The following is a 54,722-nucleotide window of genomic DNA, read 5'->3' as shown; positions in this document are numbered from 1 at the left end:
CCCGGTTCTCGGCCTTGCCGTACTGGTTCTGGCCCAGGACCACGGGGCGGGCAGGGCCGGAGGTGTCGGTCATCTCGCTAGCTCCCTCGGTATACGGAGTAGCCGAACGGGTTGAGCAGCAGCGGTACGTGGTAGTGCTCGCCCGGCACGACGGCGAACGTGACCGCCACCTCCGGGAAGAACACCCCGGAGCCGCCGTCCCGGTTCGCGGGGGCGTCCTGCCGCGCCCCGGCCCGCTGGTCGGTGAAGTACGGCTCCACGGCGAAGTCGAGCCGCAGGTGGGTGGTTCCCTCCGGCGGCGCCGGGAGGTCCTCGCACCGCCCGTCCGCGTCGGTCGCGGAGCCGCCGAGCGCCTGCCAGGGCGCCTGACGGCCGGAGCGGGCGGAGAGGTGGACGGCGACGCCCCGGGCGGGGCGGCCGACGCTGGTGTCCAGGATGTGCGTGGACACGGAGGCGGTGGACACGGAGGCGGTGGTGTCGGTGCTCATCTCTGCGTCAGTCCTCGTCGACGAGTCGGGCCAGACGGATGCGGTTGATCTTCCCCAGTTCGGTGCGGACGATCCCGCGCTCCCGCTCCGGCGTGTTGCCCAGGCGCGCGGTCAGCGCGTCACGCATCTGCTCGCCGGTCCGGCCGGTGGCGCAGATGAGGAACACATGGCCGAACCTCTCCTGGTAGGCGAGGTTCAGTTCGAGCATCTCCGCCTTGAGCCGGTCCGTCGCGGCGGTCATGCCGCTCTGCTCCCGCTGCGAGGCCGGGTCGCCGGGCCGGGGCCTGCCGATCGGCGGGTGCCCGGCCATCGCCTCCTGGAGGTCCGCCGCGCTCAGCCCGCTCACGGCGGCGTCGGAGGCGGCGTACAGGTCGTCGGCGGTGGCGTAGGGCCGGTCGGCGAGCAGTCGGCGGGCCCACGCCGTGGAGGCACACGCCTCGTGGAGGGCGGCGAGGGCCGCCGGCTCCTCCAGCGCGTTGAAGCGGGCCAGGCCCGGCGGCGTGGCAGTGGATGTCACGGTGGCCTCCCCGGCCGCGAGCGGCCTCGGTGCTGAGCGGGCGTGCCGACAGCTAACGCCGCCACGGGCCGTCACGTCAACAGTTTGTTGAAAACTGGCGGACGGCCACCGCGCCACGCAGCGCCAGGAGCGGTTCGTACGCCCCGGTCAGGGCTCAGGAGCCCTTCTCGCGGTTGAGGTAGTTGTAGACGGTGAACCGGCTGACGCCGAGCGCGCTCGCCACGGTCTCCACCCCGTGCCGTACGGCGAAGGCGCCGCGCGCCTCCAGGCTCCGCACGATCTCCTGCTTGGCCCTGCGGTCCAGCTCGGCGAGGGGTCTGCCCTGCCGGCGCTCGAGGGCGGCGAGCATGTGATCGAGGGAGTCGGCGAGCTGGGGCAGGCGCACGGCGACGGCGTCGACCCCCTCCCAGACGAGTACGACGTCGTCGGGACCGGCCTCGTCGGGCGGGAGCAGCTGCCCGCCCATGGCGTCGACGAGTGGCTTGACGGCCGCGATGAACGGCTCGTCCGCCGCGCCGCTCATTCCTCGCCCTCCGCGATCACGTTGACCTGGAGCGAGATCCGGGTGGCACCCGCCTCCAGGGACCGGCGCAGCAGGGCGTCGACGGTGGTGAGCACCGTGTCCGCGCCGCCCTCCGCGGTGTTCCCGAACGGCCCGACGTCCACCGAGTCCAGCTCGGCCGCCTCCACGACCTCCCGGGCCGCCACCGCGTGCGCGGGCGCCTCGTCCAGGTCGAAGGGCTCGGTCGTGAACTCCACTCTCAATCGCACTGCTCCCCCATGACATCGGCTCCGACCTGCTCGTCCTCTCGGCCCTCCGGCCGAGAGAGCACATTCGGGGCACTTCCTCCCGCCAGGGCGCCGAACGCCCGTCCCACCCCCGCCCCGGCCCGTTGCTCCGGATCGGGGAAGAGGTGGTTGTGGGCGTTCGGGGTCATCGCGGCGTCGGTGTGCCCCGGCCGCTCCGGCACGACCTTAACGGACTCCCCCCGCGGCGATCAGCAGGACGGCGGAGACGAAGTGGTCGCAGCCGTACCGACCGCTGCGGCTCCTGAGGTGGACACGAGGTCGTCGCCTCGGGAGGTCCTGTCGTTCACTCCTCCGGCGTGCGGGCGGGGCCTGGACGGCACAACTGCGCCCAGAGGCGGGCCGCTTCGTGTGCGCTGCGCCGGCGGTGGACGGCGGCACGGGCCCAGAGGCCGGTCGTGACGGTCGAACCCGTCAGGGCCGCCGCACAGGGCAGCCACCAGCCCCCGGTCACGAGCAGGAGTACGGCGACGACGGCCGGCGTGCTCCAGCCGCTGAGGCAGGCCACCGCCTCGGCACGACGGGACGCGGGCCGGTCGGCCCCCGCGCGCAGATCCACGAGGGCCGGCACGTACCAGACGGAGCCGGCCATGGTCACCGCCGCGGCGCCGAGGGCCAGGACTGGATGGGACACGGCTCAGCCCACCGTCTCCATGGCGGCGATCTCCGGGTGGTGCACGTCGAAGGCGGGGGACTCGGACCGGATGCGGGGCAAGGAGTTGACCGCACTTGCCGCACGCCACCGCCATGACCTCCATCGCCCGCCCCCCGAGCCGGTGCGCCTGGCACCTGTGCACGCCCTCGCGTACGACCCCTCTTGACAGCCCTCCAGATCCCCAGGCAGTCTTCCATTCAGCAGAAATAACTTTCCAGAATACGGAAAATGAGGTGGCCCCGATGCCGGGTGCCGAGTGGAGTACCGCCGCCGAGCAGCGCTTCGACGTCAACCTGTCGATCCTCTTCACCGAACTCCCGCTCCTGGAGCGCCCCGCGGCCGCCGCCGCGGCCGGTTTCACCGCGGTCGAGCTGTGGTGGCCCTGGGTCGACTCGCCCACACCGGAGCGGTCCGAACTGGACGGTCTGCAAAGGGCGATCGAGGACGCGGGCGTCCGGCTCACGGGCCTGAACTTCTACTCCGGGCAGCTCCCCGGCCCGGACCGCGGCGCCCTGTCCGTCCCGGGCGAGGAGTCGGAGCGGTTCCGCGCCAACGTCGAGGTCGCCGCGGACTTCGCCGAGTCCCTCGGCTGCACGGCCCTCAACGCGCTGTACGGCAACCGCGTCGACGGCGTGGATCCCGCCGAGCAGGACGCGCTCGCCCTGGAGAACCTCGCCCTCGCCGCCCGCGCGGCCCACCGGATCGGCGCGATCCTGTTGGTCGAGGCACTGAACCGGCCCGAGTCGCCGCGGTACCCGCTGGTGTCGGCGCCGGCGGCGGTGCGGGTCGTCGACCAGGTGAACGCGGCCACGGGACTGGGCAACGCCCGGTTCCTGATGGACCTGTACCACCTGTCCAGGAACGGCGAGGACCTGCCGGCGGTGATCGAGCGGTACGCCGCGCGGACCGGCCACGTGCAGATCGCCGACAACCCCGGCCGCGGTGCCCCCGGCACCGGCTCGCTCCCGCTGGCGGACCTCCTCGGACGGCTGCGGAAGGCGGGGTACGCGGGCTGGGTCGGCCTGGAGTACAAGCCCGGCGACCGGCCGAGCGCCGAGGCCTTCGACTGGCTGCCGGCCGAGGCCCGCGCCCCCCGCTGAGCAGTGGACGCCCGCAGACACCGCAGAGCGAAAGAGAGGCACCCCCGCATGAGCACCGGCCTTCCCAAGGTCTCCTGGATCGGCCTCGGCATCATGGGCTCCCCCATGTCCGAGAACCTGATCAAGGCGGGCTACGACGTCACCGGTCACACCCTGGAACAGGAGAAGCTGGAGCGGTTGGCCGCCGCGGGCGGCACCGCCGCCCCCTCCGTCGCCGAGGCGGTCCGTGACGCGGACGTGATCATCACCATGGTGCCCGCGTCCCCGCAGGTGGAGGCGGTCGCCTACGGACCCGACGGCATCCTGGAGAACGCCCGGCCCGGTGCCCTGCTGATCGACATGTCCTCGATCACCCCGCAGACCTCGGTCGACCTGGCCGCCGCCGCGAAGGACAAGGGCATCCGGGTGCTCGACGCCCCGGTGTCCGGCGGCGAGGCGGGCGCCGTCGAGGCGGTGCTGTCCATCATGGTCGGCGGTGAACAGGCCGACTTCGACCGGGCGAAGCCGCTCTTCGACGTACTCGGCAGGACGGTCGTGCGGTGCGGACCGCACGGCTCCGGCCAGACCGTGAAGGCCGCCAACCAGCTGATCGTCGCCGTCAACATCCAGGCGTGTGCCGAGGCCGTGGTCTTCCTGGAGAAGTCCGGCGTGGACCTGGCGGCCGCGCTGGACGTCCTGAACGGCGGTCTCGCGGGCTCCACCGTGCTGACCCGCAAGAAGGACGCCTTCCTCGCCCGTGACTTCGCGCCCGGCTTCCGCATCGATCTGCACCACAAGGACATGGGCATCGTCACCGACGCCGCCCGCACCGTCGGGGCGGCCCTGCCCGTCGGCGCGGTGGTCGCGCAACTGGTCGCGAGCCTGCGCGCGCAGGGTGACGGCGGCCTGGACCACTCCGCGCTGCTGCGCGCGGTGGAGCGGCTGTCCGGCGCCCGGGTCTGACCGTCCGACCCGCGTACGGCCGCCGACGGGGGGCGAGGCCGTACGCGCGGCCCGCGGGGTCTTTCCCGCGGGCGGGCGAGGGCGCCGCGGCGGCGCGCGAGCCAGTGCGGTGGTGAAGGCCGCCGGGGCACCTCCTGCGACCTGAGCGGAGGGGCGCCCGGTGCCGTCGCACCCGCCGCGGTCCCGAGCCCGGCCCACCGACCCCGTCCGGCGGCGCGAACACACCGTCGCGCCCGGTCTCGCGCCGCCGGACGGGCCCGCCTCCCGGCGTCCGGGGTGCGGATCCGCCCGGCGGGCAGGAGCCTGGGGGCATGGCACCTCCCACAAAACAACCGCACATCGTGGTCCATGCGCCGGCCCTGGACGGTTCGCGGCGGGTCACCTCGGGCGACGAGACGCTGGGCGTCGCCTCGCACGTCGACGACGTCGGCGAGATCCTGCGGCTGGCGGACCTCTACGTCACCGACGTCGAGGAGGCCGACCTCATCGAGTGGCAGGGCGGCGGCCCCGACGACTGGCCGGGCCTGTCGGAGCACCACGAGGCCTGAGCGGGGGCGGGGACGTACGGTCGTTCCCGGTCCACCGGTTGTACGGCAGCGGCCGTAGCCCGGCTACGGCACTCTCAAATGAACCTCTGAACCGGGCCCGGGAGGCTTCGAGCACCCCCGCCGACGGGCACATACCCCGTACGCGGGGCCCGCCGGCACGGGGGCGGCGGGCCCCGCTCAGGGGAAGCCCCGGGTGACGGCAGCGGCAGCGCTGATGTCCGCCGACGCCGTACGACACCCGTCAGACCTTCAGCGTCCTGATCGACGTCGGGGCGTGCCACGGCTCCGTCGCGATGTCCTCGAACTCGACGACGTCGCTTATGTCGTTGGTGGTCGACATGGAGATGTCGGTGACGCGCTCCAGGATCGCCTCGACGATCACCGGGACCCTGAACTCCGCGGCGAGCTCCTTGGCCTCCTCCAGTGCCGGGCCCAGTCCGCCGGGTTCGGTCACCCGGATCGCCTTGCAGCCGAGGCCCTCGGCGACCCGTACGTGGTCGACGCCGTAGACGCCCAGTTCGGGCGCGTTGACGTTCTCGAACTCCAGGTTGACCTGGAAGTCGATGTCGAACGCCCGCTGCGCCTGGCGGATGAGACCCAAGTAGGAGTTGTTGAGCAGGACATGGACGTAGGGGATCTTGTGCTGCGCCCCGACGGCCAGCTCTTCGAGCATGAACTGGAAGTCGTAGTCGCCGGACAGGGCGACGACCTGCGCACCGGGGTCGGCCTTGGCCACGCCCAGCGCCGCCGGGACGGTCCAGCCGAGGGGGCCGGCCTGGCCGCAGTTGATCCAGTGCCGGGGCCGGTGGACGTGCAGCATCTGGGCGCCGGCGATCTGTGCGAGGCCGATCGTCGAGACGTACCGCGTCTCCGGGCCGAAGGCCCTGTTCATCTCCTCGTAGACGCGCTGCGGCTTGATCGGGACGTCGTCGAAGTGCGTACGGCGCTGGAGCGTGGCCCGCTTCTCCTGTGCCGCGGCCGCCCAGGCGGAACGGTCGGGCAGCCCTCCCTCGGCGCTGAGTTCCTTGGCGACCCGGACGAACAGCTCCAGCGCGGCGCGCGCGTCGGAGGCGATGCCGTAGTCGGGAGCGAAGATCCGGCCGATCTGGGTGGGGTCGATGTCGACGTGGACGAAGGTCCGGCCGGCCGTGTAGACGTCGAGCCTGCCGGTGTGGCGGTTGGCCCAGCGGTTGCCGATGCCGAGGACGAAGTCGGACTCCAGGAAGGTCGCGTTGCCGTGGCGGTGCGAGGTCTGCAGGCCGACCATACCGGCGTTCAGTTCGTGGTCGTCGGGGAGGACGCCCCAGCCCATCAGGGTCGGTACGACCGGCGTACCGGTCAACTCGGCGAACTGCACGAGGAGTTCTGCGGCGTCGGCATTGAGGATGCCGCCGCCCGCGACGATCAGGGGGCGCTCGGCGGCGTTCAGCATGCCGAGCGCCTTCTCGATCTGGGCGCGGCTCGCGGCGGGCTTGTGGACGGGGAGCGACTCGTACGTCCCGGGGTCGAACTCGATCTCCGTCCGCTGCACGTCGATCGGCAGGTCGATGAGGACCGGGCCCGGCCGGCCGGAGCGCATGAGGTGGAAGGCCTGCTGGAAGACACCGGGGACCTGCGCGGCCTCCAGGACGGTCACCGCCATCTTGGTGACCGGCCTCGCGATGGCGGCGATGTCGACGGCCTGGAAGTCCTCCTTGTGGAGCACCGCGGTCGGGGCCTGGCCGGTGACGCACAGGATCGGAACGGAGTCGCCGGTCGCGGAGTACAGGCCGGTGATCATGTCGGTGCCGGCCGGACCGGAGGTCCCGACGCAGACCCCGATGTTGCCCGCTCGGGTACGGGTGTAGCCCTCGGCCATGTGCGAGGCGCCCTCGACATGGCGGGCGAGGGTGTGGGTGATGCCGCCGGAGGCCTTGAGCGCCGCGTAGAAGGGGTTGATCGCCGCGCCGGGGACACCGAACGCGTCGGTGACGCCCTCACGCTTGAGGATTTCTACTGCCGCGCGGGCAGCGGTCATTCGGGCCATGGAGTACTCCTGCTTCGCCTGTCGGATTCGCACTCCCGTCGCGCCCCGCGGTGCGCTTCTTCCGTATTACGGAAACTAACTTCTGCTATCTGGAATGAATGTAGGCAGGGTGGGCGAAGGCCGTCAAGAGAGCGGCACGAGGGCGTCAAGAGACGGCACGAGTGCCCTCCGGAAGCGGCGACCGCCGGACAGGGCGGGCGCGCGGGAGGACGATGGGGACTCCGGTCTGAGGTCAGGTCGTCCAGGAACGGAGGTGGTGGGGCCGTGCCCGAGAGCATGTCCGTGTCCGTGCGCTGTCCGGCCTGCCGCGGCGCGCACCGCTATACGGCGCCGTCGTACCCCTGTGTGTGCGGCGCACCCGTCGGCCTTCCGCTGGACGGGAACGCGGTGCCCGCACCGGTCGTCCACCGCGTCTGGCAGGACGACTGGGTCACCGTGCGCTGCGGGGACTGCGAACGGCCCGGCGAGTGGCCGCGGCCGGAACTCGGTTGCCCGTGCGGAACCGTACTGCGGATCCCGCTGGCCGACCCGGGCACCCCGCCCGGCCCCGATGCCGCACCCGCACCCTCACTCGGACCTCGGGAGACCGGCGCCGCTCCGCGCCCCGCCTTCCGCTCCGTGCCGATCCGCAGCGCCCGCGACGCGGTCACCGCCACCGTGCTGTATCTGCGGAGGCTCGGCCACGGGGACATCCGCCGCGCCGACCAGCGCCCTCCCTCCGGCATCGGGCTGGCCGGCCGGGGTGTCGTCGTCCTCCTCGAACCGTCCGCGCGTCGGGCGACACCGCGGGACGTGGAGTGCCTGTGGCTGACCGCCATGACGGAGTCCGCCCGGTGCCTGCACTTCTCCCTCGCCGGGTCCACCCCGGACGCCCGGGACCGCGCCGACCGCCTCGGCGTCCCGCTGTTCCTGCTCGACCTCACCGGCACCCCGCAGCCGGTGAACGCCCCGGCCGACGCCCTGGACGCCACCCTGACCTGAGAGCCGGCCCGAAACACCGCACCGCCTGCGAACCGGACCGAAAAGCCTGCGACGCGCCCGCCGCCACCGGCCGATACTCGGCACATGCGCATCCGCCCCGCCGCCCCCGACGAGCTGCCCGTCCTCCAGGACGTCGAACGGGCCGCCGGCGCCCCCTTCCGTGCCCTGGGCATGACGGAGATCGCCGACGACGAACCGCCCGCCCTGGACACCCTCGAGCACCACCGTCGGGCGGGGTACTGCTGGGTGGCGGCCGACGCCCGGGACCGGCCCGCCGCTTACCTGATCGCCGAGCCGGTGGACGCCGCGCTCCACGTCGAGCAGGTCTCCGTCCACCCGCGCGCCGCACGCCGCGGCGTGGGCCGGTCCCTGATCGCCCACGCCGCGCGACGGGCCGGGGAGGAGGGTCTGACCGCCCTGACACTGACCACGTTCGCCGACGTCCCGTGGAACGCCCCGTACTACGCCCGCCTCGGCTTCCGCACGCTGACCGAGGCCGAGCTCACGCCCGGTCTGCGCCGGATCCGCGCCGAGGAGAGCGAGCACGGCCTCGACCGGTGGCCGCGCCTGTGCATGCGCGGAAGCATCCGAACGCTCAGTCGACCGGGGCGGACGCCCGCCGGCCCGCCCGCACCGCGATCGGAGGGCTGACCGGATCGGCCGCACCCCACCCGCCCGCCGGACGGGTACCGGTCCCCCGGTCGTCTTCGCCCGCAGCGGTCCCGAGGTCCCCTGGAGCGGTGCCCGGGAGTCCCAGCCAGAACTCGCCGGAGCCTGCGATGTCCCCGTCGGACGGTCGTGCCGAACCGGCGTCCGCCACGCCTGCGAACTCGCTCTCCTGTCCGGGGCAGTGCAGTACGCTCCCGACCCGGTCGAGCCCCCGCCGACGGCAACGTCCTCATCTGCTGCGCCGAGCCCACCGAGGGGGTCGTCCTGGACCTGTGCGGAGCGGCGCCTCACCCCGGGCACGCGGGCACCACTGCCCGCCGGTCCGTGGTTCCGGGGAGTTCCGCCGTCACCGCGTGCCGCCGGCGGCCCACCCGGGGTCGTTGGGGTGGGGTTCGAGCGGGGTGACGGTGAGAGTCATCCAGGGACGCAGCGGCAGTGTGCCGAGCACCTTCTCCCGGAGCTCCTTCTCGTCCGCGGCCCGCCAGACCCCGATGCTGCGCAACTCTCCGACGGGACGCCACAGTCGGGCCAGGTTGCCGGTCGTCGAGAGTTCCCCCGCGCGGACCGCCTCGGCCGCCCTGCGCCGGTCGACCTCGTCCTGGCTGGTCCCCTCAGGGATCGTCGTGGTGATTTCGACGAGGAACTCCTGCATCGGTTCCGCTCCGTTCGGTGAAGGCCCCGGGGACGACGGGAAGGGCGAGTTCGCCGGTGGCCATCCGTCTCCCCCCGAGCGGAGCCGCGATCAGGTCGGACGCCGCCTCACCTCATGAGAGCCCTCACACGAGGTTTTTCAGCAGCCGTTCCGCGAGCACTTCGGCGGAGTGGGGATTCTGCCCGGTGATCAGGTTGCGGTCCTCGACCACATACGGCTTCCACATCTCGCCCCGGCTGTACTCGACGCCGACTTTCTCCTTGAGCTCGTCCTCGAGCAGCCACTGTGCCTTGTCGGCCAGTCCGACGGCCTCTTCCTCCTCATTGGTGAAGCCCGTGACCCGGTAGCCCTTGAAGGGCGACTCGCCGTGAATCCTGGTGGCCAGCATCGCGGCAGGGGCGTGGCACACGATGGCGAGCGGTTTGCCCGAGGCGAGTTGTTCGGTCAGTATCCGTCCCGCGTCGGCGTCCACCGACAGGTCCTGCATCGGGCCGTGGCCTCCGGGCAGGTACACCGCGTCGTAGTCCTGCAGTCGCACGTCCGAGAGTTTGATCGGCCGGCGCATGACCTCCGCGGAACGGATGATGGCTTCCAGTTCGAGCGCTCCCTCCTCACCGCCGGCCATCGCGGGGCGCAGGCTCATCATGTCGACGGTCGGCGTCACGCCGTCGGGCGTCGCGACGACGACCTCGTGGCCCGCCTCCGTGATCGCCTTGTACGGCTGCGCGAACTCCTCCGCCCAGTAGCCGGTGGCGTACCTCGTGCCGTCCTTCAGGACCAGGTACGTAGCTCCGGTGACCACGAAAAGCACCTTCGCCATCACGCATCACCTCCTCAGCCCCGTTTGGAAAAATTGAGGGGATTTGCACTGAAGGCCAGTCTAGGCACAGAAGCCATCGGGCACCTGCGGACAGCGGTTCGTCTCCCAAGGCCCGCAGTGCGACGTGTTGTTGACCGTCTCCGTGGACAAGGTCCGCCCGTTCTCCCGGACAGAGCCAGGCGGCAAGGTCCGGGCGAGGCAGCGCCCGCTGCTCGGCATGGCCGGTGGCGGGCCGCGCGCAGGGGATGCGCTCGTCGGCGACCTGGACGCCGACGGCCGTAGCCACCACTTGATCAGGGCGGTGTTCAGCGCCTCGGCCTCCGCCCACCAAGAGGGCACCGCGGTCAGCGGCAGCACGGCGGTGGGGACAGCCGCCGCGACGACCGGCCGCTCGGCGAGCATCGCGCGCAGCCCGATCCTGACACCGCCACGCTCCGTCGACACCCGATGCGCGGCGACGCGGGCATGGCCATGGGCGGCCGTACCGGCCGGAACGAGCCCGTAGACGCCGCCGAACAGCGCTGTTCCTGGCGGTCTCCGGGCCGACGCCCGCTGCGGGGTGGCCGGCCAGGGAAACGGTGGGCACGGCGGTACATCGCTACACCCTCCGCCGAAATGGCATGAATCACGGCAATGCGGAACGACCCGGTAGATCAGTGCCGGGTTGCGTACGGGCGGTGCACCGCCCGCTCCGACTGCGGTAGAGTGGATCTTGTACGCGCCGCCGGATCCGCCGGCGGTGGGTGATGCGTCGGTGGTCCAAGGAAAGACGCCCCGCTTCCTGCGGGGAAATGCAGGTGCAAGGCCTGCCCGGCGCTCGACGGAGAAGACCTCCGGCCCTGCTGTCCAGGGCCGGAGGTCTTCTCGCATCCGGTCGACGGCACGGCACCGGTCCCGGCCGCCGGGATCACCCCCGGATGACGCGCTACGTCGTCCAGCGGCGACGCCACCGCCCTGCCCCTGCCCCTGCCCCTGCCCCTGCCCCTGCCCCTGCCCCTGGGAGCCTGCCCCCGTTCTCTCCCTCACGGCGGAACGACGGACGCGCTCCGCGGCCCGGGGTCGCGGCGGAAGAGGTCACCGGAAGTCCTCCTCGCGGTACTCGGCCTCGGAACCCGCCGCCGTGGCCTCGCGCAGCTCGATGCGGCGGATCTTGCCGGAGACGGTCTTGGGCAGCTCGCCGAACTCCAGCCTGCGGATCCGCTTGTAGGGGGCGAGCACCTTGCGGGAGTGCTCGAAGAGCTCCCTCGCGGTGTCCGGGCCGGGCTGCCTGCCCTCCGCGAGCACGACGTACGCCTTGGGCACGGCCAGGCGCAGCTCGTCCGGAGCGGGCACGACGGCCGCCTCGGCGACCGCCTCGTGCTCCAGCAGGGCGCTCTCCAGCTCGAAGGGACTGATCTTGTAGTCACTCGCCTTGAAGACGTCGTCCGCGCGCCCGACATACGTGATGTACCCGTCTTCGTCCCGCGCGCCGATGTCGCCCGTCCGGTAGTAGCCGCCGGCCATGGCCTCCGCGGTGCGCTCGGGGTCGCCGTGGTAGCCGGTCATCAGGCCCACCGGACGGTGCGACAGGTCGAGCGCGATCTCGCCCTCGGCGGCGGGCGCGCCGGAGACCGGGTCGAGCAGTGCGACGCGGTAGCCGGGGCTGGGGCGGCCCATGGAGCCCGTCTTGAGGGGCTGGCCCGGGCTGTTGGAGACCTGGACGGCGGTCTCGGTCTGACCGAAGCCGTCGCGGATCGTCACGTTCCAGGCGCGCCGGATCTGCTCGATGACCTCGGGGTTGAGCGGCTCACCGGCGGCGACGACCTCGCGCGGCGGGGTGCGCAGCCGGGTGAGGTCGGCCTGGATGAACATGCGCCACACGGTCGGCGGCGCGCAGAAGGTGGTGACGCCGGCGCGGTCCATCTCGGTCATCAGCCGGACGGCGTCGAAGCGTGCGTAGTTGTGCAGGAAGACGGTCGCCTCGGCGTTCCACGGGGCGAAGAGGTTGGACCAGGCGTGCTTGGCCCAGCCGGGCGAGGAGATGTTCAGGTGCACGTCGCCGGGTTTCAGCCCGATCCAGTACATGGTGGCCAGGTGCCCGATGGGATACGTGGTGTGGGTGTGTTCGACGAGCTTGGGCCGGGCGGTGGTGCCCGAGGTGAAGTACAGCATCAGCGGGTCGTCGGCGAGGGTGGGCCCGTCGGGTGCGAAGTGCTCGGCGGCGCCCTGGGTGTCCTCGTACGGCAGCCAGGCGTCGCCCGCTCCCGCGCCGACCGCGACCCGGGTGTAGTCGCCGGGCACCCCGTCGAACTTCGCCGTGTCGGCGGCGCGGGCGATCACGTGCCGGACGCGGCCCCGGTCGACGCGGTCGCGCAGGTCGGCGGGGCCGAGCAGCGGGGTGGCGGGGATGACCACGGCGCGCAGTTTCATCGCGGCGAGCGCGGTCTCCCAGAGTTCGGCCTGGTTGCCGAGCATGACCAGCACCCGGTCCTCGGCGCGTACGCCCTGCTGGCGCAGCCAGTTCGCGACCTGGTCGGAGCGGCGGGCCAGTTCGGCGAAGGACAGCCTGGTCTGCTCGCCGTCCTCCTCGACGAGGTGCAGCGCGGTGCGGTCGTTGCCGTCCGCGATCACGTCGAACCAGTCGAGCGCCCAGTTGAACCGCTCGGGGCGCGGCCAGCGGAACCCCGCGTAGGCGGTGGCGTAGTCGTCGCGGTGTTCCAACAGGAAGTCCCGGGCCCTGCGGAACTCTTCCGTCGCCGTCGTCATCTGTCCTCCTCGGTGCCGAACCTTGCCGGGCGGCTCTCCCCCGTCGTGTAATCCGTGACGCAGGTCCCACTACCCCCGAACGGGGGGTGGGTACGCGGGAGCCGCGACGAAGGGGCGAACAGGTGACGGCCGGCCCGGCGGGAGCACTCGACGCGGTCGGGCCCGGTGGCGCGTCGGCCCGCCGGGCGTGGTGGCCGCCGTGGGTGTGCCGTGGTCTCGTACGGCCGCCATTACCGGTGTCCCGGGGCTTTGGATTTCATCCGCGCGGCACGCTGTTATTTCCCTCACCACACCGTCTCTCCGAAATGAAAGGGCCTGTTGCCTAATATTGGCCAGGACACGACACAGGAGGGGAGCGGTGACCGTGCGAGGGGACTTCAAGGAGCCTGCCAGGTGCCGCCCCGACCTGGTCATCGGCCGGGAGGAACCGTTCGCCGAGGCGCGCGAACAGCTCGCCCGAGGAGGCAGTGTGCTGCTTCACGGGCCCGCCGGAATAGGAAAGTCGACCGTGCTGCGGGCACTTGCGGCGGAAAACGCCGGCGCGGCGCCCACGGTGCTGCGCTGCTCGGCCACCGAGTCCGAATCCCACCTCCCGTTCCTGGCGCTGGCCGATCTGTTCGGTCTGGTCCTGGACCGGGTCTCCGGTGCGCTGCCCGCCGCGCAACGCACCGCCCTGGAGTCGGCGCTCACCGGCCGCGGCGAGTCGACCCTCCAACGGGACGGTCTCGCGCTGCGCCTGGCGGTGCTGTCCACCCTGCGGGCGCTCGCCGCCGAGGGACCCGTCCTGGTCGTCGCCGACGATCTGCAGTGGCTGGACCCGGCCAGCGCGGAGCTTCTCGGATTCGCCGCGCGGCGCCTCGGCGACACCCCCGTGCAGATGCTGTGCGCGGTGCGCACGGAGGGCCTGGAGGAGTACGACCGTCATCTGCGGGCCTGCCCGCCGGACACGCGCGTGGTGCGGCTGGGCCCGCTCTCCCGTGTCCAGGTGTCCACGCTGCTCGACCACCGCGGCTACACGGGCCTGTCCCGTACCACCGTCCGTGACATCCACCGCACCAGCGGCGGCAACCCGCTCTTCGCGCTCGAACTGGGCCGTGCCCTGGCCGAGAGCCCGACCCGCCCCCGCCCCGGTGAGCCGCTGCCGGTGCCGACCTCGCTGCGGGCCCTGGTGCTCAGCCGGCTGGAGATGCTGTCGGACGAGGCGCGCCGCACCCTGCTGGTGGCCAGCGTCGGCGCCCGCCCCACGCCGGCGCTGCTGCACGCGGCCGGCCGGGACCACGCCGAGGAGGAGACGGCCCAGGCCGCCGCGCTGGGTCTGCTGGCGACGGACCCGGAGGAGCCGGCCCTGCGTTTCGCGCATCCGCTGATCTCGGCCGCGCTGTACGCGGAGGCCTCGGCGCACGAGCGGCGGGCCGCGCACGCCGCGCTGTCCACGGCGGCCTCCGACCCCATCGAGCGGGCCCGGCATCTGGCCCTGGCCACGACCGGCACCGATCCGAAGGTGGCGGCCCGGCTCGCCGAGGCCGCCGCGCTGGCCCGGGACCGGGGGGCGCCCTCGGTCGCGGCCTCGCTGGGGCTGCTGGCGGCCCGTCACACTCCGGCGGACCCGTCGGCCGACGGCACGCGGGCGGACACGGCGTCGGACGGCGGCGAGCCGGGCCGCAGCGCGCCGAGTCCGGACGAGCGGCGGCTGCAGGCCGCCGAGGACGCCATCACCGCCGGTGAGGTGGATCTCGCCCGGGACATCGCGCGCGAGGTGCTGACCCGGGCCACGGTGCCCGCGGAGCGGGTGCGGGCGTGGATGGTGGTCATCGAGGCGGCCGGGCAGGCGCTCGGCGAGGTCGACGCGGTCTACCCGCAGGTGCTGGCGGACGCCGGCGACGACCCGCGGCTGCTCGCCCTGGTCCACTACCAGTTGGCCTGGCGGGAGGTGGTGGTGGACGGCGACTTCGCCAAGGCCCGGCTGGAGACCGCACACGCCGCGGAACTGGCCGCACGCGGCGGGGACCGGCGTACGGAGCTGATGGCGCTCGCCTTCCAGTCCTCCACCGAGACCCTGATGGGCCATCCGGACGCGCCCGCCACCATCGAGCGGGCCCTGCAGGAACCCCAGGACCCCGATGTGGCCTGCCACCACAACGGCGCCGCGTCGGCCAGGTTCCGCTGGCTGCTGATGAGCGACCAGCTGCCCGAGGCCCGCAGGAGCATCACCGGGCTGCTGCGGGAGGCCCGGCGGCGCGGCATGGTCGAGAGCGAGGTGCACTTCCTGCGTCTGCTCGCCGACACCGAACTGCGTTCCGGGCACTGCGGCCGGGCCCTGGACCTGACCCGCGAGAGCCTGCGGCTGGCCCGCGACTCCGGGATCGGCGAGAGCGCCTCGGCCATGCTCGCCTCCCTCGCGGAGGCCTCCGGCGGGGACGTGGACCGGGCGCTCGCACTGGCCCGGGAGGCCGCGGACCACGCCGAGGTGGACGGCGACCAGTTGTACCTCTCCCTCGCCCTGGCCGCCCTGGGCTACGCCCGGCTGGTCGCCGGGGACGCCGCGGCCGCGGTCCGTTCGCTGCGCCGGGTGCGGGAGTTGGAGCACGGCATGGGCATCCACGATCCGGCGCGGGGCCGCTGGCACGGCGATCTCGCCGAGGCGCTGGTGCGGATCGGTGAACCCGGCGAGGCGCAGGAACTCATCAACGTCACACGGCTGCACGCGCGGCGTCTGAACCGCTTGAGCGTGCTGGCCGTACTCGACCGCGCCGAGGCGCTGGTACGCGCGGCGCGCGGCGAACACGAGTCCGCCCGGGTGCAGTTGACGTCGGCTCAGGGCAGGCTCGCCGCGCTGGGTTTCGGCCTGGAGGAGGCGCGGGCCGCGTTCGCGCTGGCCCGGCTGCGTGCCCGGGCCCCGGGTCCGGCCCCGTACGACGAGGCCGCACGGCTGTTCCGGCGCTGCCGCGCGCTGCCCTGGCTGCGCCAGGTGGACGCGGCCGTGGCCCCCGGTCCGGTGGTGCCGGAGACCGTGCCCGTCGTCCCGGCGATCCCGGCCGCGCTGGACGGTCTCGCCTCGATGGAACGGCAGGTCGCCTCACTGGTGATGGAGGGGGCCACCAACCGGGAGATCGCCGGCCGGCTGTTCATCAGCGTGAAGACCGTCGAGGCGACCCTCACCCGGGTGTACCGGAAACTGGGCATCCGGTCGCGGGTGGACATCGTCCGGCTGGCAGCGGGCCGCCGTACGAAGTAATCGGGGCGGATGGGGAGTTCGGGGTTCCGGCGACCGAGGGTTTTCCCTGTCCGGCTCCCGTAGGGGCTTCCCTCATTGGGGGCTCGCGCTCCGGCTCGTAGCGTAATCCGTGCCGCTCGCCGGGCACACGGAGACCGGTGGCCCGGTCCCCGTGCTGAACCCCCCACCCCGTGCGACCCCCCACCGGCAACCGACGAGGAGACCGATGTCCGGGCTCATCCGCGCCAAGAAGGCCGCCGCGCTCGTCGCGGCGACCGCGGCCGCCGCCGCGACCGCACTGCTCACCGCCCCCTCCTCCGCCGCCGCTCCCCAGCCGATCGTCGGCGGCACCACGACCACGGCGTCCGCGTACCCGTTCGTCATGCAGATCACCGACGCCTCGCAGAACCAGTTCTGCGGCGGCACCCTGGTCACGCCCACGAAGGTGGTCACGGCCGCCCACTGCATGGTCGGCGAGACCACCGGCAGTGTGCGCGTGGTCGGCGGGCGCACCTACCTGAACGGCACCAACGGTACGGTGGCGCGCGTCAGCAGGATCTGGATCAGCCCGGACTACCGGAGCGTCACCCGCGGCGACGACGTCGCGGTGCTGACCCTGTCGACGTCGATGCCGTACTCCACGGCGGGCTACGTCTCCTCCTCGGACACCTCGGTGTACGCGGCCGGCACCACCGCCCGCATCCTGGGCTGGGGCACCACCTCCTCGGGCGGCAGCTCCTCCAACCAGTTGCGCACCGCGACCGTCCCGACGGTGTCCGACGCGAGCTGCGGCAGTTCGTACGGTTCCCGGTTCGTCCGGAGCGACATGGTGTGCGCCGGCCACTCCTCCGGCGGTGTGGACAGCTGCCAGGGCGACAGCGGCGGACCGCTGCTCATAGGCGGCCGGCTCGCGGGCATCACCTCCTGGGGCGACGGCTGCGCGGCGGCCGGATCCCCGGGCGTGTACACCCGGTTGACCACCTTCTCCGGGGAGGTCACGGCCCAGATCAACTCGTAGTCCCACGGGTCGGTGTGAGGCACCCGAGTTCCTGAGTACCCCTCAGGTGATTGCCAGGGGGCGTTGCGAGCTTCCACGAGCAGCCCGCAACGCCCCCTTTCCATGCCCGGGGGCGACCCTTCCCACCAAGGCCCATTCGGGACATTTCCTCGAGACGTGTAACACCGTGACGGTCACCGGACGCTGATCCGTACGGGACGCGAGAAGCGGCCCTTTTTCATGCAGTCGGGCACCACCCCGGAACAACCCCACAACGAAGGGCCGCCCCCAGTGAATCCCCACCCCACCGAGAACGGTGGAACCGCACAGAACCCGCAGAACCCGCAGACCCCCCAGACCGCCCAGAGCCCCCAGAGCCCTCGGAGCGACGCCGGCCGCCCCCGGGGAACCGAAGGCCTCCCGGTCTACGAGAGCCTGGTGCGCGAACGGGGTGACGTCGTGGCGGAGGTCCGCGAGGTGGCCGAACGCACGGAGTTCGAGCTGCGTCAGGTGCCGGCCTTCCGTCCCGGCACCCGACCGGCCCCGGCCCCCCCGGTGATGTCGCGCACCGGCTGAGCCGGTCGGGTGAGCCCTCCCCGCCCGGGCCACCACCGGGCGGACGGGATTCCCTAGGATCCTTCCGTGGCCACCTTCCAGCTCCAGCGCACGGCGCCCCTCCCGATCGACGAGACCTGGCGTCGGCTCACGGAGTGGCACCGCCACGGGGCGGCGGTCCCCCTCACCCGGATCACCGTGACCCCTCCCCCGCCCACCGGCGAGGGCACGGTCGTCGTCGCCCGCTCGGGTCTCGGCCCGCTCTCCTTCGACGACCCGATGGAGGTGACGGTGTGGCGGCCCCCCGGCCCCGGTTCCCCGGGCCTGTGCCGCCTGGAGAAGCGGGGCCGCGTGGTCCGGGGCTGGGCGGAGATCGAGGTCCGTCCGGGGCCGGGCGGCCGCACCCGCGTCCTGTGGCGCGAGGACCTGCGGGTCCGCTTCCTCCCCGCCTTCTGCGACCCCGCGCTGCGGTCGGTCTCCCGCCAGGTGTTCGGACGAGCGGTGAACACCCTGCTGCGACAGCCGTGACGGCCGGAGCGGCGGGTGATCACCGTGCCGGCGGCCCCACCCCTCACGCCCTCGAGCCGGTCCTGCCCGCGGGCTCGGGTGCGGGTGCGACGGCGGGCGGCGTGGGGTCGACGTCGTGGTGGATCGGGGTGTGGGCGCCGGTGAGGGGGACGCCGGTGCCGCCCCGACGGGTGGCGACGATCTCCGCGGCGATGGACAGGGCCGTCTCCTCCGGGGTGCGGGCGCCGAGGTCGAGGCCGATCGGGGAGCGCAGGCGGGCCAGTTCCGGGTCGGTGACGCCGGCCTCGCGCAGGCGGGCCTCGCGGTCCAGGTGGGTGCGGCGGGATCCCATCGCGCCGACGTAGGCGACCGGGAGGCGCAGGGCGAGCCGGAGCAGGGGGACGTCGAACTTCGCGTCGTGGGTGAGGACGCACAGGACCGTACGGGCGTCGACGTCGGTGCGTTCCAGGTACCGGTGCGGCCACTCGACGACGATCTCGTCGGCGTCCGGGAAGCGTGCCCGGGTGGCGAACACGGGGCGCGCGTCGCACACCGTGACCCGGTAGCCGAGGAACGTGCCGGCCCGGACCAGTGCCGACGCGAAGTCGATCGCGCCGAAGACGATCATCCGGGGCGGCGGGACCGACGACTCGACCAGCAGGGTCACCGGGGCGCCGCAGCGTGAACCCTCCGCGCCGATCTCCAGGGTGCCGGTGCGGCCCGCGTCCAGGAACGCGCCCGCCTCCCCCGCCACGGTGCGGTCGAGACCCGGACGGTCGCCGAAACCCCCCTCGTACGAGCCGTCGGGGTACACCGTGAGCGCGCGGCCCATCAGGTCGGCGGGGCCGCTCACGATCCGCGCCACGGCCGCCGCCTCGCCTCGCGCGGCGGCGGCGAGCGCGGCGGTGAGCGCCGGGCGGACGGGGTCCGCGGCCCGTACCGGTGTGATCAGGACGTCGATGACGCCGCCGCAGGTCAGACCGGTGGCGAAGGCGTCCTCGTCGCTGTAGCCGAAGCGTTCCAGGACGGTTTCGCCGTCCCGGAGCGCCTGCTCGCACAGCGCGTACACCGCGCCCTCCACGCAGCCGCCGGAGACCGAGCCGATCGCCGTGCCGTCGGTGTCCACCGCCAGCGCGGCGCCGGGCCCGCGGGGCCCGCTGCCGGTGACCGCCACCACGGTGGCGACCGCGAAGTCGCGGCCCTGCTCGGCCCACCGGTGCAGTTCCTCGGCGATGTCCAGCATCTCTCGGCCTCCTGAGCCGGGTGCTCCGGGCGGCGCGCGCTGTGGCCGTTCGTGTGCCGCCCGGAGGGTCTGTCATGCGGTGCCGGTCAGGTGCTCCGGTCGTACCGGCGTACGGTTCAGCTCCAGCCCGGTCGCGTTCCGGACGGCCGCGAGGACCGCCGGGGTGGACGACAGGGTGGGGGCCTCGCCGACGCCGCGCAGCCCGTACGGCGCGTGGTGGTCGGCGAGTTCGAGCACGTCGACGGGGATGGTCGGCGTGTCGAGGATGGTGGGGATGAGGTAGTCGGTGAAGGAGGGGTTGCGGACCTTCGCGGTCTTCGGGTCGACCAGGATCTCCTCCATGACCGCCACGCCCAGGCCCTGGGTGGTGCCGCCCTGGATCTGTCCGATGACGGACAGCGGGTTGAGCGCCTTGCCGACGTCCTGCGCGCAGGCCAGTTCGATCACCTTGACCAGGCCGAGCTCGGTGTCGACCTCGACGACGGCGCGGTGCGCGGCGAACGTGTACTGGACGTGCCCGTTGCCCTGGCCGGTGCGCAGGTCGAAGGGTTCGGTCGGCCGGTGCCGCCACTCCTCCTCCACCTCGACGGCCTCGTCGCCGAGGACGTCCACCAGGTCGGCGAGGACTTCGCCGCCGTCGGTGACGACCTTGCCGCCCTCCAGCAGGAGTTCGGCCGTCGCCCACGCCGGGTGGTACGAGCCGAGCCGGCGCCGGCCGAGTTCGAGCACCCGCTCGCGGACGAGTTCGCAGGCGTGGCGCACGGCGCCTCCGGTGACGTAGGTCTGCCGGGAGGCGGAGGTCGAACCGGCCGAGCCCACCCGGGTGTCGGCCGGGTGGATGGTCACCTGGGCGACACCGAGCTCGGTGCGGGCGATCTGGGCGTGGACGGTGACACCGCCCTGTCCGACCTCCGCCATCGCGGTGTGCACGGTGGCCACGGGCTGCCCGCCGACCACCTCCATCCGCACCCGCGCGGTGGAGTAGTCGTCGAAGCCCTCGGAGAAACCGACGTTCTTGATGCCGACCGCGTAGCCGACGCCGCGGACGACGCCCTCGCCGTGGGTGGTGTTGGACAGGCCGCCCGGCAACTGGCGGACGTCGGCGCCCTCGCTGCTCTCCCACTGCCGCTCGGGCGGCATCGGCATCGCCTTGACGCGGCGCAGGAGTTCGGCGACCGGCGCCGGGGAGTCGACCCGCTGCCCGGTGGGCATGACCGTGCCCTGCTCCATGGCGTTGAGCTGTCTGAACTCCACCGGGTCCATGCCGAGTTCCCGCGCCAGCTTGTCCATCTGCGCCTCGTAGGCGAAGCACGCCTGGACCGCGCCGAAGCCGCGCATGGCGCCGCAGGGCGGGTTGTTGGTGTAGAGGGCGAGGCCCTCGATCTCGACGTCGTCGACCCGGTAGGGGCCGATGCCGAGGGAGGTGGCGTTGCCGACCACGGCCGGGGAGGCGGAGGCGTACGCGCCGCCGTCGAGCACGATGCGGCACTTCACATGGGTCAGTCTGCCGTCGCGGGTGGCGCCGTGCTCGTAGAAGAGCTTGGCCGGGTGACGGTGGACGTGGCCGAAGAAGGACTCGAAGCGGTTGTAGACGATCTTGACGGGCTTGCCGGTGCGCAGGGCGAGCAGGCAGGCGTGGATCTGCATGGACAGGTCCTCGCGGCCCCCGAACGCGCCTCCGACGCCGGAGAGGGTCATCCGTACCTTGTCCTCGGGCAGGCCGAGGACGGGCGCGATCTGGCGCAGGTCGGAGTGGAGCCACTGGGTGGCGATGTAGAGGTGGACGCCCCCGTCCTCCTCGGGGACGGCGAGTCCCGACTCGGGGCCGAGGAACGCCTGGTCCTGCATGCCGAAGGTGTACTCGCCCTCGACGACCACGTCCGCCCGCTCGCGGGCCCGTGCCACGTCGCCGCGCACGATCGGCTGGCGGTGGACGATGTTGGGGTGGGGGACGTGGGCGAAGTGGTGGTCTTCCCGGTTCTCGTGGACGAGGGGCGCGTCGGGGGCGAGCGCGGAGGCCTCGTCGGTGACGACCGGGAGTTCGCGGTACTCGACCCTGATCCTGGCGGCGGCGCGGCGCGCGGTCTCCGGGTGGTCGGCGGCGACCATGGCGACGGGCTCGCCGTGGTGACGGACCTTGCCGTGGGCGAGGACGGGGGTGTCCTGGATCTCCAGGCCGTAGTTCTTCACCTCGGTCGGCAGGTCGTCGTGGGTCATGACGGCGTACACGCCCGGCAGCGCGAGGGCCTCGGAGGTGTCGATCGACACGATCTCGGCGTGCGCGACCGTGGAGCGCAGGATCTGGCCCCAGAGCATGTCCTCGTGCCACATGTCGGAGGAGTACGCGAACTCGCCGGTGACCTTGAGGGTGCCGTCGGGGCGGAGGGTGGACTCCCCGATGCCGCCCCTGGTCCGCGCGCCCTGGGTGAGGGTGGCGGGGGCGCCGACCGGTCCGGGCGCCGTGGAGGGCTCCTGGGTGGTCATGCGCGGGCCCCCTCGGACTGGCGGGCGGCCGCGAGGCGGACCGCGTCCATGATCTTCTCGTAGCCCGTGCAGCGGCACAGGTTGCCCGACAGCGCCTCGCGGATGTCCGCGTCGCTCGGGCTGGGGTTGCGCTCCAGCATCTCGTCGGCGGCGACCAGCAGGCCCGGGGTGCAGAATCCGCACTGGACGGCGCCGGCGTCGATGAACGCCTGCTGGATCGGGGCGAGTTCGGTGCCCTCGCCGGTCTGCGAGCCGGTGCCCGGGGCCGCCTGCCACCGGTGGGCCTCGTTCAAGGAGGTGCCGCTTTCCGCGGGAGTGGCACCGTGTCCGGCACCGGCACCGCGGGAACGCTGCCGGGCGAAGTCCGCCAGTCCCTCGACCGTGACGACGTCACGGCCCTCGGCCTGGCCGGCCGCGACGAGGCACGAGCACACCGGGACGCCGTCCAGGCGCACCGTGCAGGAGCCGCACTCGCCCTGTTCGCAGGCGTTCTTGGAGCCGGGCAGGCCGAGCCGCTCGCGCAGCACGTACAGCAGGGACTCGCCCTCCCACACGTCGTCGGCCCGCTGGGGCCGTCCGTTGACGGTGAAGTCGATACGCATCACGCGGCTCCCTCGGTGCTACGGCGGGCGCCGCGGTACGACTCCCAGGTCCAGGTCAGCGTGCGGCGGGCCATGACGCCGACGGCGTGCCGACGGTAACTCGCGGTGCCCCGCACGTCGTCGATCGGGTTGCAGGCGGCGGCACACAGGTCCGCGAACTGCTTGGCCACGGACGGTGTGACGATCTTCCCGTTGTCCCAGAAGCCGCCCTCGTCGAGCGCCGCGTTCAGGAACTCCTCGGCGGCCGTGGCGCGTACGGGCGTGGGTGCCGCGGAGCCGATGCCGGTGCGGACCGTACGGGTCTCGGGGTGCAGGGCCAGGCCGAACGCGCACACGGCGATGACCATCGCGTTGCGGGTGCCGACCTTGGAGAACTGCTGGGGGCCGTCGGCCTTCTTGATGTGCACGGCGCGGATCAGCTCGTCCGGCGCCAGCGCGTTGCGCTTCACGCCGGTGTAGAAGGCGTCGATCGGAATGCGGCGGGACCCGCGCACCGACTCGGCCTCGACCTCGGCACCGGCGGCGAGCAGCGCCGGGTGGGCGTCGCCCGCCGGGGAGGCGGTGCCGAGGTTGCCGCCGACCCCGCCGCGGTTGCGGATCTGCGGGGAGGCGACCGTGTGGGAGGCGAGGGCGAGACCCGGCAGCTCGGCCCGCAGGTGCTCCATGATCCTCGAGTACGGGACGGAGGCGCCGAGCCGTACGGTGTCCTCGCCGACCTCCCACTCGGCGAGGTCCGCGATGCGGTTGAGGTCCATGAGGTACTCGGGTCTGCGGTGGTCGAAGTTGATCTCGACCATCACATCGGTGCCGCCCGCGATCGGTACGGCGGTGGGGTGCTCGGCCTTCGCGGCGAGCGCCTCCTCCCAGCTGGCTGGGCGAAGGAAGTCCATGACCGACTCTCTTCTTCGTCTCGTGTCGTGCGCGTCGAGTTGTTCCTCCCGTGAGTCGTACGGGATCGAGCCGATCCGTGCCCGGCGGGCCCGGCCCGTCCCTGGGGGATTCACTCGGAGTGCGCCTCAGTACACCGTCCGTTGCTCCACCCGGGTCAGTCACGAAAGCCATGAAGGAGTTGGCTGGCCAGTGCGATCATCTTGTAGATTCATATGAATGGAGGGCCTCGGCGGCTTCAGCGACCTCGACGATCGCAGTGATCTCCATGTCTTCCTCCAGGAACAACGGATCCGGAGGACACGGAGAGCACTCTTCTGGTAGCCGACCGACCGCAACCGATCGGCCGCCCGCCGGGCGCTGCGCCGAAACCGCTGAGTTCCCTCCACGGCCCATCGTGGGCATCGACGCATGTGAAGCACATGACTCACATATCGACGCACACATCGACACAAAGGGAACGGCGGCGACGAGAATGCGGCTGCGCGCACTGCTGGAGACCGACGCGCTGGGTCTCAGGCTGCTCGGCGGCGAGGACGAGCTGGACCGCACCGTGCACGGGGTGATGACCACCGACCTCAAGGACCCCAGCCGCTATCTCTCGGGCGGGGAACTGGTGCTCACGGGCCTGGCCTGGCGCCGGGACCCCGCCGACTCGGAGCCGTTCGTGCGGCGCATGGTGCGGGCGGGGATCGCCGCCCTGGCGGCCGGTGAGGCCGAGCTGGGCGACATCCCGGACGACCTGATCGCTGCCTGTGCGCGGCACCGGCTGCCGCTGTTCGCGGTGCACGAGTCGGTGGCCTTCGCGACCGTCACCGAGCACGTCGTGCGGAAGGTGTCCGGCGAGCGGGCCGGGGACCTCGCGGCCGTGGTGGACCGGCACCGGCGGATGATGACCTCGGGCCCGGCGGGCGGCGGCCCGGACGTGGTGCTCGATCTGCTCGGCACCGACCTGGACCTGCGGGCGTGGGTGCTCTCGCCCACCGGGCGGCTGATCGCCGGTCCGAAGGCCGCGGGGCCGGGGCTGCCCGCGGGCGTGGGGGCACGGCTCGCGGCGGAGCATCTGGCGGCCGCCCGCTCCGGCCGGCCCGGACCGCACCGGGTGACGCTGGACGACCGGACCACGTACAGCCTCTTCCCGGTGCGCGGCGGGCACTCCGCGCGGCCCCCGCGGGGCGGGCGGGACGCCCCCGGGGTCCAGGACGGCCCGGACGGCCGGGGGACGGTGCTGTCGGACTGGCTGCTGGCGGTCGAGGCGGACGCCGGGGACTGGGCCGGGGAACGGCTGGACCTGCTGTACGGCGTCACCCAGCTGATCGCGGTCGAACGGGACCGCCGGGACGCGGCGCGCACGGTGCGCCGCCGACTCGCGCACGAGGTGCTGGAGCTGGTGCAGGCGGGAGCCGCGCCGGCCGAGGTCGCGGCCCGGCTGCGGGTGGCGGCGCCGGTACTGCTGCCCGGGTTCGGGGCCGCGCCGCACTGGCAGGTGGTCGTGGCCCGCGTCGACTGGGACGGCGGCGGGGTCGAGGGCGGTCCGGCGGCGCAGGCGCTGCTCGAGGAGATCCTGGTCGACCCGGCGTCGACGGGGCCCGAGCAGTCCGACCGGCTCGCGGTGACGCACACCGGGGAGGAGGCGATCGCGCTCGTCCCGCTGCCGGCGGTGGCGGGCGAGCACGAGGGCTCCGACGAGAGCGGGCTCCTCGCGGAGACCCTGTTGAGGTCCGTACGGGACCCGCTGACCGCCGGTCTGGACGGCGACGGGCGGCTCACGCTCGGGGTCAGCGCGGCCGTGCACTCGGCGGAGGGGCTGCGCGGGGCCCTGGAGGAGGCGCGGCACGCGCGGCGCGTGGCCGCGGCCCGTCCGGGCCGGGTCTGCGCGGCCGGCCACCACGAGCTGGCCTCGCACGTCCTGCTGCTCCCCTTCGTCCCCGACGACGTACGGCGGGCCTTCACCGCCCGTCTCCTGGACCCGCTGCGGGAGTACGACCGGCGCCACCGCGCCGAGTTGATCCCCACCCTGGAAGCCTTCCTGGACTGCGACGGCTCCTGGACCCGCTGCGCCTCCCGGCTGCATCTGCACGTCAACACCCTGCGGTACCGGGTGGGCCGCATCGAGCAGTTGACGGGCCGCGACCTGTCCCGCCTGGAGGACAAGCTGGACTTCTTCCTGGCGCTCCGCATGAGTTGAGGGCGGACCGCTGACGGGGGCCGGGGCCGTCCGGGGCGGGGGTGGCGTGCGGCGGAGTCGTGCGCCGGCGGGGACTCGCGGGCGCCGTCGGGGAGTTGGCCGTTCGTGCCCGTTGATCCATGACTTTGTGAAATCCTTCACCCACCCTCTTGGCCCGGCCCCGTTGTTCGTGCTGAGATGCGGCCACCACTCAACAGCTCGAAGGCGTGCTCGGGGAGGGCAACGTGGCGCATACCGCCATGTCTGGTAACGGAACGACCGCTGGTGACGATCCTCTCCAGACCGCGGTATGGCGGCTGCGCTCACGCGCCTGTTGGGTCGACGCCGCCGCCCTGCTCACGCCGGTGACCCCGGCCACCGCGCTGCAGCGGGCGTCGCTCCTGGTGGAGCGGTGCCTGTACACCGAGGCGGGGTGGGAGGAGGCCGAGGACGCGCTGCGTACGGCCGAGGCGCTGGCCGACAGCGACGACGAGCGGGGCGCCGCCGCTTGTGAACGCGGGTACTTGGCCTACGCCGCCACCCTGTTCGGCGTGCGGGACCGGGCCGACGAGGCACGGGCCGCGCTCGGACGCGCGGCGGCACTGATCCCTCCGGGGGCCGCGGCGCGGGCGCTGCTGGACTTCCGGCGCGGGTTGATCGCCGAGAACCTGACCCGGTCCCCGCAGTCGGCGCGCGCCGCGTACCACCGCGCCCACGCGGGCGCCACCGCGCACGCCGATCCGCTGCTGCTCTCCGGCACCTGGCGCCACCTCGCCGGACTCGCCCTGAGGGAGGGAGAGTTGGCGGAGGCACGGCACGGCTTCGCCGAATCACTGCGGATCCGCGAGGAGCTGGGCTACCTGGTCGGAACGGCACCGGCCCTGGTCTCCCTCGCCGACACGGAGACCGACCCGGAGGCGTCCCGCCTGCGGGAGGAGGCCCGCCGCCTGTTGCGCCTGCTCGGCGGTGTCCCCACCTGGCTGTCCCGCCAACTGGCCCCGCCGGCGCCGGGAGCGGCCTCGGCGTAGCGGCGCCCCGCCGTCCTCAGACCACCCCGGTGAAGTGGTCCTCCACCAGCGACCGCACCGCGTCCGGGTCACCCGCGATCAACGCGTCCAGCAGGGCGGTGTGTTCGTGGGCGTCGGTCACCAGTCGCGCCGCCCCGCCCCGGGCGCCGGGGGCGGAGCCGATCAGGGGCCACTGGGCGCGGCGGTGCAGGTCCTCGGCGATCCGGAGCAATTGTTCGTTGCCGGCCAGGGCGAGCACCGCGCGGTGGAAGGCGCGGTCGGACTCGGCGTACGTGGCACGGCAGCCGGAGGAGGCGGCACGGATGGTGGCCTCGGCGAGGGGGCGCAGTTCGGCCCAGCGTTCGGCGGGCACCGTACGGGACAGCCGCAGCACCACCGGGATCTCGATCAGCGCCCGGACCTCGGTCAGTTCGGCCAGTTCCCGGTCGCCCCGCTCCACGACCCGGAACCCCCGGTTCGGCACCACCTCGACCGCGCCCTCCAGGGTGAGTTGCTGCATGGCCTCGCGGACCGGTGTCGCGGAGACCCCGAACCGCTCGGCCAGCACCGGCGCGGAGTACACCGCGCCGGGCCGCAGATCACCCGTCACCAGGGCGGTGCGCAGCGCGGCGAGGATCTGCCCGCGCACGGAGGACCGCTGGACGGACCGTCGGGGCAGGGGCCGGGGAAGGGCCGGTTCGCTGTGCGTGTGCTCACCGCGCACGCCGTCGGTCCCGGTCCCGCCGGGTGCGGCGGCGCCGGTCCCCTCACCTCGCGGCCGGTTCCGTGGCCGGTCCACGTCCTCCGCGCCGGGCTGGGCGGGCACCCTGCCCCTGTCCGTGGCGCCCTGCCCGGTCCCCGTGTCGTCCACCCCGACAAAGCCCTTCGTGCCCTGCTTCACCGGGTCCTCCTCCGGATGTATCGGTACTTGGGGTCATTACGGTGGCTTGTCACTCGCTCGTCAAGCACCTTAAGGGCACCGGGCCCCCGGTTCACATCCCGACGATCTTGGGTAAGGTGAGGCTTACCTTAATTGGCCCGGTGTCGGCCGGCCTCGGTCCGGCTCGACGAGACGTGAAGGGGTGGTCCCATGGCAGTGCCCGGTTCGGCCGTCGCGGACGCGTACGCCCGTCTGGCAGAGGTCTTCCCGGCACTCGCCGTCACGGAACTCGCCGTCGGCGAGGAGGCTCCCCGGGGCGGCGCCTGGGTCGCCGCCGACGCCCTCGCCGAAGGGGACGGCGGGAGCGCGCTGGACACCTTCCTGGCCTGGGACGAGAGCCAGATACTGCGGGACTACGGGCAGCGGGCCCGCCCGGACGTGGTCGCCAGTTTCGGCCTGCACCGCTACGCCTGGCCCGCCTGCCTGCTGATCACCGTGCCGTGGTTCCTGCACCGCCGCGTGCCGCGTTACCCCGTGACGCACGTCTCCTTCGACCGCACCGCCGCCGGGCTCGCCGTGGGCCGCATGGCCGTACGGCCGGACACCTTCGCCTGCCTTCCCGGCGACCCGGCGGCCTCGCTGCCCGGCGCCCGCGTGGTTCCGCACGAGGAGGCGCTGCGGGCCGAGGTGCGGACCGCCGTCGCCGAGCACCTCGAACCCGTCCTGACGGGCTTCGGCCCGCGGATGCGGCGGCGCGGCCGCGCTCTGTGGGGCATGGCGACCGACGAGGTCGTGGAGGGCCTGCGGTACATCGGCCAGTTGCTCGGCGAGGAGGAGCGGGCCCTGCGGGAGCTGGAACTGCTGCTGCCCGGCGCGACCGAGCCGTACGTCGGCGCGGCGGGGTTCCGCCGGACGACCGGGCCGGAGGGCGAACCGACGCACACCCGGGACCGGATCAGCTGCTGCATGTTCTACACCCTGCGTCCCGAGGACATCTGCGCCACCTGCCCGCGCACCTGCGGGGGCGCGAAGGCCGTCACCAGACAGCTGGCGAGGGCGAGCTGACGCCGCGAAGGTCACAGGCGATTCACGATTCCCCCACTCGCTGCGGGAACTCTCCATCGAACCACTCGTACGGGTAGTCTCATTCGAACCCGACTCTCACGACCAAAGCGTCAGTTCGAGCAGAACGACGCCCTGGGTGTCCCCTCGCGCTTCGATGGCCGCCACTTGCCCCGAAATCCCCTGAGGGACGGTGGGATTGGGCCACTATGGCGGGCGTTACGCCCTATCCCAATGCAAGGGACCCCTAGATGAGACTGACCGATATATCGCTGAATTGGCTGCTTCCGGGCGCCGTGCTGCTCCTGGGCATGCTGGCGGCGGTGGCGGTGCTCGCGCGCGGCAAGCGCTCCTCGGTCAAGGACACGAGTGCGGACGACTCGTGGGAGCGCAGCGAGGAGCGCCGCAGGCGCAAGGAGGCCGTCTACGGCACCGTCTCCTACGTCCTGCTGTTCTGCTGTGCGGCGGTGGCGGCGGCGCTCTCCTTCCACGGTCTGGTCGGCTTCGGTGAGCAGAACCTCGGCCTGTCCGGCGGCTGGCAGTACCTCGTCCCCTTCGGTCTGGACGGCGCGGCGATGTTCTGCTCGGTGCTCGCCGTGCGCGAGGCGAGCCACGGTGACGCGGCGCTCGGCTCCCGCATACTCGTGTGGACGTTCGCGTTCGCCGCGGCCTGGTTCAACTGGGTGCACGCTCCCCGGGGCATCGGACACGCGGGCGCCCCGCACTTCTTCGCGGGTATGTCCCTGTCGGCGGCCGTGCTGTTCGACCGCGCGCTGAAGCAGACCCGCCGGGCCGCCCTGCGCGAACAGGGCCTGGTGCCGCGACCGTTGCCGCAGATCCGTATCGTCCGCTGGCTGCGGGCCCCCCGTGAGACGTACCGTGCCTGGTCGCTGATGCTCCTGGAGGGCGTGCGCAGCCTGGACGAGGCGGTCGAGGAGGTGCGCGAGGACCAGCGCCAGAAGGACGAGACGCGACGGCGCAGGCGCGAGCACGAGCGGGTGGAGCGGGCGCGGCTGAAGGCGATCAGCCGCGGCCACCGCGGTGTGCTGGGCCGGGGCGCCGGCCACCAGGCGGAGGCTCCGACGGTGGAGCGGGCCGACGACATGGTCCCCGCGGAGCCCGTCATACCGGCGCCGGAGGCCCTGCCGATGCGCGCGCGTCCCTCCCTCCAGCCGGTACGCCGCGGTTCCGACCCGGTGACCGTCGACCTCACCGCGGAGGACGACACCCAGGCACTGCCGCGCCTGGACTCCCTGGAGCGCAAGCTCAAGGACCTGGAGCAGCAGTTCGGCTGACGGGCGACGACGCGTCAGGCGGCGTCCGCGTCGAGTTCGAACCAGACCGCCTTGCCCACCGCGTGCGCCCTGATCCCCCACGCGTCGGCGAGGGACTCGACCAGCACCAGCCCCCGGCCGTGCGTACCGTCACCTGCGTCCGGTACCCGCGGCCGGGGCTCGTGGTCCACGAAGTCCCGCACCTCGACCCGTAGTCCACGGGGCCCGACGGTGGCGGTGAGGACCGCCGCCCGGTCGGTGTGGACCAGTGCGTTGGTGACGAGCTCGGTGGTGAGCAGCTCGGCCGTCTCCGACTGTCCGGGTCTGCCCCAGTGCCTGAGCAGTTCTCGCAGGTCGTGGCGGGACTCGGGCACCGCCCGCAGGTCCGCGCGTCCCAGCCGGCGTCTCAGCTGTGCCGCCGGGGCCCGCTCCCCGTCGCCGTCGGCCGTCTCCTCCACGGTCGTCACCCGGGTCGTCCCGGCCATGCCGGGGCCACCCCCTCGTGCCTGCCTTCTCATGGCCCCCGCCCGCGTTCCGGTGTCGATTCCCCCTGCGGCTCGAACATGTCCATGGGAATCCATGCCCCCTCACCCACGCGCCAAGTCATGTGGCATGGTCAAGGCCGGTTATTGGCCGAACTTCAACGGCCACACACGTGTGCGGGGTCGTCCTCCCGACCCCCGTGGCGAGAGGACGACCCCGGTCTTCACGGTGGTCGTGGGCGCCGTCAGTACAGCTTGTCGACGGCCGTGGTCGTCGTCTTCTTGAAGGCGGCCACCGGGGCGTCGTCGAAGTCGCCCATCTGCCCCCAGCCCACGACGGTCACCGTCCTGCCGTCCCGTCCCACGGACAGCAGGTGGATGTCGGTGGCCCCCCAGGAGGCGCTGGTGTGCAGACCGTGCACCTGCGCGCCCTCCTCGACCGGCAGCGAGCCGTAGTACCGGCCCTCGGCGTCGAGTTCCGGGTCGGTTCGCTCGATCCGGTCCGCGCAGGAACGGATCTTCTTGTTCAGCAGTGCGGCCAGTGCCTTGCCCTGGGCGGCCGAGCCGGTCACGACGGTGGCCTGCACGGCACCCGTGTCCAGTTCGGTGTGGAAGACCCGGTGCCGGTAGCCGTGGGCCGGCACGCCCTCGCCCAGGCAGCGGGCGAGCTCCATCGGGAAGCCGTCGGTGACCGGTCCCGCGGTCCACTCGGACCACGCGTGCGGAGGCAGCTCGGAAGCCGCGAGGAACCTGGGTGAGGCGGCCTTGTTCTCCAGGGCCCCGGCCGGCCCGGTGAGTGCCGTGACGGCGGCGAGGGCGGCGACGGTGAGTGCGGAGAGTGCGGCGGCGCGGGTGCGCTTGGGCATGGGTGTCCCCCGTGAGGAGTGCGTGGTGGGATGCGGTACGGCGTGTTGCGGCCGTCTCGGCCGGCCGTTGGTCCGGCCGTCGTGCACCGCGGCCACCGGCAGGGGCGCGGTGGTCCGTCCGGTGGTCGTCGGGACGACACCCAGAGCATCGGCCGTCCCGGGAGGCCGGCGCAAGCGTCGGCGCCCGATCCCTGGGGATGGAACCATCCCAGCCCGTCTGACGTGCAGGTACATGGGGTGCCTGGGATGCCGTTCCGTGCCCGGTTCGGCCCAACGAGTACGAGGTGACGGTGTCGGCACAGGACGATGTGGCGCGGTTCGCGGCGCTGCTGAGGGAACTGAAGGAGCGTACGGACCGCAGCTACGGCTCGCTGGCCCGCCGTCTCGGCATGAACACCTCGACCCTGCACCGCTACTGCGCCGGAGAGGCGGTCCCCCTCGACTTCGCGCCCGTGGAGCGTTTCGCCGCCTTGTGCGGGGCGTCGGGCGGGGAACGCCTGGAACTCCACCGTCGCTGGCTCCTGGCGGTCGCGGCACGACAACGGCCTCGGGCGGCGGAGGCGGAGGCGGAGGCGGGTTCGGACGCTCCCGGCGGTGACGCTGCCGGTGCCGACACCGACACCGAGCGTCCCGCCCCGGACGCCGGCACCGTGAGCGGCCCTCGGCCCGCGCCCGCCCGCCCCCGGCCCTGGTACCGGCGCAAGCGCGTCACGGGCACACTTGCCGTCGCCTGTGCGTCACTCGCCACGGCGGGAACACTGGCCGCACTGCCGGACGGCCACCGCTCCTCCCCCGACGACGGCACCCGGGTCGCCACCGCACACCCGGCACCGACCGCATCCGCGGAACCCACGGCAGCGGACCGCCCCGCCCCGTCGCCGCCCGCGTCAGGTTCCTCTGGTTCCTCCGTCCCGGGGCGCACCCCCGACGCCCCCGGGGCACGGGGCGAGCCGTCCGGCCCGGCCACCCCCGGGGGCACCGGACGCACCCCCGAGAGGTCCGCCTCCCCCGCCGGGACGCCCCTCGCCTGGACCGTCGACTCGCATGCCTGGGCGTTCGGCTGCGGCCACGACTACGTCATCGCCAAGCCGCCCGCCCAGGTTCCGCCGCCCCCGGCGCCGCAGGACGCCGGTACCTGGGCGGCGACGCAGACGGCGGTGCACGGGGGCGAGACGATCGTGGAGCTGTCCGTGCAGGGGACGTCCGACACGGCCGTCGTCCTCACGGCGCTGCGGGTCCGGGTGACCGGCCGCAGCGACCCCGCCCCGGGGAACGCGTACGCCATGGACCAGGGCTGCGGCGGCGCCCTCACCCCGCGGTACTTCGACGTGGACCTGGACAAGGACCGGCCCGTCGCCCGCGCGGTCGCCGGGAACGACGCCGGCACGCCGATCCCGGCGGTCCGGATGCCCTACCGGGTCTCCGCGACGGACCCGGAGGTGCTGCAGGTCACCGCCCGGACCGTGACCTGCGACTGCCGCTGGTACCTGGAACTGGACTGGTCCTCCACCGGCCGTTCCGGCACCGTGCGGATCGACGACCGGGGCCGTCCGTTCCGCACCAGCGGCATCGAGGGCCTGCCTCACCACGAGTACGACACCAGCGTCCGCCGCTGGGCGCCCCGCACGGGCTGACCTCCCGTCACGGCCTGGGCACATTGCGCAGGTTGGAGCGCGCCATCTGGAGCATCCGGCCCACCCCGCCGTCCAGCACCATCTTCGACGCGGACAGCGCGAAGCCGGTCACCATCTCGGCGCTGATCTTCGGTGGGATGGACAGCGCGTTGGGATCGGTGACGACGTCGACGAGGGCCGGACCCTTGTGCTTGAACGCCGACTTGAGGGCTCCGGCGAGGTCCTTCGGCTTCTCCACCCGCACCCCGTGCGCGCCGCAGGCGCGGGCGACGGCGGCGAAGTCGGGGTTCTTCATGGCGGTTCCGTGCGAGGGCAGCCCGGCAACCAGCATCTCCAACTCGACCATGCTGAGCGAGGAGTTGTTGAAGAGGACGACCTTCACCGGCAGGTCGTACTGGACGAGGGTGAGGAAGTCACCCATGAGCATGGTGAATCCGCCGTCCCCGGACATCGACACGACCTGTCGGCCCCGGTCGACGAACTGCGCCCCGATCGCCATCGGCAGCGCGTTCGCCATCGAGCCGTGGGAGAAGGAACCGATGACCCGGCGGCGGCCGTTGGGCGAGACGTAGCGGGCCGCCCAGACGTTGCACATGCCGGTGTCCACGGTGAACACCGCGTCGTCCTCGGCGAGTTCGTCCAGCACGGAGGCCACGTACTCGGGGTGGATCGGCACGTGCTTCTCGACATTCTGCGTGTACGCCTTCACCACCCCCTCCAGCGCGTCCGCGTGCTTCTTCAGCATCCGGTCGAGGAACCTGCGGTCGTCCTTGGCCTTGACCCTCGGGGTCAGGCAGCGCAGCGTCTCCCGCACGTCGCCCCACACCGCGAGGTCCAGTTTCGAGCGGCGGCCGAGGTTCTCGGGCCGCACGTCGACCTGGACGATCCTCACGTCGTCGGGGAGGAAGGCGTTGTACGGGAAGTCGGTGCCGAGCAGGATCAGCAGGTCGCACTCGTGGGTGGCCTCGTAGGCGGCGCCGTATCCGAGCAGCCCGCTCATGCCGACGTCGTACGGGTTGTCGTACTGGATCCACTCCTTGCCGCGCAGGGCGTGCCCGACCGGGGACTTGATCTTCTGGGCGAACTCCATGACCTCGGCGTGCGCGCCCTGTGTGCCGGCGCCGCAGAAGAGGGTGACCTTCCCGGCCGCGTCGATCATGTCGACGAGCCGGTCGATCTCGGCGTCGCCGGGCCGGACCGTGGGCCGGGAGGTGACCAGGGCGGTCTCGGCGGCCTTCTCCGGGGCGGCGTGGTCGGCGATGTCACCGGGCAGGGTGACGACGCTGACCCCGGAGCGGCCCACCGCGTTCTGGATGGCGGTGTGCAGCAGCCGGGGCATCTGCTGGGGACTGGAGATCATCTCGCTGTAGTGGCTGCACTCGCGGAACAGCTGGTCGGGATGGGTCTCCTGGAAGTAGCCGAGGCCGATCTCGCTGGAGGGGATGTGCGAGGCGAGGGCGAGGACCGGGGCCATGGACCGGTGGGCGTCGTACAGCCCGTTGATGAGGTGGAGGTTGCCGGGCCCGCAGGAGCCGGCGCAGGCGGCGAGCCGGCCGGTGATCTGGGCCTCGGCACCGGCGGCGAAGGCGGCGGTCTCCTCGTGCCGGACGTGGACCCAGTCGATGGCGGAGTTGCGGCGCACGGCGTCGACCACGGGGTTGAGGCTGTCGCCGACGACGCCGTAGAGGCGCTTGACTCCCGCGCGGGTCAGGATGTCGACGAACTGTTCCGCGACGTTCTGTTTGGCCATGGCTCTCGGGTGCCCCTTCGGTGTCCGTGAATCCCTCGGGCTTGTGGGCCTCCGGTTCTCCCTCCGGGTTCCATGAATTCACACCCGTCGCGCTCACGCCTCCCAGACGGCGACGGCCGTACGGTCGTCCGCGTACCCCTTGACCCGTACCTGGGTGTCGGCGAGGAACGCGGCGAGGCCCGGCGGTTCGGTTCGGGACCACCGCTCGGCCAGGTGGGACCGGAGTTCTCGCTCGCCGCGCAGCGGATCGGCGAGGCCCGCACTGCACAGCAGGAGGGTGTCGCCCTCACGGGCTATGGAGGTGCGGAAGCGGAAGGGTTCGCGCGGGGGGCCGGGGGCGGGCTCGTACGGGCTCGGGGGCGTCGGGATGCCGAGGTCCATGGTGAGCCGGTCGCCCTCGGGGGTCTCGGAGGGCGGCGAGCCGAAGCCCATCACGGCCCCTCCCCTGGCCTCGGCGACTTCCGGTTCGATGTCCTGCCACGCGCCGTCCCGCAGCCGGAACAGACCGCCGGCGCCGACGCCGAAGAACACCCGGGTACGGCATTCGGGGTCGGCGGGCAGCAGGAGGCAGCGCAGGGTGGCCCCGTACGCCTCGGGTTCGAGGCCCTGCTCGGCGGCGCCCGCGCGGAGCCTGCCGAGGGTGCGGTCGGTGAGGCGGTGCAGTCCGGACTTGAGTTCGCCGCGCCGGGCGGCCCCGATGTCCTCGGCGAGGCGGGAATGGCTGAGGCCCACCGCCTTGCCCATCCACCGGCAGGCCTCGGCGGCCGCGCGGTGTGCGCCGGGGGTGGCCCGTACGCCGGTCGCGACCGCCACCAGCACCAGTGCCCGCTCCCCGCTGCCGAACCGGGCGGTCAGCAGGGCGTCCCGCCGCGGTTCGCCCCGATACCGCGCGGAGTCGCCCCGTACGGAGGCGGCCCGCAGGGTGCAGGCCCCGTACCGGGCGCCGTCCAGCACGGTGTCCGGGACCAGGTCGTCCAGTTCGTGGGGGTCGGCGGCGGGCAGCGCGGTGGGTTCGGCGTCGTAGGCGGGCGGCCGGGAGCCCACATGGCCGCGCGGCACCGGCGGCGCTCCGGCGGGGCGGACGGGACGCTGTGCACGGGGGGCGGCGGGGACATCGGCGAGGGTGGGCGTGGCCTCGGCGGCGGGCGCGGTCGACCGCTCGTTCACCGTGCCGGCCGCGGAGTCGAAGCGGTCGTCGAGGGAGTCGGCCGCGGGCGCGGAGCCCGTGTCATCACCGGCGTCGTCGTACAACTGCCCCCACCAGTCGTCCTCGTGACCGGCGGACCCGCCCCCCTGCTCGCTCATACCCTCAATTCTCCACCGCGGGGGCCCGATGGAAACGGGGCATCAGGAAATCCGTCCCCGGTGCCGGGCGGCGACGGCGCGCCACCCGCCACCCGGAACGTCCCTTCGGCAGCAGTGGTCGGTGCGGGTCCGGCGCACCTGGTCTGCGCCTCTCGCCGCCCTCCGGCACCCTGGGCGGATGGGAGCGTGGGACCTCCTGCTGACCGGGCTGGTGATCCTGTTCGGTCTGTGCGGAGTACTGCTGCCCGGGGTGCCGGGGTCGTGGCTGGTGTGGGCCGGGATCCTCTGGTGGGCCCTGAAGGACCCGCGGCCCGTGGCGTGGTGGGTGCTCGTCGGGGCGACCGGCGCCCTGCTCCTCTCCCAGGTGGTCCGCTGGACGCTGCCGCCCCGCCGGCTACGGGCCGACGGGATCGAGGGGCGGGTGCTCGCGTACGCCGGCGCGGGGTCGTTCCTCGGCTTCGTCCTGGTGCCCGTGCTGGGCGCCGTCCCGGGCTTCGTGGCCGGGATCCACGCCGGCGAGCGGATCCGTCTGGGCCGCCACGGCGAAGCGGTCGCGGCGACGCGTACGGCGATGCGCGCGGGCGGCTGGAGCCTGCTGACCGAACTGTTCACCTGCCAGCTGATCACGGCGGCCTGGCTCAGCGCGGTGTTCTGGAGCTGAGTGCCCCGGACGAAACGGGCCCCCGGCTACGGGCGAAGCACCCCTTCGTGGGTGAGCAGCCGCACCTTGCGGTCCAGGCCACCCGCGTATCCGGTCAGCGACCCGTCGGCGCCGATCACCCGATGGCAGGGGCGCACGATCAGCAACGGGTTGGCGCCGATCGCGCCGCCGACGGCCCGTACGGCGGCCCGGGAGGCACCGATCCGGGCGGCGATCTCGCCGTACGACACGGTCGCCCCGTAGGGGACGTCGTCGAGCGCGGCCCAGACCTTCTCCCGGAAGGGGGTGCCGGCGGTGTGCAGGGGCAGCCGGAAATCCCTCAGCTCACCGGCGAAGTAAGCGGCGAGCTGTTCCTCCGCCGCGCGGAACGGTCCCGGGTCCTGCCGCCCGCCCGCCGGCACACCGCGACCGCCCTTCTGACCGGGCACCGAGAGCGAGGTCAGCTCCCCGTCCGGCCCGGCGGTGAGGAGCAACGGCCCGAGCGGGCTCGGCACACTCGTCCAGTACGGGTGCGGGGTGCTCGGCGTCGCGTTCGTCGCGTTCGTCGCGTTCATCGTGGTCGTCGTGGTCATCGGTACTCCAACTCCCCTGCCGCGCGCAGGTGGTTCAGTGCGTATGAGCGCCAGGGGCGCCAGCTGTCGGGCAGTTCCGGACCGGGCGGGGCCACGTCCGGGTCGCCGAGGGCACGGGTGCGGATCTCGGCGATGGTACGGGCGTCCAGGCCGGGAACGGCACGCAGGGCGTCCGCTGCGTCGTCCCGGTCGACGCCGGGGTCGAGGCGTACGGTGCCGTCCGCGAGGGCGGCGGTGAGCGCGCCCAGGGTGCCACCGGGTTCGGCCTCGGCGAGGACGGCCGGTTCGGGGAAGAGGTGGGTGAGGCTCCTGTAGGGGGCGTCGAGCCTCTTGCCGTACCGCTGGACCAGCCGCGCGGCCTCCTCGCGGCCCACCAGGGCCCGTACCGCGGGTTCCTCCGGGTCGGCGGTGCCCGGCGAGCGCAGTCCGGGCCGGGCGGCGACCAGCGGGGCGAGCCGCGCGTCGGCGCCGAGCCGTTCGTCCACGGCGTACGGGTCCGCGTCCAGGTCGAAGAGGCGGCGCAGTCGCTGGACGGCGGTGGTCAGGTCCCGGAGGTCGGTCAGGTGGACACGGGCGTCGAGCCAGCCGCCGGGGCGGGCGGCGGAGCCGGTGCGCGCGGTCCCGGGACGTTCGTCGACGGCGGTGACGCCGATGCCGTACGGGAGCCGCAGGGTGCGCCGGTAGGTGCGGGCACCCGGGATTCCGGTGACCTCCTCGACGCCCGGGACCGCCTCGCGTTCCAGCAGGTCGAAGACGGGGCGGGGCTGGTACGGGCCGCGGTGGGCGAGCCGCACGGGGATGCCCGCCGTGGGGGCGGGCGTACGGCGGGCGGCGGCCCGGCCGCGGCCGGGTGCGGCGGCGCGCAGTGCGGTGGGGGTCGCGGCGTACACGGCCCGGACGGTGTCGTTGAACTGCCGCACGCTGGCGAACCCGGCGGCGAAGGCGATCTCGGTGATCGGGAGCCCGGTGGTCTGCAGCAGCACGCGCGCGGTGTGCGCGCGCTGCGCGCGGGCGAGGGCGACGGGCCCGGCGCCCAGTTCGCCGGTGAGCTGGCGCTGCACCTGGCGGGCACTGTAGCCGAGCCGGGCGGCCAGTCCGGCGACGCCCTCGCGGTCGACCACGCCGTCGGCGATCAGCCGCATGGCCCGGCCCACCACGTCGGCGCGCACGTTCCACTCGGCGGAGCCCGGGACGGCGTCCGGACGGCACCGCCGACAGGCCCGGAATCCGGCGCCCTGCGCGGCGGCGGCGGTCGCGAAGAACCGCACGTTGCGTCGTTTCGGTGCGACGGCGGGGCAGCTGGGACGGCAGTAGATCCCGGTCGTCCCGACGGCGAAGAAGAACGCGCCATCGAACCGTCCGTCCCGGCTGCGCACCGCCTCGTACCTGCTGTCCTCGTCCATCACACCGTCCAGTCTCCGCCGGCCGAGGGAGGTCGGCTGGCGGAAATCGGACAGGGAGGCGGGTGCGGCGAGGAGTACGCCGGCGGGTCAGCGCAGGCGGCCCCGCTTCGCCTCCATCGCCGCCTTGCCCACCGCCCCCCTCCGCTTCCACTCCTTGCGGATCTCCGCGCGCAGCCGCGCGTCGGTCTTGGCGACGATGCGCTGGTTCTCCCGCAGCAGCTTGCGGTAGCTCTCGAGGCGGCGTTCCTGGAGGGCACCCGTCTCGATGGCCTCGAGGACCGCGCACCCCGGTTCGCTCTCGTGCGCGCAGTCGTGGAAACGGCAGCCCCCGGCGAGCTCCTCGATCTCGGAGAACACCTGGCCGACGCCGCTGCCGGCGTCCCAGAGCCCGACGCCCCGCAGGCCCGGGGTGTCGATGAGGACTCCCCCGCCGGGCAGGGCGAGCAGATTGCGGGTGGTGGTGGTGTGGCGGCCCTTGCCGTCGACCTCTCGGGCCGCCTGGACGTCCATCACCTCCTCGCCGAGGAGCACGTTGGCGAGGGTGGACTTGCCCGCGCCCGACACGCCGATCAGTACCGACGTGCCGCCGGAGACGACCGCGGCCAGGACGTCCAGCCCCTCGCCCTCCTGCGCGCTGACGGCGAGCACCGGGACGCCGGGCGCGGTGGTCTCCACGTCCTGGACCAGATGGGCCCGGGTCACCGCGTCCGGCACCAGGTCGGCCTTGGTGAGCACGACCACCGGCTGCGCCCCGGACTCCCAGGCGAGGGCGAGGAACCGTTCGATCCGCGCCAGGTCCAGCTCACCGGCGAGCGAGACGGCGATGACGGCGTGGTCGACGTTGGCGGCGAGGATCTGTCCCTCGGACCGCTCGGAGGAGCTGGAGCGCACGAAGGCGGTGCGCCGCGGCAGGTACGCCCGTACGTAGCGCGGGGTGCCGCCCTCCGGTTCGACGGCGACCCAGTCCCCGGTGCACACGACCCGCAGGGGGTCGCGCGGGGTGACGAACGCGGTGTCGGCCCGTACGGTCCCGTCGGCGGTGACCACGTCGCACTGCCCGCGGTCGACTCGCACCACGCGCCCGGCCAGCAGCCCCTCGGCCTCGTACGGGGCGAACGCGTCGGCCCACGTCCTGTCCCAGCCGTAGGCGGCCAGCACGGAGGACTTCGACGCGGGGAGGGAGACGGAGGAGGTGGTGGCGGAGGTGGGGAAAGAAGAGGTGGAACTCAAGGGGTGACCCTTCGCGAGGGTGGCCCCGGCGGCCGCGCGAAGACGCGCGGAACGGAAAGGTGAGGTCAGCCGGTGGCCACGGAGATGAAACGGATGGATTCCTGGATGCGGGCAGCGCCCATCACGAAGACAGCCATCGGTCACACCTCCCGTCCCTCGCTCGATCCGGCGGCAGCGGACCACGGCGCATGCGCGCGCCGCTCGTGTGCTGCGGCCCTCACTGTAGGAGACCGCCGGCCCGGGGCGCCACCTGTTTGACGGGCGCCCCGATGCCCGGGGGCTTCGGGACGGGTCACGTCACACGGTCGCGCAGGAGTGGCCGTCGAGGGTGATGTCGGAGGGCGGGGGGTTCGTGCCGTTCCAGGAGGCGATGAAGCCGAAGGCGAGCTTCCCGCCGGCGGGGACGGTCTTGTTGTAGTCGGTGGCGGTGGCGGTGACGCGGGGCCCGTTCTGGCTGACGTCGGCGTCCCACATCTGGGTGACGCGCTGGCCGTCCTCGAAGGTGAAGGCCACGCGCCAGGAGTCGAGAGGCTCCGTCGTGGTGACGGTGACGGTGGCCTGGAAGCCGGCGGGCCACTGGTTGACCAGGTCGTACGCGGCGTGGCAGACGGCCGGCCTGCTGGGCGCGGTGGTCCGGGGCGCGGTGGTCCGGGGTTCGGCGGTGGCGGTGGTGCTGCCCTGGGGCTCGGGGTCGGGGTCGGGTTTCGCCGGGTCCGGGGCGCCTTCGGAGGGCGGTCGGGGAGCGCCGGAGGGGGCGGGGCCAGAGGCGGTGACGGAGGCGGTGGGGGCGGGCGCCGCGGGCGGGTACGGGCCCGGGTCGGCCACCGGTCCGGGGTCGGCGCCGGTGCGGATCGCGCTGTCGGCCTCCGTGCCGCCGAACGGCATCAGGGAGACGGCGAGGGCGAGGGCGGACACCAGGACGGCGGCGACCAGCAGCCCGTTGCGGGTGGCGCGTGCCCGGCCGGTTCCGTCGGCCGGGTCGCCGCCCGCGCCGGGGCCGTCGGGGCGGCCGGGGCCGAGCCGCGCCTCGGCCGCGCGGCGGCGGCGCTCCAGATAGGCCAGGCCGCCCCAGCCGACGACCCCGCCGGCGAGGGCGCCGGGCAGCCCGCCGTCGTGCAGCCGAAGACAGGCCGCGGCCTCGGCACACCGCACGCAGGTGGCGAGGTGTTGGGAGAGGTCTTCGGGGGTTTCGGCGGCGGGCGAACGGGTGACGGCGTCCAGCAGCCGGGCGTAGCTGCGGCACTCCGCGTCCATCGGGGAGTCGAGGTGGTTGCGGTGGCACCGGTCCCGGAAGAAGCCGCGTACCTGGGCGAGTTCGTCGGCGGCGGTGTCAGGGTCGAGGCCCAGCCGACGGGCCACCAGGGGCAGCGGGAGGGACTCTGCCTCGGCCAGCCACAGCAGTTCGGCGTCGGCCTGCTGCAGATCGCGCAGTCCGCGCAGGGCGACCGGGCGCGACAGCGGCGGGCCGGTGAAGCGGGCGGCGTTCTCGGAGTGGAGCCACAGCCGCAGGTCGGGATCGAGCCGGTGTCCCTGTCCGCTCTCCTCCCAGGCCGCTGCGGTGGTGCGGACGGCGGTCAGCAGCAGGGGTATTCGGGGCAGCCTGGACGAGCGGCGGCCGGCCGCGCGTACGGTGGCCGCCTCCGCTTCGCGCACCTCGCGTATGCCCTGGGCGAACGCCTCGCGCGCCAGTCGCGCGGCGGCGGTGGAGCCGGCCGTGCACAGGTCGGCGTAGGAGAGCACCGCGTCCCAGCACTCGGAGAACAGTGCCGCCTCGGTGGCGTCCTGGGGGGCCGGCAGGTCGGGCATGAGTCTCCTGCATCCACGAAAGAGGTCAACTCGTGACATCGGCAAAGCAGTTGGGGAAAACCGCGGGGGCGATGGACGAGCTTTTCACGCTGTCGACACAACTGACAAGCGCTGTCTCCACTTCGCGCACCACGGCGCCCGCGCACGCCCCCGGGCACGCCCCCGGGCACCCTACGCAAGAAGGGCCGGAACCGTCCCGGTTCCGGCCCTCTCGGCCTTGCTCAAGGGCCCTCGAGGGGCCCGGGGGTCCTCACGCCTCGACGGGCTCCTGCTCCGGGAGGCTGTCCATGAAGGAGCTCACGGAGAACACCGCACGGCCGGGTCCGGGCGGGCCGTAGCCGGGGGGCGAGGCCAGACCGAACTCGTCCATCGTGGCGCGGTACGCCTCGAGGAGCCGGATGTGGTACTCCAGCGGCGCTCCCTGCGGGTTGGCCTTGCCGAGCGGGGTCGTCGGCTCGGGGCACCAGGTGGTGAAGCGGGGCGTGATGCCGTGCGACATGAAGAAGCGCAGGCCCTCGGTGGTCGAGGCGATGGCCTCGTCGACGGTGGTGAAGCCGAACGGCTCGGACATCTCCACGCCCGCCACGAAGTTGGGGATGACGTTGCGCGCGCCGAAGACGTCCGCGGAGTCCAGGATGCGCCTGTGCCACTCGTCGCGGCCGACGTAGCGCTCCTTGCCCGGACAGTACAGCTCGAACAGACGGCGGTCCCACACCTCGTAGTTGGGGTGGTAGATCTGCACGCCGTAGTCCTTGAAGCGCTGCACGTCGTCCTTGGGCAGCGCCTGGGCGACGACCTTGCCGATCCAGCGGCCGGGGAAGCGCTCCTCGATGGCCTTGGCGTAGTGCCCGTAGAAGTCGGCCTCGTCACGGCCGGCGACCGTCTTGGTGATCGCGCCGCCGGTGAGGGTGTAGGCGGTGGACGCCTTCGCCGTGTCGTACCGGTCGATGATCTCCAGGGCCTCGAGGACCTCCTCGACGTCCTTGACCCCGGTGTAGGGGCGGCCGGCCGCCTTGTGCTGGCGCCAGTTGTGATTGATGTCGCAGTACTGGCACTCCTCCTTGGCACCGAAGTACTGGCAGACCCGGAAGACGGTCAGGTAGATCAGGTAGCCCCACTGGATGGTCGGGGCCACCTCCATGACGGACTTCCCGTTGGCGAGGGTGTGCCGGTAGTACTCGGGCATCGGCGGCACGCCGACGTCGGCGATGCGCTTCCCGTCGAGGTAGAGGCCGAGCACGCCGTCCTCGTTCGCGGCGACCCGGTACGGGGAGGCCGGGTTCACCCGGACGGAGACGACCGTCCGGCGCAGGTCGTAGGGGCCGCCGGTGAGGATGATCTCCTCGGGCGGGCGCCGCAGCGCGGCCTCGCCCAGCTCGGGCAGCGTGCCGTGGTCGAAGGAGAAGATGAAGTACGACTTCGGTTTGACCTCGCCGTTCTCGTTGTCGCTCAGCGCGGACGGGTCGAAGGCGACACCGCCCCGGAGCAGGTCCTCCTTGAAGACGGCCTCGCGCGGCACGTGCGGGAACCGCTCCATAAGATCCTCGACCAGCGCGGTCCGGCTGCCCATCCCGTGTCTCCTTCCGGCTCGGACGTACGACTCCCGGCTCGGACGTACGACTCCTCACGGTATGCCCCCGGCCCCCTCGGGTGTGCAACCGGGGCCGGTGAACGGACCGGCGGCCCCCGGCATCGGGGCCGGTCGGCACGGTGATGTGATGTCCCCGACACGCTCGACGACTCGGGGAGGGGCCGCCGCATGACCGGGACCGTGACCAACTGGGCCGGCAACATCACGTACGCCGCCGAGGAGCTGCACCGCCCGCACACCCTGGACGCGCTGCGCACGCGGGTCGCCGGGAGTTCCCGGGTGCGGGTCCTGGGCAGCGGGCACTCCTTCAACGAGATCGCCGAGGCCGGTGCGGACGGCGTCCTGCTCTCCCTCGACGCGCTGCCCCCGCAGATCGACGTGGACACGGCGGCCAAGACGGTCCGGGTCGGCGGCGGCGTGCGGTACGCCGAACTGGCCCGGCAGGTGCACCGGCACGGGCTGGCGCTGGCGAACATGGCGTCGCTCCCGCACATCTCGGTGGCCGGCTCGGTCGCCACCGGCACGCACGGCTCCGGGGTCGGCAACGGCCCGCTCGCCTCGTCCGTGCGCACGGTGGAACTGGTCACGGCGGACGGCTCGACGGTACGGATCGACCGCGGGGACGAAGCGCGGTTCGGCGGGGCGGTCACCTCGCTCGGCGCGCTCGGTGTGGTCACCGCACTCACCCTGGACCTGACGCCCGCCTACGACGTCGAACAGCATCTGTTCACCGAGCTCCCGCAGGCCGGGCTGGATGCCGCCACCTTCGAGAAGGTGATGTCGGCCGCGTACAGCGTGAGCCTGTTCACCGACTGGGGTGCGCCGGGCTTCCGGCAGGTGTGGGTGAAGCGGCGTACGGACCAGCCGCTGCCGGACTTCCCCTGGGCCGCGCCCGCGACCGAGAAACTGCACCCCGTGCCCGGCATGCCTGCGGCGAACTGCACGGAGCAGTTCGGGGTGCCGGGGCCCTGGCACGAGCGGCTGCCGCACTTCCGCGCGGAGTTCACCCCGAGCAGCGGGTCGGAGCTGCAGTCGGAGTATCTGCTGCCGCGCCGGTTCGCCCTCGACGTGCTGCACGCGATCGACGGGATCCGGGAGGCCGTCTCCCCCGTACTGCAGACCTGCGAGGTGCGGACGGTGGCCGCCGACAGCCAGTGGCTCAGCCCCTGCTACGGCCGGGACACCGTGGCCGCCCACTTCACCTGGGTGGAGGACACCTCGGCCGTGCTGCCCGTGGTGCGGCGGCTGGAGGAGGCGCTGGCGCCCTTCGAGGCACGACCGCACTGGGGGAAGGTGTTCACCACGCCGGCGGCCGACCTGCGCGCCCGCTACCCGCGCCTGGACGACTTCCGGACCCTGGCCCGGTCCCTGGATCCCGGGGGGAAGTTCACCAACACGTTCGTCCGGAGCGTCCTGGGCGGTTGACTGCTCCCCTTCCTGGTTCCTGGCGAACCGGCCCCGGAAGAGCCGGAGACGAGGCCCGAAGGGGGCGCATGTGCCACGGTCACGCATCGGACGGCGGTGCCGGGTGTGAGACGGCGAAAACAGCGGTACGGACGTTGAGTCGGAGCCTTTTTTCTAAGATGGCGTGATCGCGGACGTCATGTGCCGCCCAACGGGAGGGGATGAAGCGCGCCTTGTCCCCACAGCAGCTCGGCCGCGGCCCCTTGCACCCCACCCGTCCGGACGACCGCGCCCCCGCCGGAGGGGACGACGCGGCCTCCCGGCCGACCCGTTTCGTGGGCTGGCTGGGCGGGTTCGGCTGCGTGGCCGCCGGATACGCCGTGTTCCAGTTCCTCTTCGAGGTGCTGCCCGACTCCGTCGACGGGGAAGCCGCGAAGTACCTGGTCGCCTCGGTGAGCGGACTCGGCACCACGCTCGCCGCCTGGCTCGCCGCGGCCCTGGTACGGGCCCGCGCCACGGCTTCGGACCAGCGGCCCCTACCGCCTCCCGTGCCCACCGCCGGCCCGGTGCCCGGCCCGCTCCCGCGCCTGTTCGCGGCCACCCACGACACCCTCGTCGACGAGGTGTCCGTCGTCGACGATCCGGAGCGCGGGCGGCTCGTCGGCTGGTCGCACTCCCTGGGCGAGAGCACCCCGTCCCGCCCCACCTCGGTCGGTACGGCGTACGGGCTGCAGACCATGCTCGACCTGGGCATGCCCGACGGACGCCTCACGCCGGGCGAACTGGCCGACACGCTGTGGCGGTTGCGACTGCCCGACGGCGGCTGGTCGGCGCGGTCGCAGGGCGCGCGGGCCCGTCCCGAAGTGACCGCGCTGGTGTTGGGCGCCCTGGCCCGTGCGGGCTCGACCCGGGGCGGGCGGCTGGCGCGGGAGGTGGACCTCTGCACGGCGGCCTTCACCCGTGAGGCCGACCGGGCCGGCCGCGAGTCGACGCACGTGATGACGACGGTGCTGCGCGGGCTGCTGCGCGCCGCGCCCGACTGCGACGCCCTGCCGGTGCTGCGGGAGGCACTCGTCGACGGGTCGATCAGCGATCCGGGCCGGGACCACCTGCGCTGCTGGGGCTACCGACTCGACCCTCCGTACGGGCCGCCGTCCCCGGTGCACACCGCGCAGGCGGTGCTCGCCCTCGACCGCGCGGCCCGCGTCCTGGGCGAGAGCGCGGCGGTGCGGGCCGCCCGTGAGGACGGGGTGCGCTGGCTGCTGTCCTGCCCCGACGCGCCGCACCACGCCTGCCTGGACCTGGAGTACCGGCGCGAGGAGGTACGGCGCCCGCGCCCCGACGACCCCGCACACCACGAGGTCCTGAACGTACGGCACTTCACCGCGTCCTGGATCGTGCGCGCCCTGCTGTCCCCGGGCGCGCTGGAGGTGGCCCGGCAGGACGGCCTGGAGGACACCTGGCGGGAGCTGCTGGACGGCGCGGCGGCGTCGGTGCGGGCAGGGCAGCAGGACGGCATCTGGTCCTGGGAACGGGGCGACAGCACGGAACTGCGGCGCCCGATGTGGATGACGTACCAGGGTGTGACGGCGCTGCGCGCCCACGCGGTGTGGACCTATCGGCCCGACGAGACGGCACCCGCGCGGTGAGCGGGAGCCGGAGGACGGAGGACGGAGTGCATGGGCGGTCAGCGGGTTCCGGCGGCGCGGCGGCTGCTGGCGAGGACCCTGGACGGTACGTTGCCCGAACGGGACCGGGTGGCCGCGGCTCATGCGGTGGTCGCCGAACTCGGTTCACCGGAAGTCCTGTTGGAGCTGGTCACCGAACTCGCCTCCGGGGCGGGTGATCCGGAGGCCTGCGCCGGGCTGTCGTACCGGCACGTCCTCGGTTTCGACAAACTGCTGCTGGTCGACGCGGGCCCGCTGCACGTGCTGCGCGCACACGTGTGGCACGCGGGGGCGGACGGCACCGGCCGGGAGGACATCCACAACCACCGCTCGGCGCTGGCCTCCCATGTCGTACGAGGGCGCCTGTGCACGGAGCTGTACGAGGAGATGCCCGAGACGGGGCCCGGGGCGCGGGGCGGCGCCGGGATCAGGACGACCCGGTTCGAGGAGTCGCTGGCCGAGGGGTCGGCCGACTGGCTGCTGGCACCGGCGGGTCCGGCGCGGCTGCGCCTGACCCATCTGGGCCGGTACGCGGCGGGCAGCACCTACGCCCTGCCGGCGCACACCCTGCACCGCGCCTGGTGCGACACGGACGCGCCGACGGTGACGCTGTTCCTGGAGACGGGCGGGCGACGACGGCGGCACACCGACGTGTTCACGGCGGCGGGCCCACAGCCGGCGGCGATGCCGAAGGTACCGCTGAACGTGCCGGCCTACCTGGACGCGCTGGGCGCGCTGGCGGAGCTGCTCAGGAGTCCGTGAGCGCCTGCCGTACGACGTCCAGGTTGTAGGCGTCGATGTCGACACCGGTCAGCTCGGACGGGTGGAGCCAGGCGTGGTCCTGATCCGGACTGGGCAGCGTGACCTCCCGGGAGAGCGGACGGACCAGGAAGTTCTCCTGCCAGTTCTTGACCTCGTGCCCCGCGTACTCGCTGAGGAAGGACGACTCGCCGACCTTGCGCACGATCTCACCGAGCAGACCGGTCTCCTCCTTCAGCTCGCGCAGCGCGCCGTCCCGGGCGCTCTCACCGGGATCGAGCTTGCCGCACGGCACGCCCCACACCCGGGGAAGGAACCTCTCGGTCTCGCTGCGACGCACCAGGAGCACACGCCCCTCGTCGTCCCTCACGACCGCTGCCGCCAGCCGTTTGTCGCCGGGGATGTCCATGTCCATGGTTCCTCGGTCCTTCGCCGGAGATGGGTCCAAGGGTTCTGATACCCGCGAAAGCCGCCACCGTACCAGGGTCACCCGAAGGAAGCCGTGGCGTCGGCCGCACCGTCGGCCTCCCGGATCGGTGCCCGGATCTCCTCGTACGTGGGTGCCGGTCCCCCGGGTGCGCGGCCCGCCCGGATGCCGGTCGCCGCCTCCACCGCCGCGCCCAGCGCCCTCCGGTACAGCAGCGAGCCGAGGCTGATCCGGCGCACGCCGAGGTCGGCGAGGCGGGGGACGGAGGGACCGGCGGGCGAATAGAGGATGTTGAGGGGAACGTCTCCCAAGTGGCGTACCAGGGAGGCGATCTCCCGGGCGTCGGTGAGCCCGGGGACGAACACACCGTGTGCGCCGGCCTGTCGGTAGGCATCGAGGCGCCGGATCGTGTCGTCACCCTCGCCGTCACCGAGCCAGTGGGTGTCGGTGCGGGCGTTGACGAAGAGGCCGGGGGCCGCGGCCCGGACGGCGGCGACCTTCGCGGCGTGCCGGTCGACGGGCCCGAGCCCGTCCTCCAGGTTGATGCCGACCGCGCCCACGGCGTGCAGTTCACGGGCGAACCCGGCCACCTCGTCCGGGTCGTCGCTGAATCCGCCCTCCGCGTCCACGGACAGGTGGAACGGCTCGGAGCCGAGGGTGAGGGCGAGCAGCAGGGTCTGTTCCCGGGTCGCCGCCGCCCCGTCGGGCAGCCCGGCCGCCGCCGCGACGGCCAGGCTGGTGGTGCCGACCGCCGGGAACCCCCGGGCGGCGAGAGCCACCGCGGAAGCGTGGTCCCAGGCGTTGGGCAGCAGGAGGGGCTCGTCGGCGTGGTGGAGATCGGCGAAGGTCCTCTGGGTCATGGGGCAACGCTAGGGGCGGGACGCTTCGGTTCCGGCCGAAGCGTCCGCGCGCCCCGCTGCCCCGGCCCGGCGGGACGAAGCCACCCGCCCCCACCGGGGACCCACCCCTACACCGGCTGAGGGATGAAACGAACCATCTCGTCCCCTTCGGGCTGGACGACGCCGTACCTGCCCTCGGGGACCTCGTTCCACATGCCGGGCAGGTCCCCCAGGGGCTCCGACACGATGAGGCGGGTCTCGTCGGACGCCTCACGCAGGAACTCCACGTCCGGGTGGAGAGAGCGCAGCGTCTCCACGCGCGTGCTGTAGAAGAGCGAACGGGACGCCCGCTGCGTCGAGTAGCGGAATGCCCACAGCCGTCGCCCGTCGGTCACCGCCACCGTCATCTGCAGCGGGTACTCCACACCGTGCTCGCGCCCGACCCGCTCCACCAGGCCCACCATCCGCGCGACCGCGCCGGGCGGATCCTGCTCCAGGCCGAAGGTGAGCGCCAGGTAGAACATCAGCTCGGAATCCGTCGACCCCTCGACGGAGAGGAAGAGTTCCGGATCGACGGTCAGGGCGAGGTCGCGCCGCATGCGGTGGAAACCCGTGATCGCACCGTTGTGCATCCACATCCAGCGGCCGTGACGGAACGGGTGGCAGTTGGTCTCCTGCACCGCTGATCCGGTCGAGGCCCGGATGTGGGCGAAGAACAGGGACGAGCGGACGTGGCGGGCGATCTCCCGCAGATTGCGGCTGCTCCAGGCCGGGCCGATCTCCCGGACGACCGCCGGAGTGTCGGCGCGGGGCCCGTACCAGCCGACGCCGAACCCGTCACCGTTGGTCGTCTCGACGCCCAGCTTGGCGTGCAGGCTCTGATCGATCAGCGAGGGCTTCGGCTTGTAAAGGAGGCTGTCGAGCAGGATGGGGGTGCCTGAGTAGGCCAGCCAACGGCACATCGTCCACCGCCTTCCCGACCGCGGGGTCGTCTCCCCTCAGGATCCCAGCCCTGCCGCAGGGGCGCGCTGTGAGGCCGCGAGGCAGGCCGGGGACCGCCTCGACTACCGTCGGGGAAGTGAGCACCGCCCCCGTCCCCGCCCTCACCGACGCCCTCGCGGGCGGCACGGTCGTCCTCGACGGCGGCATGTCCAACCAGCTCGCGGCGGCCGGGCACGACCTGAGCGACGAACTGTGGTCGGCGCGCCTGCTCGCCGAGGACCCCGAGGCGGTCACCGAGGCGCACCTCGCCTACTTCGAGGCCGGCGCGGACGTGGCGATCACCGCCAGCTACCAGGCCACCTTCGAGGGCTTCGCCCGGCGCGGGATCGGACGGGAGGAGGCAGCCGGCCTGCTCGCTCTGAGCGTCGGGTGCGCCCGCGAGGCGGCCCGCAGGGCCCGGACGCCCCGCACCCTCCGGGTGGCGGCCTCCGTCGGCCCGTACGGCGCGATGCTCGCCGACGGGTCCGAGTACCGGGGCCGGTACGGGCTCACCGTGTCCGAGTTGGAACGCTTCCACCGGCCCCGCATGGAGGCCCTGGCCGCCGCCGGCCCCGACGTGCTCGCCCTGGAGACGATCCCCGACACCGACGAGGCGAAGGCCCTGCTCCGGGCAGTGCGGGGACTCGGCGTCCCGGCCTGGCTGTCGTACTCGGCGTCCGGTGACCGCACCCGCGCGGGTCAGCCCCTGTCGGACGCCTTCGCGCTCGCCGCGCGGGCGGACGAGGTGATCGCCGTCGGCGTCAACTGCTGCACCCCCGAGGACGCCGATCACGCCGTCGCCCTCGCCACCCGCGTCACCGGCAAACCCGTCGTCGTCTACCCCAACAGCGGCGAGACCTGGGACGCCGGGGCGCGGGCATGGACCGGCCGGCCGACCTTCACGGCCGGCCGGGTCGCGGACTGGCGGGAGTCCGGGGCACGGCTGATCGGAGGGTGCTGCCGGGTGGGGCCGGAGACGATCGCGGCGATCGCCCGCGCGGTGCGGGAGCCGTAGCGAACTCGCACCACACGACCTTCCCCGGGCCCCGCTCCCCCACGCCCCACTTGTCCGCCAGCTCCCCCACCAGCAGCAGCCCGCGGCCGCCCTCCTGCGGCTCCCGTGCCTCCGCCTGCGGCACGGCCGGTACGCCGCCCCCGCTGTCGTGCACCTCGACCCGTACGCCACCGTCGCCGTACGGCAGCATCCGCAGCAGAAACCCACGGCCCGGCGGCACACCGTGCACCAGCGCGTTGGTGGCGAGTTCGCTGACGCACAGCAGCACATCGTCCTCACGCCCGCACGCACCCCACTCTGCGAGCACCCGCCGCGCGAACGCCCGCGCGTCGGGCACGGACCGGCGCTCACGCCGGAAGAACCGCTCACGTGGGGCTTGGGCTCGGGACAGGGGTGAAGTTTCCTGATTCACAGGACGAGAGTCACGCTCCGTACCCATCATGAAACAGTCCGCGCACCCGTACGTCCCGTATGTACGCATGCGCGACGGTGAACGTACACGCGCGGGTGGGGAGTTCGACCCTATGAGCACCACGGCAAGACCACGGTCCCGGTCACGCAGGAACGCGTCCGCGATGAAGATGGTGGGCGCCCTGCTCGCCACCTTCCGGGAGGCGGCGGGGCACACCCAACGCTCCCTGGGCGAACAGTTCGTCGTGAGCGAGCAGCAGATCGCCTCCATCGAACAGGGCAGACGTCCCCTGAACCATCCCTCCACTGCCCGGCGGAACCTGGGGCGATGGACACAGGAGACGGTCCGGGCGTTCATGTCTCACAGTGACCTGACGGACGTAGAGTGCCAGGGTTTCACCGCCCCGCCCTTCGGCGCCCCTTCCGCTGCTCAACACCGACCGCGGGGAGGATCTGTTCGAGGCGGGTACGGGGGAACGGCGGCTGTTCGCCTGCAACGGCGAGGAGGCGCTGTACTACGAGTACCGAATGCCGTTCGCCGAGTGGCTCCACCGGTATCTGGTCGGTGAGGACATGTTCGGTCCGGGCAGTGCCGTCTTCTGTCCCGGCCCGATTGTCTTCGAGAGCATGCCGATGAACGAAACGGACACCGTGGTCAGTTGGGAAGGCCCTGACCGCGGCATGTGAGGAGCCGGTGTTCGAGCAGAAGCTGACGGTCCGGGGCGGTCAGGGCGTCAGCGGACCGGCGAGAACCGCTGCGCCCACCGCGCGGTCCCCCGACCATGAGACCGACGCATCGGCAGCGGACACCCGACCCCAGAGCATGAGCAGCAGCCGCTCCGCCTTTCCGGAGATCTCGGCGACGGGCTCACCCGGACCGTGAGTCCAGGACCGGCCGGTGTCGGTGGCCCGCAGCCGCAGCGCATGGCGTGGCGGTTCGGCCCGTCCGCGAGCGAACTGACGCGGCGCCATCGTGTCGAAGACCTCCGCCACGCCGTCCGCCGCGAACTCCGGGTCGAAGGGGAGAGCACGCCCGAGCGCGTTCTGCAGGGCGTGTCGACGGGGTCGCCTCCGGGGCATTTCGCCGCGATCAGTGCGGCGGCAGCCACCGCTTCCTCCGCTTCCGCGAGGTGGCCCGTGGCGTCGATCGTCCGGATGAGGACACCTCGGATCAGGGCTTCGCGTGCCTCGGGTTCGGCGTCGTCGAGAACGTTGGCGAAGTCCGCCGCTGTGTCGTTGTCGAAGGGGCCGGTGTCCCAGGTGCCCATGCTGATCTCCTTGCGTTGCTCCGGCGGGATCCTCGCATCGGGCACCGACAACACGCCCCTGGGGCGAGCAGGACTCGTCTGCGCAGGCGTCGCCCTTCTGCGAAAGCGAGTTCTGCCGGCGTGATGTCGGGCTCGGTGGGGTCCACTCAGACCTCCGGTCGTGAGTCACGCATGCGGCTGCCGTCTGCACCGACTCTTGCTCCCCCTGGTTCGGCCCGCAGGCTTCGGGCGACCCGGCGACGGCGCTTCCGTCATCGATCCCCCAGGACTCGATCATGAGCACGACGATCTCATGGACGGATCCAGGAGACGGTGCCTAATCGTCGAAGCCGTCCCGGATGATCTTTCGTGCCACCGTGCTGCGTGCGTCGGCCAGTTCTGCGGCGATCCGGTGCTCCCGGTCGTCGTCCGCCACCACGGCCGCAGGTACGGGCACACCGGTGAGCAGGCACTCCCGGCGCAGATGGGTCGGCGGATGCGTCGAGTCGACGCTGTGCCCCCTCAAGACGCCTGCACGGCGCTGACGTTCGTACTCGTACTCCGGGATCGCGTCCATGTGCGCGGCGAGCTGCTCCCACAGCCCGTCCCCGCGCTCCTCGGCCCGCCTGGTGCCGCGCCGCACGGCTCGTCTCTTGTTGGCTGCGATCCGCAGGGTGGTGGCGGTCGACTCCGCGACCAGGAGCCGGTCCATGAGCCCCACGGCGGCCTCGGTGGAGCCGGCGCGGGCGGCCACGGAGTCGGCGAGGTACTCGGCACGCTGAGTGGCGCGCAGCGTCAGCTGGTCGAGCAGCATCAGCACGCCCTGGAGCAGCGAGTACGGCACGAGGTAGAGCAGGTTGACGACCATTTCGCCCGGAGACGGGTTCGCGATCGGGGTGAAGTAGTAGCGCCACGTGGTCAGCGAACGGTACGCGGTCGCGACGATCAGCCCGTGACGGGTGTCCCCGTTGCTGTAGTGGCCCAGCTCATGGCCCAGCAGCGCGATCCGCTCCTGCGGGGTGAGGACTTCCCACAGGGGCAGGCCCAGCACCAGCAGGCGACGACCGCGCACGCCGTAGGTCGTCACGGCGGCGTTGACCTCGGCGTCCACCGCGATCACGTCCACACCACGGGTGTCGGCCACGCGGGCGACCTCGTCGATCAGCGCGTACAGCTCGGGTGCCTCCGCGCGGTGCAGCAGCGGCGCGTCGTCGGGCAGCCCGGGCAGCCGCGGCCGGAGCGACCACGCGAGCGCCAGGAGGAACAGGCCCAGCACCACCCCGGCACCGCCCCACCCGCTCACGACACACCAGATCCCGCCTGCCAGCAGGGCGAAGGTCATGCCATGAACGCCGAGCGCGATCGCACAGGCGAGGAGCGCGGGGGCATCCCGCCTCGGACTCAACGTCCTGCCGGCGGTTACCTCGGCGAGCAGCCTCTCCCCGTGCCGACGGGCCAGGGTGCGCCGTGCCCTCTCCAGCCGTCCCTGCTTCTCCTCGGGCTTTGCCGGATCCACGTTCCAGTCACACGCGGCGCACCAAGTGATGAACCGGCTGTCCTCACGGATCTCGGCCCCGCACCGAGGGCACGGCCGAGTCACTTCTTCTGTGGTGCTGCGCATGAGAGCGCTGTTCCTTCCCCCCCCACAGCCTTCCGACTTCCCAAGGCTGCCTGTTCATGACATGCCAAAGCTGATCATGTAGGCGCGCCCGCGTAAAGCCTCGGGCCCCGGCCGGCATTCGACGTCGCCGGGGCCCGCCACGAACTCAACGAGGCCCCTTACGGGCGCGGTCCAGCCGCGGTCGGCTCTCCCCCGGACAGGAACGCGGCCCAGGTCTTCGGGGTGACGGTGAGATGGGAGGCGTCGGGGGTCTTGGAGTCGCGGATGTGGATGGCGGTGGGGTGGGCGGCCACTTCGAGGCACTGCCCGCCTTCACTGCCGCTGTGGCTCGACTTGTGCCAGGTGTAGGCGACTTCGATGCAGTTGCCGCCGTCGCTGCCGCTGTAGCTCGACTTGAACCACCGAAGTACGGTGCTGCTCATTGGTCTCCTAGCAGACGGTCCAGTAGATCCCTCGTATCTTCGGGGTTGAGGGCCTGAGACCGCAGCATGGCACACCTCTGGGTCAGAATCGCCACCTCGTAGGGATTGGCGATCAGTTGGCTACCGCGTTGGGTTTCCGTGTAGGCGAGCCGCTGATGTTCGGGTGTCTCCAAGAGGACGAAGGGGCCGTCGAGGGCCGCGTGACTGGTCCGGCCCAGTGGCTGTACCTACAAGGTGAGGCCTGGCAGTTCGGATAGGTGCCGCAGATGTCGCAACTGTTCGACGTACACCTTGCCGCCGCCCAGGTGGTCTCGAAGCACCGCCTCCCAGACGATGAAGCACGTGATCGGTGGCTCCTTGTGGTGGAAGATGGTTTGCCGCTCAGTGTGTGCCACCACGTGCTGTTCGATCTCTCCCTCGTCGATCACCGGGATACGGCTGCGGAAGACCGCCCTTGCGTACGCCTCCGTCTGGAGCAGACCCGGCACCACCTGGTTCTCGTAAGAGGAGATCGCAATGGCCTCCCGCTCCCGGTCCAGATACTCCTCCGCCCACAGCGGCACCAGATCCACCTCCGGCATATGAGCCAGCGCAGCCGTCAACGCGCCCTTGGTGTCCAGGAGGTCGTCCAGTTGGTCGGCGAGGTCCGGTTTCAGCATGATCTAGCGCGGAACCCCGGGCGTTCACGCCCGGGAGGAAGCACTTCTCAAGACAGGGGTGACCCGCACGGGTGCACGGGTCCGCACTGTCGGCCTCAGCCGGGACGCTTCTGGTTCTCGATGTACTCCTTGATGATCGT

The 54,722-nt window shown here is 72.8% G+C and carries 54 protein-coding genes and 2 pseudogenes (1 of these 56 running past the window's edge); 22 read left to right on the top strand and 34 right to left on the bottom strand.

The genetic code is table 11. From position 1 onward, the window contains the following. The 7 genes from pucL to AB0I73_RS07930 all read right to left on the bottom strand — a co-directional run. Positions 1 to 73: the 5' end (the start) of a factor-independent urate hydroxylase gene (pucL, locus tag AB0I73_RS07960; RefSeq protein WP_363034903.1), read on the bottom strand. It extends 863 nt beyond the left edge of the window; only the first 73 of its 936 coding nucleotides appear in the window; the start codon lies at positions 71 to 73; its stop codon lies off the left edge, out of view. 4 nt (positions 74 to 77) lie between these two features. Further along, positions 78 to 488: a hydroxyisourate hydrolase gene (gene uraH, locus AB0I73_RS07955; protein ID WP_363034901.1), complete on the bottom strand. Its 411-nt coding sequence runs from the start codon at positions 486 to 488 to the stop codon at positions 78 to 80. 7 nt (positions 489 to 495) lie between these two features. After that, positions 496 to 1,005 carry a 2-oxo-4-hydroxy-4-carboxy-5-ureidoimidazoline decarboxylase gene (uraD, locus tag AB0I73_RS07950; protein WP_363034899.1) on the bottom strand — a complete coding sequence of 170 codons (510 nt, stop codon included), beginning with the start codon at positions 1,003 to 1,005 and terminating at the stop codon, positions 496 to 498. A gap of 154 nt (positions 1,006 to 1,159) precedes the next feature. After that, positions 1,160 to 1,528, bottom strand: a complete 369-nt coding sequence (locus AB0I73_RS07945) for a helix-turn-helix domain-containing protein (RefSeq protein ID WP_109378910.1) — start codon at positions 1,526 to 1,528, stop codon at positions 1,160 to 1,162. Next, positions 1,525 to 1,776 (bottom strand): hypothetical protein, encoded by a 252-nt coding sequence (locus AB0I73_RS07940; protein ID WP_109378911.1) that lies wholly within the window; start codon positions 1,774 to 1,776, stop codon positions 1,525 to 1,527. The genes AB0I73_RS07945 and AB0I73_RS07940 overlap by 4 nt, the downstream gene beginning before the upstream one ends. Next, the gene (locus tag AB0I73_RS07935) at positions 1,767 to 1,976 is read right to left on the bottom strand and encodes a hypothetical protein (RefSeq protein WP_363034896.1); all 210 of its coding nucleotides are present in this window, start codon (positions 1,974 to 1,976) and stop codon (positions 1,767 to 1,769) included. Before AB0I73_RS07935 ends, AB0I73_RS07940 begins: the two co-directional genes overlap by 10 nt. A 122-nt stretch (positions 1,977 to 2,098) precedes the next feature. After that, positions 2,099 to 2,446 carry a hypothetical protein gene (locus tag AB0I73_RS07930; RefSeq protein ID WP_363034894.1) on the bottom strand — a complete coding sequence of 116 codons (348 nt, stop codon included), beginning with the start codon at positions 2,444 to 2,446 and terminating at the stop codon, positions 2,099 to 2,101. Positions 2,447 to 2,709: 263 nt separating this feature from the next. On the opposite strand from AB0I73_RS07930, the gene AB0I73_RS07925 reads away from it, so the two are divergent. From AB0I73_RS07925 to AB0I73_RS07915, 3 genes are all read left to right on the top strand, one after another. Further along, positions 2,710 to 3,567, top strand: a complete 858-nt coding sequence (locus AB0I73_RS07925; protein WP_363034892.1) for a TIM barrel protein — start codon at positions 2,710 to 2,712, stop codon at positions 3,565 to 3,567. Between the two features lie 48 nt (positions 3,568 to 3,615). After that, positions 3,616 to 4,509 (top strand): 2-hydroxy-3-oxopropionate reductase, encoded by an 894-nt coding sequence (locus AB0I73_RS07920; protein ID WP_363034890.1) that lies wholly within the window; start codon positions 3,616 to 3,618, stop codon positions 4,507 to 4,509. A 311-nt stretch (positions 4,510 to 4,820) separates the two neighbouring features. Next, positions 4,821 to 5,057, top strand: coding sequence for a hypothetical protein (locus AB0I73_RS07915; protein WP_363034888.1), 237 nt, complete (start codon positions 4,821 to 4,823; stop codon positions 5,055 to 5,057). A 241-nt stretch (positions 5,058 to 5,298) separates the two neighbouring features. On the opposite strand, the gene gcl is transcribed toward AB0I73_RS07915, so the two are convergent. Continuing rightward, the gene (gene gcl, locus AB0I73_RS07910; RefSeq protein ID WP_363034886.1) at positions 5,299 to 7,083 is read right to left on the bottom strand and encodes a glyoxylate carboligase; all 1,785 of its coding nucleotides are present in this window, start codon (positions 7,081 to 7,083) and stop codon (positions 5,299 to 5,301) included. 276 nt (positions 7,084 to 7,359) lie between these two features. Between gcl and AB0I73_RS07905 the strand changes: the two genes are divergently transcribed. Both AB0I73_RS07905 and AB0I73_RS07900 read left to right on the top strand, forming a co-directional pair. Continuing rightward, complete coding sequence (locus AB0I73_RS07905) at positions 7,360 to 8,064, top strand: hypothetical protein (protein WP_363035044.1); 705 nt, start codon at positions 7,360 to 7,362, stop codon at positions 8,062 to 8,064. Positions 8,065 to 8,148: 84 nt separating this feature from the next. Beyond that, complete coding sequence (locus AB0I73_RS07900; protein ID WP_363034884.1) at positions 8,149 to 8,715, top strand: GNAT family N-acetyltransferase; 567 nt, start codon at positions 8,149 to 8,151, stop codon at positions 8,713 to 8,715. Positions 8,716 to 9,079: 364 nt separating this feature from the next. Here the strand turns inward: AB0I73_RS07900 and AB0I73_RS07895 are convergent, their stop codons facing one another. Then, positions 9,080 to 9,385, bottom strand: coding sequence for a muconolactone Delta-isomerase family protein (locus AB0I73_RS07895; RefSeq protein ID WP_363034882.1), 306 nt, complete (start codon positions 9,383 to 9,385; stop codon positions 9,080 to 9,082). 124 nt (positions 9,386 to 9,509) lie between these two features. Next, positions 9,510 to 10,205: a type 1 glutamine amidotransferase domain-containing protein gene (locus AB0I73_RS07890; protein ID WP_363034880.1), complete on the bottom strand. Its 696-nt coding sequence runs from the start codon at positions 10,203 to 10,205 to the stop codon at positions 9,510 to 9,512. A gap of 130 nt (positions 10,206 to 10,335) precedes the next feature. Here AB0I73_RS07890 and AB0I73_RS07885 point away from each other — a divergent pair, with 130 nt between their 5' ends. Further along, complete coding sequence (locus tag AB0I73_RS07885) at positions 10,336 to 10,710, top strand: hypothetical protein (protein WP_363034878.1); 375 nt, start codon at positions 10,336 to 10,338, stop codon at positions 10,708 to 10,710. 569 nt (positions 10,711 to 11,279) lie between these two features. Here the strand turns inward: AB0I73_RS07885 and AB0I73_RS07880 are convergent. Beyond that, entirely contained in the window at positions 11,280 to 12,950 is a 1,671-nt protein-coding gene (locus AB0I73_RS07880; RefSeq protein ID WP_363034876.1) for an AMP-binding protein, read from the bottom strand. 358 nt (positions 12,951 to 13,308) lie between these two features. On the opposite strand from AB0I73_RS07880, the gene AB0I73_RS07875 reads away from it, so the two are divergent. From AB0I73_RS07875 to AB0I73_RS07860, 4 genes are all read left to right on the top strand, one after another. Next, positions 13,309 to 16,185: an AAA family ATPase gene (locus AB0I73_RS07875; RefSeq protein ID WP_363034874.1), complete on the top strand. Its 2,877-nt coding sequence runs from the start codon at positions 13,309 to 13,311 to the stop codon at positions 16,183 to 16,185. A gap of 205 nt (positions 16,186 to 16,390) precedes the next feature. After that, entirely contained in the window at positions 16,391 to 17,182 is a 792-nt protein-coding gene (locus AB0I73_RS07870) for a serine protease (RefSeq protein ID WP_363034872.1), read from the top strand. 270 nt (positions 17,183 to 17,452) lie between these two features. Beyond that, entirely contained in the window at positions 17,453 to 17,737 is a 285-nt protein-coding gene (locus AB0I73_RS07865; protein ID WP_363034870.1) for a hypothetical protein, read from the top strand. A gap of 66 nt (positions 17,738 to 17,803) precedes the next feature. Beyond that, the gene (locus AB0I73_RS07860) at positions 17,804 to 18,244 is read left to right on the top strand and encodes an Immediate-early protein 2 (protein ID WP_109378924.1); all 441 of its coding nucleotides are present in this window, start codon (positions 17,804 to 17,806) and stop codon (positions 18,242 to 18,244) included. Between the two features lie 43 nt (positions 18,245 to 18,287). Here AB0I73_RS07860 and AB0I73_RS07855 read toward each other — a convergent pair whose 3' ends face one another. From AB0I73_RS07855 to AB0I73_RS07840, 4 genes are all read right to left on the bottom strand, one after another. Further along, on the bottom strand, positions 18,288 to 19,466 hold the full coding sequence (locus AB0I73_RS07855; RefSeq protein WP_363034868.1) for an XdhC/CoxI family protein: 1,179 nt from the start codon (positions 19,464 to 19,466) through the stop codon (positions 18,288 to 18,290). 72 nt (positions 19,467 to 19,538) lie between these two features. Continuing rightward, complete coding sequence (gene pucD, locus AB0I73_RS07850) at positions 19,539 to 21,950, bottom strand: xanthine dehydrogenase subunit D (RefSeq protein ID WP_363034866.1); 2,412 nt, start codon at positions 21,948 to 21,950, stop codon at positions 19,539 to 19,541. After that, complete coding sequence (locus tag AB0I73_RS07845; protein ID WP_363034864.1) at positions 21,947 to 22,552, bottom strand: (2Fe-2S)-binding protein; 606 nt, start codon at positions 22,550 to 22,552, stop codon at positions 21,947 to 21,949. Before AB0I73_RS07845 ends, pucD begins: the two co-directional genes overlap by 4 nt. Further along, a complete protein-coding gene (locus AB0I73_RS07840; RefSeq protein WP_363034862.1) occupies positions 22,552 to 23,442 on the bottom strand; it encodes an FAD binding domain-containing protein in 891 nt (296 codons plus the stop codon). Before AB0I73_RS07840 ends, AB0I73_RS07845 begins: the two co-directional genes overlap by 1 nt. Before the next feature lie 473 nt (positions 23,443 to 23,915). Between AB0I73_RS07840 and AB0I73_RS07835 the strand changes: the two genes are divergently transcribed. Together AB0I73_RS07835 and AB0I73_RS07830 are read left to right on the top strand one after the other, a co-directional pair. Further along, positions 23,916 to 25,628 (top strand): PucR family transcriptional regulator ligand-binding domain-containing protein, encoded by a 1,713-nt coding sequence (locus AB0I73_RS07835; protein ID WP_363034860.1) that lies wholly within the window; start codon positions 23,916 to 23,918, stop codon positions 25,626 to 25,628. 239 nt (positions 25,629 to 25,867) lie between these two features. After that, the gene (locus AB0I73_RS07830) at positions 25,868 to 26,635 is read left to right on the top strand and encodes a hypothetical protein (RefSeq protein ID WP_363034858.1); all 768 of its coding nucleotides are present in this window, start codon (positions 25,868 to 25,870) and stop codon (positions 26,633 to 26,635) included. A 16-nt stretch (positions 26,636 to 26,651) separates the two neighbouring features. Here the strand turns inward: AB0I73_RS07830 and AB0I73_RS07825 are convergent, their stop codons facing one another. Beyond that, entirely contained in the window at positions 26,652 to 27,515 is an 864-nt protein-coding gene (locus AB0I73_RS07825) for a GntR family transcriptional regulator (RefSeq protein ID WP_363034856.1), read from the bottom strand. A 189-nt stretch (positions 27,516 to 27,704) separates the two neighbouring features. On the opposite strand from AB0I73_RS07825, the gene AB0I73_RS07820 reads away from it, so the two are divergent. Continuing rightward, positions 27,705 to 28,559, top strand: a complete 855-nt coding sequence (locus tag AB0I73_RS07820; protein WP_363034854.1) for a (2Fe-2S)-binding protein — start codon at positions 27,705 to 27,707, stop codon at positions 28,557 to 28,559. Positions 28,560 to 28,807: 248 nt separating this feature from the next. Continuing rightward, positions 28,808 to 29,851: a DUF2637 domain-containing protein gene (locus tag AB0I73_RS07815; protein ID WP_363034852.1), complete on the top strand. Its 1,044-nt coding sequence runs from the start codon at positions 28,808 to 28,810 to the stop codon at positions 29,849 to 29,851. A gap of 14 nt (positions 29,852 to 29,865) precedes the next feature. Here AB0I73_RS07815 and AB0I73_RS07810 read toward each other — a convergent pair whose 3' ends face one another. Together AB0I73_RS07810 and AB0I73_RS07805 are read right to left on the bottom strand one after the other, a co-directional pair. Next, complete coding sequence (locus AB0I73_RS07810; RefSeq protein WP_363034850.1) at positions 29,866 to 30,315, bottom strand: ATP-binding protein; 450 nt, start codon at positions 30,313 to 30,315, stop codon at positions 29,866 to 29,868. A gap of 242 nt (positions 30,316 to 30,557) precedes the next feature. Next, complete coding sequence (locus AB0I73_RS07805; protein ID WP_363034845.1) at positions 30,558 to 31,178, bottom strand: hypothetical protein; 621 nt, start codon at positions 31,176 to 31,178, stop codon at positions 30,558 to 30,560. Positions 31,179 to 31,468: 290 nt separating this feature from the next. Between AB0I73_RS07805 and AB0I73_RS07800 the strand changes: the two genes are divergently transcribed. Continuing rightward, complete coding sequence (locus AB0I73_RS07800; protein WP_363035042.1) at positions 31,469 to 32,812, top strand: helix-turn-helix transcriptional regulator; 1,344 nt, start codon at positions 31,469 to 31,471, stop codon at positions 32,810 to 32,812. A 7-nt stretch (positions 32,813 to 32,819) separates the two neighbouring features. On the opposite strand, the gene AB0I73_RS07795 is transcribed toward AB0I73_RS07800, so the two are convergent. After that, entirely contained in the window at positions 32,820 to 34,562 is a 1,743-nt protein-coding gene (locus AB0I73_RS07795) for a pyruvate dehydrogenase (protein WP_363034843.1), read from the bottom strand. Between the two features lie 93 nt (positions 34,563 to 34,655). After that, a complete protein-coding gene (locus tag AB0I73_RS07790; protein WP_363034841.1) occupies positions 34,656 to 35,867 on the bottom strand; it encodes a protein phosphatase 2C domain-containing protein in 1,212 nt (403 codons plus the stop codon). Positions 35,868 to 36,045: 178 nt separating this feature from the next. Between AB0I73_RS07790 and AB0I73_RS07785 the strand changes: the two genes are divergently transcribed. After that, a complete protein-coding gene (locus AB0I73_RS07785) occupies positions 36,046 to 36,528 on the top strand; it encodes a DUF456 domain-containing protein (RefSeq protein WP_363034839.1) in 483 nt (160 codons plus the stop codon). Between the two features lie 26 nt (positions 36,529 to 36,554). On the opposite strand, the gene AB0I73_RS07780 is transcribed toward AB0I73_RS07785, so the two are convergent. From AB0I73_RS07780 to AB0I73_RS07760, 5 genes are all read right to left on the bottom strand, one after another. After that, a complete protein-coding gene (locus tag AB0I73_RS07780) occupies positions 36,555 to 37,082 on the bottom strand; it encodes a methylated-DNA--[protein]-cysteine S-methyltransferase (RefSeq protein WP_363035040.1) in 528 nt (175 codons plus the stop codon). Positions 37,083 to 37,096: 14 nt separating this feature from the next. Beyond that, entirely contained in the window at positions 37,097 to 38,503 is a 1,407-nt protein-coding gene (locus AB0I73_RS07775) for an AlkA N-terminal domain-containing protein (protein WP_363034837.1), read from the bottom strand. 87 nt (positions 38,504 to 38,590) lie between these two features. Continuing rightward, on the bottom strand, positions 38,591 to 39,661 hold the full coding sequence (gene rsgA / locus AB0I73_RS07770) for a ribosome small subunit-dependent GTPase A (protein ID WP_363035038.1): 1,071 nt from the start codon (positions 39,659 to 39,661) through the stop codon (positions 38,591 to 38,593). Positions 39,662 to 40,030: 369 nt separating this feature from the next. Continuing rightward, on the bottom strand, positions 40,031 to 41,539 hold the full coding sequence (locus AB0I73_RS07765; protein ID WP_363034835.1) for a cellulose-binding domain-containing protein: 1,509 nt from the start codon (positions 41,537 to 41,539) through the stop codon (positions 40,031 to 40,033). 250 nt (positions 41,540 to 41,789) lie between these two features. After that, positions 41,790 to 43,109: a radical SAM protein gene (locus AB0I73_RS07760; protein ID WP_363034833.1), complete on the bottom strand. Its 1,320-nt coding sequence runs from the start codon at positions 43,107 to 43,109 to the stop codon at positions 41,790 to 41,792. A gap of 189 nt (positions 43,110 to 43,298) precedes the next feature. Between AB0I73_RS07760 and AB0I73_RS07755 the strand changes: the two genes are divergently transcribed. The 3 genes from AB0I73_RS07755 to AB0I73_RS07745 all read left to right on the top strand — a co-directional run bounded on the left by AB0I73_RS07755 (position 43,299) and on the right by AB0I73_RS07745 (position 46,963). Beyond that, positions 43,299 to 44,555, top strand: coding sequence for an FAD-binding protein (locus tag AB0I73_RS07755; protein WP_363034831.1), 1,257 nt, complete (start codon positions 43,299 to 43,301; stop codon positions 44,553 to 44,555). Between the two features lie 212 nt (positions 44,556 to 44,767). After that, entirely contained in the window at positions 44,768 to 46,183 is a 1,416-nt protein-coding gene (locus AB0I73_RS07750) for a hypothetical protein (RefSeq protein WP_363034830.1), read from the top strand. A gap of 30 nt (positions 46,184 to 46,213) precedes the next feature. Further along, positions 46,214 to 46,963 (top strand): hypothetical protein, encoded by a 750-nt coding sequence (locus AB0I73_RS07745; RefSeq protein ID WP_363034828.1) that lies wholly within the window; start codon positions 46,214 to 46,216, stop codon positions 46,961 to 46,963. Here AB0I73_RS07745 and AB0I73_RS07740 read toward each other — a convergent pair. From AB0I73_RS07740 to AB0I73_RS07730, 3 genes are all read right to left on the bottom strand, one after another. Next, positions 46,950 to 47,369 carry an NUDIX hydrolase gene (locus AB0I73_RS07740; protein WP_181383539.1) on the bottom strand — a complete coding sequence of 140 codons (420 nt, stop codon included), beginning with the start codon at positions 47,367 to 47,369 and terminating at the stop codon, positions 46,950 to 46,952. The two genes, AB0I73_RS07745 and AB0I73_RS07740, sit on opposite strands and share 14 nt — an antisense overlap. Positions 47,370 to 47,446: 77 nt before the next feature. Beyond that, positions 47,447 to 48,247, bottom strand: coding sequence for an isocitrate lyase/phosphoenolpyruvate mutase family protein (locus AB0I73_RS07735; RefSeq protein WP_363034826.1), 801 nt, complete (start codon positions 48,245 to 48,247; stop codon positions 47,447 to 47,449). A gap of 107 nt (positions 48,248 to 48,354) precedes the next feature. Further along, positions 48,355 to 49,188, bottom strand: coding sequence for a class II glutamine amidotransferase (locus AB0I73_RS07730; RefSeq protein ID WP_363034824.1), 834 nt, complete (start codon positions 49,186 to 49,188; stop codon positions 48,355 to 48,357). Between the two features lie 116 nt (positions 49,189 to 49,304). Here AB0I73_RS07730 and mmuM point away from each other — a divergent pair, with 116 nt between their 5' ends. Beyond that, the gene (gene mmuM, locus AB0I73_RS07725) at positions 49,305 to 50,222 is read left to right on the top strand and encodes a homocysteine S-methyltransferase (protein ID WP_363034822.1); all 918 of its coding nucleotides are present in this window, start codon (positions 49,305 to 49,307) and stop codon (positions 50,220 to 50,222) included. On the opposite strand, the gene AB0I73_RS07720 is transcribed toward mmuM, so the two are convergent. Beyond that, a complete protein-coding gene (locus AB0I73_RS07720) occupies positions 50,107 to 50,661 on the bottom strand; it encodes an ATP-binding protein (protein ID WP_363035036.1) in 555 nt (184 codons plus the stop codon). The genes mmuM and AB0I73_RS07720 overlap by 116 nt on opposite strands. 1 nt (position 50,662) lies before the next feature. Here AB0I73_RS07720 and AB0I73_RS07715 point away from each other — a divergent pair, with 1 nt between their 5' ends. Beyond that, entirely contained in the window at positions 50,663 to 51,202 is a 540-nt protein-coding gene (locus AB0I73_RS07715) for a helix-turn-helix transcriptional regulator (protein ID WP_363034820.1), read from the top strand. Beyond that, positions 51,162 to 51,320 carry a hypothetical protein gene (locus AB0I73_RS07710; protein ID WP_363034818.1) on the top strand — a complete coding sequence of 53 codons (159 nt, stop codon included), beginning with the start codon at positions 51,162 to 51,164 and terminating at the stop codon, positions 51,318 to 51,320. The genes AB0I73_RS07715 and AB0I73_RS07710 overlap by 41 nt, the downstream gene beginning before the upstream one ends. A 39-nt stretch (positions 51,321 to 51,359) precedes the next feature. Here the strand turns inward: AB0I73_RS07710 and AB0I73_RS07705 are convergent, their stop codons facing one another. The 5 genes and pseudogenes from AB0I73_RS07705 to AB0I73_RS07685 form a co-directional block, all read right to left on the bottom strand. Further along, positions 51,360 to 51,713 carry a maleylpyruvate isomerase family mycothiol-dependent enzyme gene (locus tag AB0I73_RS07705; protein ID WP_363034816.1) on the bottom strand — a complete coding sequence of 118 codons (354 nt, stop codon included), beginning with the start codon at positions 51,711 to 51,713 and terminating at the stop codon, positions 51,360 to 51,362. Further along, a pseudogene (locus AB0I73_RS07700) lies at positions 51,686 to 51,901 on the bottom strand (DUF4259 domain-containing protein); the annotation flags it as partial. The pseudogene AB0I73_RS07700 and the gene AB0I73_RS07705, both read right to left, overlap by 28 nt. A 316-nt stretch (positions 51,902 to 52,217) precedes the next feature. Next, positions 52,218 to 53,501 (bottom strand): M48 family metallopeptidase, encoded by a 1,284-nt coding sequence (locus AB0I73_RS07695; RefSeq protein ID WP_363034814.1) that lies wholly within the window; start codon positions 53,499 to 53,501, stop codon positions 52,218 to 52,220. 158 nt (positions 53,502 to 53,659) lie between these two features. Continuing rightward, a complete protein-coding gene (locus tag AB0I73_RS07690; RefSeq protein WP_363034812.1) occupies positions 53,660 to 53,923 on the bottom strand; it encodes a DUF397 domain-containing protein in 264 nt (87 codons plus the stop codon). After that, a pseudogene (locus tag AB0I73_RS07685) lies at positions 53,920 to 54,579 on the bottom strand (DUF5753 domain-containing protein); the annotation flags it as partial. The pseudogene AB0I73_RS07685 and the gene AB0I73_RS07690, both read right to left, overlap by 4 nt. Positions 54,580 to 54,722 lie beyond the last annotated feature (143 nt).

It is taken from the genome of Streptomyces sp. NPDC050388 (genome assembly GCF_040655635.1).
Taxonomy (GTDB): Bacteria; Actinomycetota; Actinomycetes; order Streptomycetales; family Streptomycetaceae; genus Streptomyces.
Note: the sequence above shows the minus strand (reverse complement) of the source record. Positions and strands in the feature narration are given on the sequence as shown.

Excerpts from the sequence above, each read along its gene's own strand:
- AB0I73_RS07730 (WP_363034824.1), bottom strand. The coding sequence starts at position 49,188 with ATGTGCCGTTGGCTGGCCTACTCAGGCACCCCCATCCTGCTCGACAGC.
- AB0I73_RS07715 (WP_363034820.1), top strand. The coding sequence starts at position 50,663 with ATGAAACAGTCCGCGCACCCGTACGTCCCGTATGTACGCATGCGCGAC.
- pucD (WP_363034866.1), bottom strand. The coding sequence starts at position 21,950 with ATGACCACCCAGGAGCCCTCCACGGCGCCCGGACCGGTCGGCGCCCCC.
- AB0I73_RS07755 (WP_363034831.1), top strand. The coding sequence starts at position 43,299 with ATGACCGGGACCGTGACCAACTGGGCCGGCAACATCACGTACGCCGCC.
- AB0I73_RS07925 (WP_363034892.1), top strand. The coding sequence starts at position 2,710 with ATGCCGGGTGCCGAGTGGAGTACCGCCGCCGAGCAGCGCTTCGACGTC.
- AB0I73_RS07830 (WP_363034858.1), top strand. The coding sequence starts at position 25,868 with ATGTCTGGTAACGGAACGACCGCTGGTGACGATCCTCTCCAGACCGCG.
- AB0I73_RS07920 (WP_363034890.1), top strand. The coding sequence starts at position 3,616 with ATGAGCACCGGCCTTCCCAAGGTCTCCTGGATCGGCCTCGGCATCATG.
- AB0I73_RS07775 (WP_363034837.1), bottom strand. The coding sequence starts at position 38,503 with ATGGACGAGGACAGCAGGTACGAGGCGGTGCGCAGCCGGGACGGACGG.
- AB0I73_RS07735 (WP_363034826.1), bottom strand. The coding sequence starts at position 48,247 with ATGACCCAGAGGACCTTCGCCGATCTCCACCACGCCGACGAGCCCCTC.
- AB0I73_RS07780 (WP_363035040.1), bottom strand. The coding sequence starts at position 37,082 with ATGAACGCGACGAACGCGACGAACGCGACGCCGAGCACCCCGCACCCG.
- AB0I73_RS07695 (WP_363034814.1), bottom strand. The coding sequence starts at position 53,501 with ATGCGCAGCACCACAGAAGAAGTGACTCGGCCGTGCCCTCGGTGCGGG.
- AB0I73_RS07795 (WP_363034843.1), bottom strand. The coding sequence starts at position 34,562 with ATGGCCAAACAGAACGTCGCGGAACAGTTCGTCGACATCCTGACCCGC.
- AB0I73_RS07765 (WP_363034835.1), bottom strand. The coding sequence starts at position 41,539 with ATGCCCGACCTGCCGGCCCCCCAGGACGCCACCGAGGCGGCACTGTTC.
- AB0I73_RS07790 (WP_363034841.1), bottom strand. The coding sequence starts at position 35,867 with ATGAGCGAGCAGGGGGGCGGGTCCGCCGGTCACGAGGACGACTGGTGG.
- AB0I73_RS07915 (WP_363034888.1), top strand. The coding sequence starts at position 4,821 with ATGGCACCTCCCACAAAACAACCGCACATCGTGGTCCATGCGCCGGCC.
- gcl (WP_363034886.1), bottom strand. The coding sequence starts at position 7,083 with ATGGCCCGAATGACCGCTGCCCGCGCGGCAGTAGAAATCCTCAAGCGT.
- AB0I73_RS07890 (WP_363034880.1), bottom strand. The coding sequence starts at position 10,205 with ATGGCGAAGGTGCTTTTCGTGGTCACCGGAGCTACGTACCTGGTCCTG.
- AB0I73_RS07895 (WP_363034882.1), bottom strand. The coding sequence starts at position 9,385 with ATGCAGGAGTTCCTCGTCGAAATCACCACGACGATCCCTGAGGGGACC.
- AB0I73_RS07690 (WP_363034812.1), bottom strand. The coding sequence starts at position 53,923 with ATGAGCAGCACCGTACTTCGGTGGTTCAAGTCGAGCTACAGCGGCAGC.
- AB0I73_RS07710 (WP_363034818.1), top strand. The coding sequence starts at position 51,162 with ATGCCGTTCGCCGAGTGGCTCCACCGGTATCTGGTCGGTGAGGACATG.
- AB0I73_RS07900 (WP_363034884.1), top strand. The coding sequence starts at position 8,149 with ATGCGCATCCGCCCCGCCGCCCCCGACGAGCTGCCCGTCCTCCAGGAC.
- AB0I73_RS07945 (WP_109378910.1), bottom strand. The coding sequence starts at position 1,528 with ATGAGCGGCGCGGCGGACGAGCCGTTCATCGCGGCCGTCAAGCCACTC.
- AB0I73_RS07720 (WP_363035036.1), bottom strand. The coding sequence starts at position 50,661 with ATGGGTACGGAGCGTGACTCTCGTCCTGTGAATCAGGAAACTTCACCC.
- AB0I73_RS07835 (WP_363034860.1), top strand. The coding sequence starts at position 23,916 with ATGCGGCTGCGCGCACTGCTGGAGACCGACGCGCTGGGTCTCAGGCTG.
- AB0I73_RS07870 (WP_363034872.1), top strand. The coding sequence starts at position 16,391 with ATGTCCGGGCTCATCCGCGCCAAGAAGGCCGCCGCGCTCGTCGCGGCG.
- AB0I73_RS07815 (WP_363034852.1), top strand. The coding sequence starts at position 28,808 with ATGAGACTGACCGATATATCGCTGAATTGGCTGCTTCCGGGCGCCGTG.
- AB0I73_RS07840 (WP_363034862.1), bottom strand. The coding sequence starts at position 23,442 with ATGGACTTCCTTCGCCCAGCCAGCTGGGAGGAGGCGCTCGCCGCGAAG.
- AB0I73_RS07785 (WP_363034839.1), top strand. The coding sequence starts at position 36,046 with ATGGGAGCGTGGGACCTCCTGCTGACCGGGCTGGTGATCCTGTTCGGT.
- AB0I73_RS07855 (WP_363034868.1), bottom strand. The coding sequence starts at position 19,466 with ATGCTGGACATCGCCGAGGAACTGCACCGGTGGGCCGAGCAGGGCCGC.
- AB0I73_RS07740 (WP_181383539.1), bottom strand. The coding sequence starts at position 47,369 with ATGGACATCCCCGGCGACAAACGGCTGGCGGCAGCGGTCGTGAGGGAC.
- AB0I73_RS07745 (WP_363034828.1), top strand. The coding sequence starts at position 46,214 with ATGGGCGGTCAGCGGGTTCCGGCGGCGCGGCGGCTGCTGGCGAGGACC.
- AB0I73_RS07880 (WP_363034876.1), bottom strand. The coding sequence starts at position 12,950 with ATGACGACGGCGACGGAAGAGTTCCGCAGGGCCCGGGACTTCCTGTTG.
- AB0I73_RS07810 (WP_363034850.1), bottom strand. The coding sequence starts at position 30,315 with ATGGCCGGGACGACCCGGGTGACGACCGTGGAGGAGACGGCCGACGGC.
- AB0I73_RS07845 (WP_363034864.1), bottom strand. The coding sequence starts at position 22,552 with ATGCGTATCGACTTCACCGTCAACGGACGGCCCCAGCGGGCCGACGAC.
- uraH (WP_363034901.1), bottom strand. The coding sequence starts at position 488 with ATGAGCACCGACACCACCGCCTCCGTGTCCACCGCCTCCGTGTCCACG.
- AB0I73_RS07905 (WP_363035044.1), top strand. The coding sequence starts at position 7,360 with ATGTCCGTGTCCGTGCGCTGTCCGGCCTGCCGCGGCGCGCACCGCTAT.
- AB0I73_RS07760 (WP_363034833.1), bottom strand. The coding sequence starts at position 43,109 with ATGGGCAGCCGGACCGCGCTGGTCGAGGATCTTATGGAGCGGTTCCCG.
- AB0I73_RS07705 (WP_363034816.1), bottom strand. The coding sequence starts at position 51,713 with ATGCCCCGGAGGCGACCCCGTCGACACGCCCTGCAGAACGCGCTCGGG.
- AB0I73_RS07805 (WP_363034845.1), bottom strand. The coding sequence starts at position 31,178 with ATGCCCAAGCGCACCCGCGCCGCCGCACTCTCCGCACTCACCGTCGCC.
- AB0I73_RS07820 (WP_363034854.1), top strand. The coding sequence starts at position 27,705 with ATGGCAGTGCCCGGTTCGGCCGTCGCGGACGCGTACGCCCGTCTGGCA.